General features: G+C 69.1%; 53 protein-coding genes, 2 tRNA genes and 1 pseudogene (1 of these 56 cut by a window edge). 49 read left to right on the forward strand and 7 right to left on the reverse strand.

Annotated features, from left to right (window positions below; genetic code table 11):
• Positions 1-53 precede the first annotated feature (53 nt).
• Positions 54-902: pseudogene (locus FMP39_RS37775) on the forward strand (peptidylprolyl isomerase); the annotation flags it as partial.
• 9 nt (positions 903-911) lie between these two features.
• Here the strand turns inward: FMP39_RS37775 and FMP39_RS04345 are convergent.
• Positions 912-2,027, reverse strand: a complete 1,116-nt coding sequence (locus tag FMP39_RS04345) for an HD domain-containing phosphohydrolase (RefSeq protein WP_141588742.1) — start codon at positions 2,025-2,027, stop codon at positions 912-914.
• Between the two features lie 237 nt (positions 2,028-2,264).
• On the opposite strand from FMP39_RS04345, the gene FMP39_RS04350 reads away from it, so the two are divergent.
• The 4 genes from FMP39_RS04350 (at position 2,265) to FMP39_RS04365 (ending at position 6,414) form a co-directional block, all read left to right on the forward strand.
• Positions 2,265-3,266 carry a dihydrodipicolinate reductase gene (locus FMP39_RS04350; protein WP_141588743.1) on the forward strand — a complete coding sequence of 334 codons (1,002 nt, stop codon included), beginning with the start codon at positions 2,265-2,267 and terminating at the stop codon, positions 3,264-3,266.
• Between the two features lie 14 nt (positions 3,267-3,280).
• A complete protein-coding gene (locus tag FMP39_RS04355) occupies positions 3,281-3,730 on the forward strand; it encodes a MaoC family dehydratase N-terminal domain-containing protein (RefSeq protein WP_002636736.1) in 450 nt (149 codons plus the stop codon).
• Entirely contained in the window at positions 3,730-4,401 is a 672-nt protein-coding gene (locus FMP39_RS04360; RefSeq protein ID WP_141588744.1) for a MaoC family dehydratase, read from the forward strand. The genes FMP39_RS04355 and FMP39_RS04360 overlap by 1 nt, the downstream gene beginning before the upstream one ends.
• 168 nt (positions 4,402-4,569) lie before the next feature.
• Positions 4,570-6,414 (forward strand): acyl-CoA dehydrogenase, encoded by a 1,845-nt coding sequence (locus FMP39_RS04365; protein WP_090494308.1) that lies wholly within the window; start codon positions 4,570-4,572, stop codon positions 6,412-6,414.
• 98 nt (positions 6,415-6,512) lie between these two features.
• On the opposite strand, the gene FMP39_RS04370 is transcribed toward FMP39_RS04365, so the two are convergent.
• Positions 6,513-6,965, reverse strand: coding sequence for a biopolymer transporter ExbD (locus tag FMP39_RS04370; RefSeq protein WP_011554662.1), 453 nt, complete (start codon positions 6,963-6,965; stop codon positions 6,513-6,515).
• Between the two features lie 18 nt (positions 6,966-6,983).
• Positions 6,984-7,706 (reverse strand): MotA/TolQ/ExbB proton channel family protein, encoded by a 723-nt coding sequence (locus FMP39_RS04375; RefSeq protein ID WP_141588745.1) that lies wholly within the window; start codon positions 7,704-7,706, stop codon positions 6,984-6,986.
• A 43-nt stretch (positions 7,707-7,749) separates the two neighbouring features.
• Between FMP39_RS04375 and FMP39_RS04380 the strand changes: the two genes are divergently transcribed.
• The 27 genes from FMP39_RS04380 (at position 7,750) to FMP39_RS04510 (ending at position 34,714) form a co-directional block, all read left to right on the forward strand.
• Complete coding sequence (locus tag FMP39_RS04380) at positions 7,750-8,586, forward strand: DUF4292 domain-containing protein (protein WP_140864272.1); 837 nt, start codon at positions 7,750-7,752, stop codon at positions 8,584-8,586.
• 61 nt (positions 8,587-8,647) lie between these two features.
• Positions 8,648-9,403: a general secretion pathway protein GspE gene (locus tag FMP39_RS04385; protein ID WP_141588746.1), complete on the forward strand. Its 756-nt coding sequence runs from the start codon at positions 8,648-8,650 to the stop codon at positions 9,401-9,403.
• Positions 9,404-9,409: 6 nt separating this feature from the next.
• Positions 9,410-10,426 carry a general secretion pathway protein GspE gene (locus tag FMP39_RS04390; RefSeq protein WP_141588747.1) on the forward strand — a complete coding sequence of 339 codons (1,017 nt, stop codon included), beginning with the start codon at positions 9,410-9,412 and terminating at the stop codon, positions 10,424-10,426.
• Positions 10,423-11,442 (forward strand): ABC transporter ATP-binding protein, encoded by a 1,020-nt coding sequence (locus FMP39_RS04395; RefSeq protein WP_141588748.1) that lies wholly within the window; start codon positions 10,423-10,425, stop codon positions 11,440-11,442. The genes FMP39_RS04390 and FMP39_RS04395 overlap by 4 nt, the downstream gene beginning before the upstream one ends.
• Positions 11,439-12,491 carry an ABC transporter ATP-binding protein gene (locus tag FMP39_RS04400; RefSeq protein ID WP_194858234.1) on the forward strand — a complete coding sequence of 351 codons (1,053 nt, stop codon included), beginning with the start codon at positions 11,439-11,441 and terminating at the stop codon, positions 12,489-12,491. The genes FMP39_RS04395 and FMP39_RS04400 overlap by 4 nt, the downstream gene beginning before the upstream one ends.
• Positions 12,460-12,867, forward strand: coding sequence for a DUF2085 domain-containing protein (locus FMP39_RS04405; RefSeq protein ID WP_141588750.1), 408 nt, complete (start codon positions 12,460-12,462; stop codon positions 12,865-12,867). The genes FMP39_RS04400 and FMP39_RS04405 overlap by 32 nt, the downstream gene beginning before the upstream one ends.
• Positions 12,868-12,949: 82 nt before the next feature.
• The gene (locus FMP39_RS04410) at positions 12,950-13,582 is read left to right on the forward strand and encodes an RNA polymerase sigma factor (RefSeq protein ID WP_194858235.1); all 633 of its coding nucleotides are present in this window, start codon (positions 12,950-12,952) and stop codon (positions 13,580-13,582) included.
• Complete coding sequence (locus FMP39_RS04415) at positions 13,579-14,955, forward strand: anti-sigma factor (RefSeq protein ID WP_141588752.1); 1,377 nt, start codon at positions 13,579-13,581, stop codon at positions 14,953-14,955. The genes FMP39_RS04410 and FMP39_RS04415 overlap by 4 nt, the downstream gene beginning before the upstream one ends.
• 97 nt (positions 14,956-15,052) lie before the next feature.
• Complete coding sequence (locus FMP39_RS04420) at positions 15,053-16,042, forward strand: TadE/TadG family type IV pilus assembly protein (protein ID WP_090494293.1); 990 nt, start codon at positions 15,053-15,055, stop codon at positions 16,040-16,042.
• A gap of 21 nt (positions 16,043-16,063) precedes the next feature.
• Positions 16,064-18,154: a TadE/TadG family type IV pilus assembly protein gene (locus tag FMP39_RS04425; RefSeq protein WP_141588753.1), complete on the forward strand. Its 2,091-nt coding sequence runs from the start codon at positions 16,064-16,066 to the stop codon at positions 18,152-18,154.
• A gap of 8 nt (positions 18,155-18,162) precedes the next feature.
• Positions 18,163-19,356 carry a TadE/TadG family type IV pilus assembly protein gene (locus FMP39_RS04430; protein WP_141588754.1) on the forward strand — a complete coding sequence of 398 codons (1,194 nt, stop codon included), beginning with the start codon at positions 18,163-18,165 and terminating at the stop codon, positions 19,354-19,356.
• Between the two features lies 1 nt (position 19,357).
• Positions 19,358-20,131, forward strand: a complete 774-nt coding sequence (locus FMP39_RS04435; protein WP_141588755.1) for a hypothetical protein — start codon at positions 19,358-19,360, stop codon at positions 20,129-20,131.
• Positions 20,128-20,937 carry a hypothetical protein gene (locus FMP39_RS04440; RefSeq protein WP_141588756.1) on the forward strand — a complete coding sequence of 270 codons (810 nt, stop codon included), beginning with the start codon at positions 20,128-20,130 and terminating at the stop codon, positions 20,935-20,937. Before FMP39_RS04435 ends, FMP39_RS04440 begins: the two co-directional genes overlap by 4 nt.
• Positions 20,934-21,161, forward strand: a complete 228-nt coding sequence (locus FMP39_RS04445; RefSeq protein WP_011554647.1) for a hypothetical protein — start codon at positions 20,934-20,936, stop codon at positions 21,159-21,161. Before FMP39_RS04440 ends, FMP39_RS04445 begins: the two co-directional genes overlap by 4 nt.
• Positions 21,158-21,904, forward strand: coding sequence for a hypothetical protein (locus tag FMP39_RS04450; protein WP_141588757.1), 747 nt, complete (start codon positions 21,158-21,160; stop codon positions 21,902-21,904). Before FMP39_RS04445 ends, FMP39_RS04450 begins: the two co-directional genes overlap by 4 nt.
• Positions 21,905-22,140: 236 nt before the next feature.
• Positions 22,141-22,755 (forward strand): hypothetical protein, encoded by a 615-nt coding sequence (locus FMP39_RS04455; protein ID WP_228557663.1) that lies wholly within the window; start codon positions 22,141-22,143, stop codon positions 22,753-22,755.
• A 203-nt stretch (positions 22,756-22,958) separates the two neighbouring features.
• Positions 22,959-23,774, forward strand: coding sequence for a Flp pilus assembly protein CpaB (gene cpaB / locus FMP39_RS04460; protein WP_011554644.1), 816 nt, complete (start codon positions 22,959-22,961; stop codon positions 23,772-23,774).
• A 41-nt stretch (positions 23,775-23,815) separates the two neighbouring features.
• Entirely contained in the window at positions 23,816-24,661 is an 846-nt protein-coding gene (locus FMP39_RS04465; protein ID WP_011554643.1) for a type II secretion system F family protein, read from the forward strand.
• A gap of 10 nt (positions 24,662-24,671) precedes the next feature.
• Positions 24,672-25,562 (forward strand): type II secretion system F family protein, encoded by an 891-nt coding sequence (locus tag FMP39_RS04470; RefSeq protein ID WP_141588759.1) that lies wholly within the window; start codon positions 24,672-24,674, stop codon positions 25,560-25,562.
• A 6-nt stretch (positions 25,563-25,568) separates the two neighbouring features.
• Entirely contained in the window at positions 25,569-27,023 is a 1,455-nt protein-coding gene (locus tag FMP39_RS04475; RefSeq protein ID WP_141588760.1) for an FHA domain-containing protein, read from the forward strand.
• 27 nt (positions 27,024-27,050) lie between these two features.
• The gene (locus FMP39_RS04480; protein WP_141588761.1) at positions 27,051-28,799 is read left to right on the forward strand and encodes an FHA domain-containing protein; all 1,749 of its coding nucleotides are present in this window, start codon (positions 27,051-27,053) and stop codon (positions 28,797-28,799) included.
• Entirely contained in the window at positions 28,796-30,511 is a 1,716-nt protein-coding gene (gene xseA / locus FMP39_RS04485; protein WP_141588762.1) for an exodeoxyribonuclease VII large subunit, read from the forward strand. The genes FMP39_RS04480 and xseA overlap by 4 nt, the downstream gene beginning before the upstream one ends.
• A gap of 42 nt (positions 30,512-30,553) precedes the next feature.
• Positions 30,554-30,910, forward strand: coding sequence for an exodeoxyribonuclease VII small subunit (gene xseB, locus FMP39_RS04490; RefSeq protein WP_141588763.1), 357 nt, complete (start codon positions 30,554-30,556; stop codon positions 30,908-30,910).
• A gap of 24 nt (positions 30,911-30,934) precedes the next feature.
• Positions 30,935-31,315: a PleD family two-component system response regulator gene (locus tag FMP39_RS04495; RefSeq protein ID WP_026113988.1), complete on the forward strand. Its 381-nt coding sequence runs from the start codon at positions 30,935-30,937 to the stop codon at positions 31,313-31,315.
• 17 nt (positions 31,316-31,332) lie between these two features.
• The gene (locus FMP39_RS04500; protein ID WP_141588764.1) at positions 31,333-32,226 is read left to right on the forward strand and encodes a polyprenyl synthetase family protein; all 894 of its coding nucleotides are present in this window, start codon (positions 31,333-31,335) and stop codon (positions 32,224-32,226) included.
• Positions 32,226-33,977, forward strand: coding sequence for a 1-deoxy-D-xylulose-5-phosphate synthase (locus FMP39_RS04505; RefSeq protein ID WP_141588765.1), 1,752 nt, complete (start codon positions 32,226-32,228; stop codon positions 33,975-33,977). The genes FMP39_RS04500 and FMP39_RS04505 overlap by 1 nt, the downstream gene beginning before the upstream one ends.
• Complete coding sequence (locus FMP39_RS04510; protein WP_141588766.1) at positions 33,974-34,714, forward strand: TlyA family RNA methyltransferase; 741 nt, start codon at positions 33,974-33,976, stop codon at positions 34,712-34,714. Before FMP39_RS04505 ends, FMP39_RS04510 begins: the two co-directional genes overlap by 4 nt.
• A 9-nt stretch (positions 34,715-34,723) precedes the next feature.
• Here the strand turns inward: FMP39_RS04510 and FMP39_RS04515 are convergent, their stop codons facing one another.
• The gene (locus FMP39_RS04515; RefSeq protein ID WP_141588767.1) at positions 34,724-36,325 is read right to left on the reverse strand and encodes a hypothetical protein; all 1,602 of its coding nucleotides are present in this window, start codon (positions 36,323-36,325) and stop codon (positions 34,724-34,726) included.
• Positions 36,326-36,810: 485 nt separating this feature from the next.
• Here FMP39_RS04515 and FMP39_RS04520 point away from each other — a divergent pair, with 485 nt between their 5' ends.
• The 9 genes from FMP39_RS04520 to FMP39_RS04560 all read left to right on the forward strand — a co-directional run bounded on the left by FMP39_RS04520 (position 36,811) and on the right by FMP39_RS04560 (position 46,330).
• A complete protein-coding gene (locus FMP39_RS04520) occupies positions 36,811-39,321 on the forward strand; it encodes an ATP-binding protein (protein WP_141588768.1) in 2,511 nt (836 codons plus the stop codon).
• A 43-nt stretch (positions 39,322-39,364) separates the two neighbouring features.
• The gene (locus tag FMP39_RS04525) at positions 39,365-41,239 is read left to right on the forward strand and encodes a tetratricopeptide repeat protein (protein WP_141588769.1); all 1,875 of its coding nucleotides are present in this window, start codon (positions 39,365-39,367) and stop codon (positions 41,237-41,239) included.
• A 12-nt stretch (positions 41,240-41,251) separates the two neighbouring features.
• The gene (locus tag FMP39_RS04530) at positions 41,252-42,091 is read left to right on the forward strand and encodes an alpha/beta hydrolase (RefSeq protein ID WP_141588770.1); all 840 of its coding nucleotides are present in this window, start codon (positions 41,252-41,254) and stop codon (positions 42,089-42,091) included.
• Positions 42,092-42,146: 55 nt separating this feature from the next.
• On the forward strand, positions 42,147-42,488 hold the full coding sequence (bacN, locus tag FMP39_RS04535) for a bactofilin BacN (RefSeq protein ID WP_002636699.1): 342 nt from the start codon (positions 42,147-42,149) through the stop codon (positions 42,486-42,488).
• On the forward strand, positions 42,485-42,865 hold the full coding sequence (gene bacO / locus FMP39_RS04540; protein WP_011554629.1) for a bactofilin BacO: 381 nt from the start codon (positions 42,485-42,487) through the stop codon (positions 42,863-42,865). The genes bacN and bacO overlap by 4 nt, the downstream gene beginning before the upstream one ends.
• 3 nt (positions 42,866-42,868) lie before the next feature.
• A complete protein-coding gene (gene bacP, locus FMP39_RS04545; protein ID WP_141588771.1) occupies positions 42,869-43,591 on the forward strand; it encodes a bactofilin BacP in 723 nt (240 codons plus the stop codon).
• A 64-nt stretch (positions 43,592-43,655) separates the two neighbouring features.
• A complete protein-coding gene (locus tag FMP39_RS04550; RefSeq protein WP_228557664.1) occupies positions 43,656-45,131 on the forward strand; it encodes a ParB N-terminal domain-containing protein in 1,476 nt (491 codons plus the stop codon).
• Positions 45,132-45,134: 3 nt separating this feature from the next.
• Positions 45,135-45,701, forward strand: a complete 567-nt coding sequence (pyrE, locus tag FMP39_RS04555) for an orotate phosphoribosyltransferase (protein WP_090494249.1) — start codon at positions 45,135-45,137, stop codon at positions 45,699-45,701.
• Positions 45,698-46,330: a hypothetical protein gene (locus FMP39_RS04560; RefSeq protein WP_141588772.1), complete on the forward strand. Its 633-nt coding sequence runs from the start codon at positions 45,698-45,700 to the stop codon at positions 46,328-46,330. The genes pyrE and FMP39_RS04560 overlap by 4 nt, the downstream gene beginning before the upstream one ends.
• Before the next feature lie 6 nt (positions 46,331-46,336).
• On the opposite strand, the gene FMP39_RS04565 is transcribed toward FMP39_RS04560, so the two are convergent.
• The 3 genes from FMP39_RS04565 to nadB form a co-directional block, all read right to left on the reverse strand.
• On the reverse strand, positions 46,337-46,930 hold the full coding sequence (locus FMP39_RS04565) for a TIGR00730 family Rossman fold protein (RefSeq protein WP_141588773.1): 594 nt from the start codon (positions 46,928-46,930) through the stop codon (positions 46,337-46,339).
• Between the two features lies 1 nt (position 46,931).
• Positions 46,932-47,585, reverse strand: a complete 654-nt coding sequence (locus tag FMP39_RS04570) for a rhomboid family intramembrane serine protease (protein WP_090494245.1) — start codon at positions 47,583-47,585, stop codon at positions 46,932-46,934.
• Between the two features lie 93 nt (positions 47,586-47,678).
• Positions 47,679-49,268: an L-aspartate oxidase gene (gene nadB / locus FMP39_RS04575; protein WP_141588774.1), complete on the reverse strand. Its 1,590-nt coding sequence runs from the start codon at positions 49,266-49,268 to the stop codon at positions 47,679-47,681.
• 87 nt (positions 49,269-49,355) lie between these two features.
• Here nadB and FMP39_RS04580 point away from each other — a divergent pair, with 87 nt between their 5' ends.
• From FMP39_RS04580 to rfbC, 8 genes are all read left to right on the forward strand, one after another.
• Positions 49,356-50,042 (forward strand): lytic transglycosylase domain-containing protein, encoded by a 687-nt coding sequence (locus FMP39_RS04580; RefSeq protein ID WP_141588775.1) that lies wholly within the window; start codon positions 49,356-49,358, stop codon positions 50,040-50,042.
• Positions 49,999-51,495, forward strand: a complete 1,497-nt coding sequence (locus FMP39_RS04585) for a tetratricopeptide repeat protein (protein ID WP_141588776.1) — start codon at positions 49,999-50,001, stop codon at positions 51,493-51,495. Before FMP39_RS04580 ends, FMP39_RS04585 begins: the two co-directional genes overlap by 44 nt.
• A gap of 13 nt (positions 51,496-51,508) precedes the next feature.
• Positions 51,509-52,198, forward strand: coding sequence for a CDP-diacylglycerol--glycerol-3-phosphate 3-phosphatidyltransferase (gene pgsA, locus FMP39_RS04590; RefSeq protein WP_141588777.1), 690 nt, complete (start codon positions 51,509-51,511; stop codon positions 52,196-52,198).
• A gap of 81 nt (positions 52,199-52,279) precedes the next feature.
• A tRNA-Gly gene (locus FMP39_RS04595) sits at positions 52,280-52,354 on the forward strand.
• 51 nt (positions 52,355-52,405) lie between these two features.
• Positions 52,406-52,480 (forward strand) — tRNA-Gly (locus tag FMP39_RS04600).
• A 201-nt stretch (positions 52,481-52,681) separates the two neighbouring features.
• The gene (locus FMP39_RS04605; protein WP_141588778.1) at positions 52,682-53,464 is read left to right on the forward strand and encodes an ABC transporter permease; all 783 of its coding nucleotides are present in this window, start codon (positions 52,682-52,684) and stop codon (positions 53,462-53,464) included.
• Positions 53,465-53,472: 8 nt separating this feature from the next.
• On the forward strand, positions 53,473-54,786 hold the full coding sequence (locus FMP39_RS04610; RefSeq protein WP_141588779.1) for an ABC transporter ATP-binding protein: 1,314 nt from the start codon (positions 53,473-53,475) through the stop codon (positions 54,784-54,786).
• A gap of 41 nt (positions 54,787-54,827) precedes the next feature.
• Positions 54,828-56,764, forward strand: partial view of an O-antigen biosynthesis protein RfbC gene (gene rfbC, locus FMP39_RS04615; protein WP_141588780.1) — the 5' portion only. It continues 1,891 nt past the right edge of the window; only the first 1,937 of its 3,828 coding nucleotides appear in the window; it begins with the start codon at positions 54,828-54,830; its stop codon lies beyond the right edge, outside the window.

A 56,764-nucleotide genomic window follows, 5' to 3' on the forward strand; every position in this document is an offset into this window, starting at 1 on the left:
ATCTACACGCGTAAGATCGTCGGCAGCGTCAGACGTGTATAAGAGACAGGTACCTGCGTCACCCCGAGGCGCGCGTGCGCCTGACGGCGCTGGAAGCCGTGTCCGCGCGGCCTGTGCCCGAGGCGGCGGCGCCGGTGCGTGAGCTCATCGAAGGCGAGGATGACGTGGTTGCGGGCGCGGCGGCGGCGACCGCGGGTGTGCTCAAGGATGCGGCCGCGCTACCCGCCGTGGAGGCGCTGGCGGCACGTGTGCCGCAGACGCCGGGAGACCTGGCCGAGCCGGTGGCGGGCGCGCTGGTGGCGCTGCAGGGCCCGGCCGCCGAGCCCCGACTGCGTGAATGGCTGATGCACCCGCACGCCAACGTGCGGCGCGTGGCGGCGCAGGCCCTCACGCAGTTGACGGGGCAGCGGGTGCGCTCGGCGCGCGTGGAGCTGCCCGCGAACACCTTCCGGCCTGTGGCCGCCCCGGCGCGCGCGGGGCTCGTGCTGCGCACCGACAAGGGGGACATCACTGTGCGGTTGGACGTGGACGAGGCGCCCCTCACGTCGGGCAACCTCCACGCGCTGGCGCGCAAGGGCTATTTCAACGGCGTCACCTTCCACCGCGTGGTGCCGGACTTCGTCGCGCAGGGTGGAGACCCGCGCGGAGACGGTGAGGGCGGGCCGGGGTACTCCCTCCGCTGCGAGATGACGCGTCGGCCCTACGGCCGAGGCACCCTGGGCATGGCCCTGGCCGGGAAGGACACCGGCGGCAGCCAGTTCTTCTTCACCCACGCCCCGCAGCCGCACCTGGATGGCCGCTACACGGCCTTTGGCGAGGTGGTGTCCGGCATGGACGTGGTCGACGCCCTCCTGGAAGGGGACGTCATCCGCGAAGTGCGCGCGGTGGAGCTGGCGCCCTGAAGTGTTGACTCAGGCGCCGCTGGCACGGGCCAGCGGCGCGGGAGGACCGAGCGGGTCGCTGTTCCAGCGCTCGTTCTCCGCTGCTTCCAAGGCCTCGACTTCCTGGCGGATGCGCTGCCACTCCGTCTCCGGAATGCCGAGGAAGGCCTCCGCCAGCGCCGGGTCGAACTGGGTGCCCGCGCAGCGGCGGATTTCATCCCGCGCCACGCTCATGGGCCGGCCCTTGCGGTAGGGCCGGTCGGACGTAATCGCGTCCACCGTGTCCGCGAGGCAGAAGATGCGCGCGCCCAGGACGATGTCCTCGCCCGCCAGGTTCTGCGGGTAGCCCTTGCCGTCCCAGCGCTCCTGGTGCTGGAGCACGATGAGCGCCGCTTCGTGCAGGTAGGGCATCTTCGCCAGCATCCGGTAGCCGAACTCCGGGTGCTTGCGCATCTCCACCCATTCCTCCGGCGTGAGCGGACCGGGCTTGAGCAGGATGGAGTCGCGCACGCCAATCTTCCCGATGTCGTGCAGCAGCGCGCCTTGCTCCACCACGTCCAGCGCGCCGCCCGTCATCCCCACCTCCTGGGCCAGCCGGCGGGAGTAGAGCGACACGCGGCGCGAGTGCCACTGCGTCTCCGTATCGCGGTAGTCCAGGGCGCTGATGAGTCCGTCGAGCAGCCCCGCGGTGCGCTCCACCACCCGCCGCTCCAGGTCGCGGTTGATGGCCACCAGCTCCGCGTTCTTCTCCGCGACCTCGCGCGACAGCCGCTCGTTGGCGTCCACCAGGCGGTAGTGCGCGAAGGCCTGCCGGACGCTGCTCGTCAAATCGCTGAGTGACCAGGGCTTGCCCAGCAGCCGGAAGACCTCGCCGCGGTTGACCGCTTCGGAGGCGGTGCGGAAGTCCGCCGCCGCCGTCAGCATCAGCCGCACCGCCTTGGGGTTCTTCTCCCGAAGGGCGCCGAGCAGTTCGATGCCGTTGAGGTACGGCATCATGAAGTCCGTCAGCACGACCTGGAAGCCGACCTCCCGGGCGGCCACCGCCGGGTCGCTGTGGGTGACGACGTCGTACCCCTCTGCCTGGAGGATGCGTGACAGGGCGGCCAGGATGAGGACGTCGTCGTCCACGACGAGGATGCGATCCATGCCCGAGGTGCCTCCAGGACAGCGTGCTTGTACAGCTTTATACACGCCGCTACGCGCCCCCAAAAGACCCCCCAGGCCGGTGATGGGCTTCTAAGCCATGGAAATCCTTGGAGGTTCTGCCATTCAGGAAGAGAGGCAGAACCACGTCACGCTTGCCTGGTCGCCAAGGTGTGATTTATGGTGCGCTGCAACGCTGGACTGTATCGCTAACCCCTTGGAATCGTGGAGCAATCTCCGATGGCAAAAGCCCCGGAAGGGCCCGTGCCGGTGGTGGTGATGGGGCTGGGGTTCATCGGTCAGGAAATTGCCCGGGCTGCGATGTCTTCACCTGAGGTGGAGCTCATCGGGGCCGTGGACGTGCAATCCGGCCTGGTGGGCCGCCCCTTGGGTGATGTCCTGGGAGGTCCCGCCCCTCGTGTGAAGGTCTCCGCCTCGCTGGCGCAGGCCGTGGGCAAGCGCAAGGGCGTGGTGGTGCTGCATGCCACCGGCTCGCGGCTGCCCAAGGTGTTCGACCAGGTGATGGAGGCGGTGAAGCTGGGACTGCCCGTGGCCAGCACCTGTGAGGAGCTGGCCTTCCCGTACCTGAAGTACCCGGAGCTGGCGGACGAACTGGACCAGGCGGCGCAGAAGGCGGGCGTCGCCGTGGTGGGGACCGGCGTCAATCCGGGCTTCGTGCTGGACCGGCTGGTGGCGGTTGCCGGACAGGTGTGCGGTCCGGTCCGTCGTGCCACCGTCACCCGCGTGGTGGATGCGCGGACGCGCCGCCCGGCCTTGCAGCGGATTGTGGGCGCGGGGCTGACGGAGGAGGAGTTCTTCGAGCTGGTGGACAGTGAGCAACTGGGCCACGTTGGCCTTGTTGAGTCCGCGGCGCTCGCGGCCCTCGGCCTGGGGCTGGATTGCGACGACTTCGAAGAAGAAGTAGCCCCCGTGTTCGCCGAGGAGGACATCTCCGGCGGCGCGTTTCCCGTCAGGAAGGGAAGGGTGGCTGGCATGTTCCAGTCCGTGGTGGGGTTGGAGGACGGACAGGAGCGGGTGCGGCTGGAGTTGACCCTCGCGGTGGGGGCGGATGACCCCAAGGACCGTATCGAAATCGACGCTGACCCGAAGCTGGTGTTGGAAATCCCGGGGGGAGTGGCGGGCGACCGGGCCACCGCGAATGCGCTGGTGAATGCCGCGCCACGCTTGACGGCCGCCGAAGCTGGGCTCCTCACGGTGCTCGAGCTTCCGGCCGGACGCTAGAGTCAGGAGAGGAAATGCTGGACAAGAACGCGATCGGTCGCGCCTCGCCGCCGACGCTGAACGAGGTCGAAAAGGGCGCCATCCGTCGTTTCGCGGAGGCCATCGGGGACTACAACCCCATCTACTACGATGAGGAGTACGCCCGGGCGTCGGGCTACCCCACCATCATCGCGCCCCCCACGTTCCCCGCGTCTTTCCACTCGGCGGCGGACCTGCGGGAGCTGCTGGGCGTGGGCATCAAGAGCCTGCTCCACGCGGAGCAGGGCTTCGACTACGAGCGGCCCATCTTCGCCGGGGACCGCATCTACGTCTCCACGCGCGTCTCCGACGTCTTCGAGCGGCCGGGCATGTCCGGGAAGATGGACATCGCGGTCATCGAGGACGAAGGCCGTGACGAGGAAGGCAACCTCGTGTTCCGCGCCCGCCGGACGCTGGTGGTCCGCGCCGCCAAGGAGACCCCGTGATGCCCGCGCGCAAGTTGTACTTCGAAGCCATCCGCGTCGGGGACGAGCTGCCCGCGTTGGCCAAGGCGCCCGTCGACCGCGTCCAGCTGGCGCGCTACGCCGGGGCGTCCGGAGACTTCAACCCGGTCCACGTGGACGAGCTCTACGCCAAGAGCGTGGGCATGCCGAGCGTCTACGCGCCCGGCATGCTCGTCATGGGCATGCTCGGCCAGCTCATCAGTGACTGGGCCCGGGGCGGGCAGATGCGGCGCTACAACGTGCGCTTCATCAAGATGGTGTGGCCGGGTGACACCGTCGTCTGCAAGGGCCGCGTGAGCGACCGGCACGGCTCCGGGGGCCGCTACTTCGTCGAAATCGACCTCTGGGCGGAGAACCAGAAGGGCGAACTGCTGATGAAGGGCTCCTCGCAGATCCAGCTCTTCTATTCGCTGGAGGACGAGAACCGGCAGCGCTCCGGCCAGTCCCCCATCGTGGTGGAGGTGCCTCGGGAGAGCCTGAGCAGCGCCAACGCCGCCGCGCCTGCCTCCGCCACCAGCGCCTCCGCTTCCAGCGAGGAGGGCGACGAGGCGGACGAGCGCCGCGAGGGCGTCACCTCCAAGAAGACGGTTCCCAGGGAAAAGCCGGCGGCCAAGACAGCCACGCTTCCCTCCGCCAAGAAGGCGAAGAAGTAGGCAGGCGCACCGCGCCTCGAGGGGCGGTTCTGACCGCCCCTCAACGCGAGGTGTCATTCGGGGTTGACTCAAAAATCAGTCGCCGCCACACTTCCTGCGTCTCAACGCGCCGCTGACCTCATCCTTTTTCACTGAGGGCGGGCAGCGAGCCGTCACGCAGGAGTGGCCATGTCCGCCGGGATCAACACCTACAAGACCGACCTTCGAGAGATCTTCTTCACGCTGTTCGAGCAGTTCGGCTTCGGCCAGGTGGCCGGCCAGGCGCCGTTCGATGCCTGGGGTCCGGACGAAGCGAAGGCGGTGCTGTCGGAGACGTATCGCTTCGCGCGCGAGGTGCTCGGGCCCCTCAACTCGGTGGGTGACCGGGAGGGCTGCCGGGTGGAGAACGGCGCCGTCTTCACGCCGACGGGCTTCAAGGACGCGTGGAAGAAGCTCTACGAGCAGGGCTTCAAGACGGTGGGCGTGAGCCCGGAGCACGGCGGCCAGGGCTCGCCGATGATGCTCCAGGTGACGGTGGAGGAGCTGCTGTCGGGCGCCAACTCGGCGTTCAACATGTACCCCGGTCTGGCCTTCGGCGCGGCGGAAGTTGTCGCGGAGTGTGGCACGCCCGCGCAGCAGAAACAGTTCGTGGAGCGCATGCTCAACGGCACGTGGGGCGGCACCATGTGCCTCACCGAGCCGCACGCCGGCTCGGACGTGGGCGCGGCCAAGTCGACGGCCCGCCGCAACGGCGACGGCACCTACAACATCCGCGGGACGAAGATCTTCATCTCCGGCGGCGACCACGACATGGCGGAGAACATCATCCACCTCGTGCTCGCGCGCATCGACGGCGCGTCGCCGGGCACCAAGGGCCTGTCGCTGTTCATCGTCCCCAAGCTGCGCATCAACGCGGACGGTAGCTCGGGCCAGCCCAACGACGTGGGCGTGGGCTCCATCGAGCACAAGATGGGCATCAACGGCTCGGCCACCTGTGTCATCAACTTTGGTGAGAACGACAACTGTGTCGGCGAGCTCGTGGGCACCGTCGAGCACGTCGGCATGAGCCAGATGTTCAAGATGATGAACGGCGCGCGCATCGCCGTGGGCATCCAGGGCATCGGTCTGGCGTCCGCCGCGTACTACAACGCGCTGGACTACGCGAAGGACCGCAAGCAGGGCTCCCACTTCACCAAGTGGAAGGACCCCACCGCGCCCCGCGCCGCCATCATCGAGCACCCGGACGTCCGCCGCATGCTGCTGGACATCAAGGCGCACGTGGAGGGCATCCGCTCGCTGATCATCAAGCTGGCCATGCACCTGGACAAGGCGCGCCAGCTGGCCGGCAAGGACGACGACGCGGCCACCTACCACAAGGGCCAGGTGGAGCTGCTCACCCCGCTGGTGAAGGCCTACAGCTCCGAGCAGGCGTTCCGCCTGTGCGCGCAGGCCATCCAGATCTACGGCGGCGCCGGCTACATCCAGGACTACCCGGTGGAGCAGTACACCCGCGACTCGAAGATCTTCTCCATCTACGAGGGCACCACCCACATCCAGGCCATGGACCTGGTGGGCCGGAAGATGGGCCAGGCGGGCGGCATGCACTTCCAGCAGTTCATGGGCGACGTGGGCTCCTTCATCGAGGCCCACCGCGAGCACGCCGTCTACGGCGAGGCCGTGAAGTCCCTGGCCGCGGCGCAGGAGGCCCTGATGGCCAGCGCCATGGTGGTGTTCGGCTGGTCGCAGGACGGCAGCAAGTTCCCGCTGATTCCGCTGTCCGCCAACCGCTTCCTCAACATGATGTCCGAGGTCGCCGTGGGCTGGCTGCTGCTGGACGCGGCGCTCATCGCGGAGAAGGCGAAGGCCTCCGTCTCCGCGGACCACCCGGACCACGCCTTCTACGAGGGCAAGAAGTACAGCGCCCTCTGGTACGCGCGGAACGTGCTGCCCAACGTGGAGCAGGCGGCGAAGATGCTCACCATGGAGGACACCTCGCCCATGGACATCTCGGACGCCGCCTTCGCGTCCGTCTGAGTCCGCGCCCCGCTGAAATGCGGGGCGCCTGAAGCATCAAAGGCCACCCGGGCGCGCTGCCCTGGGTGGCCTTGGTGTTTCCAGCGGGGAGGTGTTGCCTATTCGCCTTCGCGCACGCCGATGGCCAGCTGCGCGAGCCCGGCCTTCTTGGCCAGCTCCATCACCTGCACCACGGTGCCGTGGGGCACGCCCTCGTCGGCCTGGACGATGACCACCGTCTCTTCGTCCTTCTGCCTGGCGTCATCGAAGGCCTGCTGCAGCTCGTCCTGGGAGACGACGTTGCCGGCCAGCATGAAGCGCCCGTCCGCGAGCACCGCCACCGACAGGTCCGTGGTGCGCGCGGTGACGTCCGCGGCGCCGCCCTTGGGCAGGTTCACCTTGAGGCCGGCCTTGGCGCCGCCGCCCGGCCCCTGCTGCACGATGACGGAGCTGGTCACCATGAAGATGATGAGCAGCACCAGGAAGATGTCGGTGAGCGGGGTGATGTTGATTTCAGCGAAGACGCCATCCTCGGAGCCGTCGTCGCTGCCCGGAGTCTTTCCCATGCCCATGGTGCGTTCTCCTCCGGCCTAGGCGGGCTGGGCGTCCGTGCGCGTGGCGGGGGCGGCCTGCGGTTCGGGAGGCATGGGCTCGGACGGCGGCAGGCCGGCGGCCCGCTCCTTGAGCAGCTCGACGAACTCATCGCCAATCAGGCGCAGCTCCACCAGCACGCGGGACAGGCGGGCCTGGAAGTAGTTGTAGAAGACCATCGCCTGCACGGCGACCAGGATGCCCACCGCGGTGGCGACCAGGGCCTCGGAGATACCTGTCATCACCGCCACGCTGCCGCCCGTGCCGCCCGCTTCCACGTCCAGGCCCAGGTCCTTGAAGGAGCGCATGATGCCGGCCACGGTGCCGAAGAGGCCCACGAAGGGTGTAATCGAGCCGATGGTGGCCAGGATCCACAGGTAGCGGCGCAGCTTGAGGGCCACCTGGGCGCGCTCGCGCTCCACCGCGGCCTCGATGCCAGCGCCCCCAGCGGTGCGGCTGCGCTCCATCCGGTCGAACCCGGCCAGGAAGATGTCGGCGGCCACCGCGTCGGAGCGCTCGGCGGCGGTGCGGGCCGCGGCGACGTCCCCGCGCAGCAGGTGTTTGTTCACTGTCTCACCCAAGGCGCGTGAACGCTCGCCCACGCCCCAGAGCGCGATGATGCGCTCGACGGCGACAATCAGCGCCGCGACCGAGGCGAAGATGAGCATGGCGAGGGTGACGCCACCCAGGCGGAGGTAATGGAGGATGTCGTTCAGGCTCATTGGTGGGTGACCGGGCAGGGCGGCTTGGCCCAGACTAGGACATATGAACCGCGCAGCCGTCGCAATCTTCCTGGTAGTGCTCTGTTCTGGCTGTCCCAAGCGAATCGAGTTCGGCCCTGAAGGCGAGCTCACGGATGCGGACACCGTCTATCAGCGCGTCGTGAAGAACCAGGAGAACGTCGTCACGCTGGAGGGGGACGCGAAGCTGCGCGCCGAGCTGCCCGACCAGAGCGGCACGCTGAGCATGTTCATCGCCGTCACCCGGCCGGCCATGCTGCACCTGGAGACGTTCGACTTCTTCAACAGGCCGCTCGCCTCCCTGGTGTCCGACGGACAGCGCTTCGGGCTGTATCAGGCGGATACGAACACCTGGTACCAGGGCCCCGCCAGCCCCGCCAACGTGTCCCGCTTCCTGCCGGTCATGCTGCCGGGCGAGGAGCTGGTGCCCATCATGCTCGGGCAGGTGCCGCTCATCCCCCCGGAGCGGATGACGCTGGAGCTGGACCGCAAGAAGGGCGTCTACGTGCTGACGCTCCACCGGGGCCCGGCGACGCAGGTGCTCGACGTCCACACCAAGTACCTGCGCATCATGAAGAGTCAGGTGCGGGGCATCCCGGGGTACGACCTGGGCTTCGAGGATTTCCTGGAGCAGGGCGGGCTCATCTTCCCGGGCCGGGTGTCGCTGGAGGCGAAGCAGGCGAAGACGAAGCTCCAGGTCCGCTACCAGCAGATCAAACTCAACGCGCGACCGGACCTCACACTCTACGAGTTGGTCCCCCCCGAGGGAGCCCGGGTGGTGGAGGTGGATGAGGCCGGCCGGGAGCTGCCCGCCGGGGCGCCCGCCTCCGGGTCGTCCGCGCCCCTGGCACCGGGTTCCTGACCGAGCAGGCGCGGAAGAAGGGGCGCACGCTGCCGAGACAGTCTAGAGTGCGCGCCACGACATGGCACAGATCAAGCTTGGCGAATTGCTGATCAAGGCGAACGTGCTTCAGGAGAGCCAGCTGAAGGCCGCGCTCGCCGAACAGGCGAAGTGGGGCGGCAAGCTGGGCGAAATCCTGGTCAGGATGAGCCTCGTCTCCGAGGACATCCTGGTGCGCGCCCTGTCCAAGCAACTGGGAATGCCGGCGGTGAACCTGGATGCGGTGCAGATGGTGCAGCCGCACGTGAAGGCGAAGATTCCGGCCCAGACGGCGCGGGACTTCTCCGTGCTGCCGCTGCAGGTGCGGGATGACGGCAAGTCGCTGGTGGTGGCGATGTCGGATCCGCTCAACGTGCGCATGCTGGACGAACTGCGCGCCATCACCAAGTGCCGCATCATCCCCAACGTGGCGGGCCGGACCTCCATTGCCCGGGCCTTCGCGCGCATCTACGAGCAGAACCACGAGCTGGAGGACGCGGACACCAACTTCAAGGTGGTGGACGCCCAGGGCCGCACGGTGGTGAAGAACCTCAAGGACCTGGACCCGGCGGCCGTGGCGACCTCGCCGCGCGCCGGTCCGGCCTCGGCCCGTCCCGCCCCTGCGCCCGAGGCTCCCGCCGCCCGTCCCGCGGCGGCCTCCGGCAGCCCGGCGGAGCTGCTTCGCAGCGTGGAAGAAGTGCAGCGCAAGGAAGTCGCCGCCCTCAAGGCGATGGTGGAGTTGCTCATCGAGAAGGGCGTGTTCAGCCGCGAGGAGTACCTCGCGAAGGTCAAGCGGTAGTCCCCCATGCGCAAGAAGATTGGTGAGCTGCTCGTCGAGGCCGGCGTCGTGACGGAGGAGCAGGTCCGCGCGGCATTGGGACGTCGGGGCGCCTTCGGCAGTCAGCGCCTGGGTGAGGTGCTGGTGGCGCAGGGGCTGTGCACGCCCACGCACATCGCACAGGCCCTGTCCGCCCAGCACGCGCTTCCCTTCGTGGCGCTGCCGGAGGAGATTCCGGCGAACGTCGTGAGTCTGGTGTCCTTGGACTTCCAGTCCGAGCACCGCATCGTGCCGTTCCGGATGGAAGTCGAAGGCCGCAGCGAGCGCATCCTCGTCGCGGTGGATGACCCGGCGGACGTGACGCTCGTGGACGAGCTGCGCTTCCAGCTCCGCAAGCAGATGCGCGTCTTCGTGGCGGCTTCGGACGACCTGGACGCCGCGCTGGCGCGGGCCCGGGGCGAGCCGCTGGACATCGTGGAAGCCGTGGCCCTGGAGGACGAGGACGGTGCGCCGCTTCCGCCCGTGGCCGCTGGCGCGCCGCTCGAATGGGATTTCCCGGAGGCTCCGAAGCCCGTGCCCAAGTCCGTACCGCCGTCTCCGCCCCCCGCTGCGCGTCCCCCCTCGCTCCGAGGCTCGGCTTCGCCCCCGCCGCCGCCGCCGGAAGCCACCGACGGCGACGCCGGCGCGGACGCGCTGGATGACCTGCTGGGCCGGAAGGCCTCGCCCCCGGTGCGGCCCCCGCCGCCTCCGCCTCCCGACGCGGAGGGAGACGGAGCGGAGGGCCGGCCGCGCGTGCCGGTGGTGATGTTCGGAGGGGCGGCGCAGGGCTCGCGTCCGTCGGTGCCGCTCACGCCCACGCCTCAGTTCTCCGACGAGGACCTGGCCATCCTGGACGACATCGAGCGCATCTCCCGCGGCGAGGATGCCTCGCTGGATACGGAGAAGGTGAAGCCGGCCCGCATGGTGGCCAGCCTCATTCGCCTGCTCATCCGCAAGGGCGTCATCCAGGAAGGGGAGTTCCTGGAGGAGCTGGCCCAGAAGTGACCGCCGCCGTGACGCCCGCGGGCCAGGAGCTGTTGCTCGACGTCCGAGGGCTGACCACGGAGCTGGCGCTGGAGGCAGGGCCGGCGCGCGCGGTGGACGACGTGTCCTTCGCGCTGCCCCCCGGTGGAACGCTGGGCGTGGTGGGGGAGAGCGGGTGTGGCAAGAGCCTCACGGCGCTGTCCTTGCTGCGGCTGGCGCCCGAGCCGCCGGTGCGCGTGGTGGGCGGAGAGGTTCGCTTCCAGGGCCGGGACTTGCTGACGCTGCCGGAGGCCGAGCTGCGCCGGGTGCGCGGCCGTCACGCGGCGATGATCTTCCAGGAGCCAATGACGTCGCTCAACCCGGTGTTCACCGTGGGCGAGCAGATTGCCGAGGGCGTCCGGCTGCACCTGGGCGCTTCGCGCGCGCATGCCCGGGACAAGGCCGTGGAGATGCTGCGGCAGGTGGGCATCCCCGCGCCGGCCGAGCGCGTGGACGCGTATCCACACCAGCTCTCCGGAGGCATGCGGCAGCGGGTGATGATGGCCATGGCGCTGGCGTGTGACCCGGCCTTGCTCATCGCGGACGAGCCCACCACCGCGCTGGACGTCACCATCCAGGCGCAGATTCTGGACCTGCTCGCGCGGCTTCAGGCCGAGCGGGGCATGGCGGTGCTGCTGATTACGCACGACCTGGGCGTGGTGGCGGAGAGCTGCGACGCGGTGGTCGTGATGTACGCGGGCCGGGTGGTGGAGCGCGCCCCGGTACGAGCGCTGTTTTCCCAGCCCGCGCACCCGTACACCGCGGGCCTGCTGCGCTCGATTCCATCCAGGCGTGACGTGGGCGGCGCTCAATCCTCCCGGGCGCGGCTGCGAGCCATTCCTGGCAGGGTGCCACCGCTGCGGCAGTTGCCTGCCGGCTGTGTGTTCCGGGAGCGCTGTGAGCGCGCGCTGGACGTCTGTGCGCACGAGAAGCCCGCGCTGACCTCGCCGCGAGAAGGGCAGTGGGCGGCCTGTCACAACCCGGTGCCCGCGCCATGAACTCCACGCCGCTGCTCCAGGTCCGCGACCTCCAGGTGCACTTCCCGGTGCGAGGCGGCGTGCTCGGCCGGGTGCGTGGCGTGGTGAAGGCCGTGGACGGCGTGGGGTTCGACGTCAGGCGCGGGGAGACGCTGGGGGTGGTGGGGGAGAGTGGCTGCGGGAAGAGCACCCTGGGGCGCGCGGTGCTGCGGCTGCTGGAGCCCACGGCGGGCTCCGTTCGTTTCGACGGGCAGGAACTCACCGGACTGTCCCAGCGCCAACTGCGGCCGCTGCGCCAGCGGATGCAGTTCGTCTTCCAGGACCCGTATGCCTCGCTCAATCCCCGGATGACGGTCCGGGAGATTCTGGAGGAGCCCTTCGCCATCCACGGGCTGGCCCGAGAGCCGGGGGCGCGGGAGCGCGAGGTCGCGGAGTTGGTGGACGCCATGGGGCTGCCGCGCGAGGCCCTGGCGCGTTACCCCCACGAATTCTCCGGCGGGCAGCGGCAGCGAATCGGCATCGCGCGAGCGCTGGCGCTGCGGCCCGACCTGGTGGTGGCCGACGAGCCCATCAGCGCGCTGGACGTGTCCGTGCAGGCGCAAATCGTCAACCTCCTGGTGGACCTGCAACAGGCGCGGGGCCTCACCTACGTCTTCATCGCCCACGACCTGAACATCGTCGAGTACGTGTCCACCCGGGTGGCCGTCATGTACCTGGGCCGCATCGTGGAGCTGGCCCCGGCCGCGTCGCTGTACCGTCAGCCGCGCCACCCGTACACCCAGGCGCTGCTGTCCGCGGTGCCCGTCCCGGACCCGGGCCACGCCCGGACGCGCCTGCTGGTGCCGGGCGAGCCGCCATCACCCCTGGCGCCGCCCTCCGGTTGCACCTTCCATCCGCGCTGTCCGCATGCCATGGAGCGGTGCCGGCGCGAATCGCCCCCGTCCTATGCGCTGGGCGGTGGCCACTTCGCCGCGTGTTTCCTGGCGGAGGCCGATGCGCGCGAGGCCCCGGCCGCAGCCCCTTCTGGAGGAAGTCCCGGTGTTCTGGCTCAGCCATCATCATCCGGATGAGTACAACCGCACCTACCTGTTCGGCGGCGTGCGCGTGTGCGCGCGCTGCCTGGGGACCTATCCGGTGCTGCTGGCCGTGATGGTGGGCCTGTTCGCCGTGCGCGCCCCGCTGCGGTGGGCGCTGGACGTGCCCGCCGTCCTGGCGCTCACCGTTCCCGCGCTGGCGGACTGGGCGGTGGGCCGCTTCCGGCCGGCGTCGGGGAGCAACGCGGTGCGCACCCTGACGGGTGTGCTGCTGGGGGCGGCGCTCGGCCGCTCCCTGTACGTGCACCTGCAGCAGCCACTGCCGGCGGTGCTCCTGGCGCAAGGCGCGCTCGTGACAGCGGTGGCCGTCCCTGTCATTCTCGCCACTTACCAGAGACCTCGCCAGGGATAGACCCTGGCGGCCCGTCGCACGTTCACTGTGCACGGGTGGCGGAGTGGGCCGGGTGAGGGTGGCTCCAAGGAGAGTTGGGGGAGTGTTGGGACCGGAAACCTCAGACGAGCGGCTGATGCTCGCCTTCCAGGCGGGGGACGCGCGCGCGTTCGAGGCGCTGGTGCGCAAGCACCGGACGCCGGTGTTCAACTTCATCCTCCGTTTCACGGGGCACCGGGCACGGGCGGAGGACGTGCTGCAGGAGACGTGGCTGAAGGTGGTTCGGAGCGCCGGCGACTACACGCCCAAGGCGAAGTTCACGACCTGGCTCTACACGATTGCGAGGAACCTCTGCGTGGACAGCGCGCGCAAAGAGAGCTACCGCCAGGCGTCTTCCCTGGAGGCACCCGCCCCGGGAGCGGAGCGGGAGGAGTCGCGCCCCCTGGGAGAAGGCTTGCCGGACGCGGGGGCCAGCCCGGAGCGCGGTGCCTACAACGCCCGGTTGCGTCCCCTGTTGGAGCGAGCCCTGGCGACGCTCCCGGACGAGCAGCGTGAGGTCTTCACCCTGCGCGAGTACAGCGGCATCCCCTTCAAGGACATCGCGGAGGTGACGGGAGTGTCCGAGAACACGGTGAAGAGCCGCATGCGCTACGCGCTCGACGGGCTTCGCCGCCGGCTGGCGGAGATGGGCGTCGACGGCGACCTCGCCGAGGACGGAAGGACGGTGGTGGGATGAAGCCGCAGAATCCACACGCGCAGGAGGACCGGCTGCTCGACTTCGCCTATGGCGAACTGCCGGTGTCTGAGGCCCGCCTCGTGGAAGCCCACCTGGAGAGCTGCGCCCGCTGCACCCAGGCACTGGACGACATTCGCGGGGTGCGCGCCACCATGTCCCAGTTGTCCGTGGAGCCCGCTCCGGACGCGGGGCTGGAGTCGCTGATGGCCTATGCCCAGCAGGCCGCGCGCCGCGCCGCCGCGGGTCCCGCGCCGAAGCCGTCCCGCTGGCGCCGGTGGTTGTTGCCCGTGGTGGGGCTGGCCTCCGTGAGCACCTTTGGCCTTCTGACGCTCGAGGCCCGGTCGCCCGACCTCACGCGGCCTGACTTGAGCGAGGCGAAGGTCGCGGTCGCGAAGGAGGAGCTGGTGGCTCCTCCGTCCGCCGATGGTTTCGCGCCGGCCGCGGCCGCTCCGGCCTCCGCGGCGGCGCCCGCAATGCCCGCCGAGGCGGAAGCGGCGGGTTACACCGCCCGGGAAACGGCCGCGCCGACGAAGTCGAAGGAGGCCGAGCGCTCACGGGAGCAGCGGCTGCTCGCGGAGGACTGGGCCAACGCTGGGAGTGGCGGCGGGCTCGACACGCGGATTCGGCGCGAAAGCGAGAGCAAGGCGAAGCGTGGGCCGCCCGCCGCTGCTCGCGCACCCAAGGCCGACATGCGGGCCGCGCTGGAGCCCGCGCCCATGACGCAGGATGAGGCGCCGACGTCGCTGGACGAGGAGTCCAAAGTCGCGAGCGAATCCATGGACCTGCAGACGTCGTCGGCGGACTCGGACGACGCCTTCGCTGGTCGGTTGGAGCGGCGCGTCGCGGACTCGCAGGCACCTCGGTCCGTCCCCCCGCGCGACTCGCTGCGCCTGGGAGCCAAGTCGCCAGCGGCACGGGGCGCTGCCTACGACGAGGAACTGGACGCGTCGGAATCCAAGGGCACCCTGGGAGGCGTCGCCGCCCCGGCCAAGGCCGAGCATCAGCGCCCAGTTTCGGCACCGGCCTCGAAGAAAGCCGCGCCCACCGCCGCGCCGCCACCGCCCCCCGTGGAGCGCGCCACCGTCGCGGAGCTGTCGCGCCAGGCGCGGGCGGCATTCGACGCGGGGGAGGGGGCCCGGGCGGCTGGGCTGATCCGGTCGGCCCTGGCATCGGGGGTGACTGGGCAGGAGCGTTGGACGCTTTTGAACCAGCTGTGTGAGTTTGAGTTCGCGCTGGGTAGGCGTGTCGAAGGACTCGAGGCTTGCAACCTCGTGATCCAAGAGGCGCCGGCCTCGGAGGCTGCCAGATCGGCGCGCCGGCGGGTGGCTCGCGAGTCATCGGCGAACGAGCTGCCCCCTAAACCCGCGAAATAGCGGGACAAGTTTTCTCATCAAATGGGAGGGAAACGTAGGCGCAGGTCTGTCCATTTGACCGATGCGCTTCTGACACCAGTCCCCGGATAATGGTTTCATGGGACAGGAAGCACAGGAACCGCGGGCGCAGGGGGCGTCTCGTCGGCAGTCGGGTCAGGCCGCGGTGGAAGCGGCGATGATCATGCCGCTCGCCGTCTTCATGACGCTGGGGATCATCCAGCTCACGATGATGCAGCACGCGAAGCTGATGACGGAGTACGCCGCCTACCAGGCCGCGCGTGCCGGCATTGTGTGGAACGGCAACAACGAGCGCATGCATGACGCGGCCATCGTGGCGTTGCTTCCCACCATGGGGCGTACCGACGACATCGTCGAGTTGGGGAAGACGTTCGTCCTCCACCAGCTCTACGACTCCGGCATGCGCATGCTGAACTTCGGTGGCGGCCGCGTGCCCCGGACGGTGAACGGCTCCAACCTGTTCGGCGTCATCCGCGTGGACACCATCAGTCCCGCGTACTTCACGCCCATCGATTCGATGTGGAAGCTGCGCAGCGGCTACAACTGGCAGGAGCTGGACTTCGACGGTGCGGACTCCTTCCCGGAGGTGCCCTCGTTGGAGAACCACATCCGAAAGTTCTTCAACCTGCCGGAGCCGGACGACGCGGAGCTGGTGTTCCGCAAGTCCACGCGACTGACCATCCGCCTGCGCTACTGGTACCAGCTGCGCGTGCCGTTCGCGAACTCCATCATCTTCTACTCGTGGTTCGCCTCGAACGCGGGCATGGCGCTGCGAGGCGCCATTGACCGCGGCACCGTGGACCCGCGCGCGAACATGATGAACCGGCGTGGCAACCTCAACCCGTTGCTCGCCGGTGCCCGCGGTATCGAGCACGAGATGGGGTACGACTCCGTCTATCCGCTCGAGATGACCGTTCTCTGGATGCTGGCCAACGGCAGCATCCCGCTCGTTTCCGACCTGGCTGGCAAGCGGTACTTCATGCCGCTGACGGCCACGTACAGCATGCGCATGCAGTCCAACTTCCACCGCAAGTGGATCATGCACCTGAACCCCGACTGGGGTCTGTAAGAGGAAGAGGACTCCCGACCCATGTTCACCCGGACCCTCCGACAGAGTTTCCGCCGCCAGGAAGGCCAGGCCTTGGTGCTGGCCGCCCTGATGGTGTTGATCATGTCCATCGCCGTGTTGACCACGGTCAACATCGGCCACACGGTGCATGAACGCATCCGCCTGCAGAACACGGCGGACTCCGCGTCGTACTCCATGGCCGCCATGGAGGCGCGCGCGTTCAACTTCTACGCGTACGCCAACCGCACGCAGGTGTCGCACTACGTGTCGGCGATGATGTGGCAGTCGCTGCTGTCACTCATCTATTCCGCCGAGGCGTTCCTCACGGACATCTTCGGCTTCATGAAGACGTTGAATCCGTGTGCGGGCACGCCCAGCGGCATCTTCTGGACGATCGCCTGTCCCATCCTGGAAAACGTCATTCCCTATGTGAGCGCCGTCATCAAGGCCATTGGCCGGATAATGGATGCGTATCGCAACTCGTTCCTCAGGCCCATTCAGCAGGTCATCCGGAGACTGAACCCGGACGACAAGATTGGGAGGTGGCTCATCCCGGCACACCGCGTGATGAACGGGGTGATGTACTTCGCGTCCCAGGCGGTGATGATGTCCGCGTCGACGCACGTGACGCAGACCACGCAGACCGTCATCGACGACAACGACAGCAACATCTCCTCGCTGGCCAGTCAGTTGGCGACGGGCATCTACAGCCAGTGCCTCTTCAGCCAGGCACACAACCCCCATTCGGGTGGGAAGCCGCTGAACCCGGGGACGTGGAAGAACCCCTTTGGCGCACTGGATGTGACGAAGAAAGACAAGAACGACCCCATCGCCCGTGCCAAGCGCTCCATGGGAGGCATCACGAATGCCACGCGCTACGCCTGCGACGCAGAGGGCGGAGCGTGCCCTCAGGGCTTCGTCACCAGCCGCAAGCTGGGCGACTTGCTCCCGATCCCGGACATGCTCGGCTTCATGAAGGACCTGTTCAACGATGGCATCGAGACCCCGATGTTCAGCTTCGGGAAGATCGGCCAGACGCGCATGCTTTCAACGGGGTTCCCCAACGCCAATGCGCTGAAGAAGGGGAAGGGGCCGGGCAATGACGCCCGCAGCTACATCCGTGACTGGAACGACAACCTTCATCCCTGGGGCATGACGGCGCAGGGTGACAACATTGGCTCGGATGATCCGTATTGGCTCAAGTTCGGGCCCGCGGAGATCGACATTGGCGTTGCCAAGGCCGACAACCCGCTGTCGTGCAACAAGAACGACGACTACTGGCTTTGCTTCGGTGACAATCGCAAGGGCAAGGGGGACTCCGGCAGCAGTAGTGCCAAGCTGCCCTTCAAGCACATGACGAAGACCAGCATCTGGGCGCTCAACGACCACGACAGTGGCGGGACCAAGGGCGGCCTCCACTGGCGCGTCAACTACTACGACAACCCGGAGCGCTGGGTTGGCCACGTGCGTCCACGGCGTGCCGAGGGCGTGGTCGGCCTCTATGAGGATCCGAGATTCTGCTTGGCCAGGGCCTTTGGGGCGTGCGTCGTCAGAACCGCCGTCTACGCAGCCAACGTCAGGCCGGTCCAGGACGGCAACCATCCCTGGAACGGGCTTGTGCCCTTCATGCACTTCGAGCCCGGTCAGCTCGGCGACGTGTGCAACCCGACCGACGACGCGGAGATGAGGAAGCCGGCCAAGCGCAAGGCGGACTTCAACCAGCCCACCGCCTGGGTCGCCCTGAACAAGGACCCGGACCAGGTCGTGAACCGGGAGAACAAGGACGGCACTGGCACCAACGCGCCCGCGCTGCTCAACGACGAAGGCAAGGTGAAGTTCGCCTTCACGCCGGACACGGATGGTCTGGAGCTGCTGAACAACCGGAAGAAGTTCCTGGGCCTGGTGGAAGGCCTCAACGTCATCTCCCGCGGGCAGGCCTATTACCACCGTCCCGGCAACTGGGCGGAGCAGCCCAACTTCTTCAATCCATACTGGCGCCCGCGTCTGGCGTCCGTGTACCAGGGCCGCCACTCACTGCCGAAGATTGGTGAGATGATGGACTCGCTGCCCGGCCCGCTTCAGGGCATTGCCCCGAAGATCATTACGCACTGAGGACTGCCATGCGTGCCCGTCTCCAACTGCGTTCGCGCTCACGAGGTGCCGCCACGGTCGAGTTCGCGCTCTCCGTGCCGCTCCTCGTGATGATTCTGATGTTCAGCATGTACCTCACGGAGTTGGTGAGGGCGAAGCTCAAGCTCCAGGAGGCGGCGCGCTACGCCGTCTGGGAGATGACGAGCTATGCGCTCACCGACTTCGCCAACGGGAAGCACGACGACGCCTTCGAGGATGCCCGCCGCGAAGCCCACACGGAGTTCATCGAGCGCTTCAAGGACATGGACTCGGTGGAGCCCAACGCCCCCGGGGGCAACTTCATTGCCCGCTATACGGACGTGAAGGCGACCATCACCAACAAGGAGATCGCGTTCCTGGAGAGCGGGATGCTCAGCCCCCCGAGCACCGGCGAAGGAGGCGGCCTGGCGGGTGCCATCCTCAGCCCGTTGAACAACGGCATGGGATGGGTTTTGAACCAGTGGGGGTTCAACAACAAAGGTTGGGTTGAGTCCGAGGTGGAGATGACCTTCCAGAACACCATCCTGCCCAGGCGTTATCTGGACGAGAGTGGTGGCAACGGTGGCTTCTTCCAGGTGGACACGATGGGCGGCCGCGACTTGACCAACCTGACCCTCAAGTCGAAGTACTCCATGTACGCCAACGGCTGGCACATGCCGGACGGCGGTGATGCCATCGTCCGCAGTCGCCGCGCCGGTCAGCATACCGGTGGCCCTCTCAGTCAGCCCCACGGCCTCTACCGGCAGGTGGACCGGATGGTCTTCCTGGGCTTCGCCTCCACCCTGGACAGCCTGGGCATTGGCCGCATCCTGGATGTGGTCGCCAAGGTGGTTCCCAACTTCCTGGGGACCTTCGTGGTGTCCCGGAACTACGGCGTGGGTGCCTCTCAGAAGGGCGATTGCAACGGCTTGGCCCAGTATGATGCGAGGGCCAGCAGCGGTCTCCACGTCATGCACAAGCCCAGCTTCAAGCTGACCGACCATGACCGGCCCGATTGCTTCGACACCGCGCCGTTCCGCGACGAGATGACGTACGGGGACAGCAACTACATCAAGGTCTTCAACGCGCGCGGTGAGTTCTACATGGGGTGCAAGCGGGCCATGGCGGATGACCCGACCGACCCGGATGCCCGCCCTGAGGCCACGGAGAATGACGAGCAAGACCTCAAGATTCCCTGCGAGTAGGGTGGGGGTCGTCCGGACGGCGCTCCTGTGCGTGCTGCTGGCCTCCGTGCCAGCAGCCGCGGAGCAGGAGCTGCCCATCTATCCGGGCACCATCCACACGCGCATCGGCAACGACCTGGTCATTGGCGGGGAGTACTACCGCCTCGCGTACTTCACGACGCCGGACTCCATGGAGAAGGTGGCCGCCTACTTCGCTCAGAAGTGGCAGGAAGAGGGCTACCCCACCGTGATGGAAGGGGACATGAAGGAGGAGGGCGTGGTGTCGGCGCTCTATACGCGCGAGGGGCTCCAGCGCGGCGTCGTCCTGCGCAAGCACCTGGGCAAGACGTTGGGGTTCACGGCGCTGCGGGACTTGTGGGTGCGGCCGCCCAAGAAGCCGGCGCCCGGGCTGGTGGCGCTGGAAGGCGCGCTCTACAGTCAGGACCTGGCCACGCGGGATGACCCGGGTGGCTCGCAGAGCCGCACCACGCTGGTGACGGGAGAGCTGACGAAGGTGCAGCAGCAGGTGAACGCGGAGCTGGAGCGCCGCGGCTACGCGCCCGTGCGGCAGTCCGCGCTCAAGATGGGTGGCGGCACGCAGTTGACCATGGAGCATGCACGCAAGGGCGAGCAGGTGGTGACGACGCTGTCGCCGGCCGAGGAGGGCGTCATCGCCGTGGTCCAGATGTGGATTGGCTCGGACCGCCCGGACGCGGTGCCCAACGACGATGCCGTGCGCCAGAGCCGCGAGGCCTGGGAGAAGGACCAGGCGGAGAAGAAGGAGGGCGCGAAGTGAGGGCCCTGCTCGTGGTGGCCGCGTTGGTGCTCGCAGTCCCCCTCCAGGCGGAGGCGAATCCCGCGCGGGAACTGGTGCAGCACATGTCCCGCGGCGCCCGCCCGGCCCGGCTGGGAGATTGGGTGACGTACCGCTTCAACGGCGGCGGTCTGCGGATTTACTACTGGCGGTTGGCGGTGGTGGGCGAGCAGAAGGACAAGGAGGGGCGCGACGCGGTGTGGGTGGAGATGGAGGCGGGAACCCATCCGGCCATGAAGTCGCCGCTCGCGCAGATGCGCATGCTGGTGGCTCGGGAGGGCGACGTGATTCGCTACGACGCCATCTCCCGCCTCTACATCGGCACGGGCTTCAATCAGCCCCAGGAGTACTCGGACGAGGCTCTCCAGCACGTCTTGAAGCAGCAGCAGGAGGCCGCGAAGAATGCGCAGGCCGCCGCGCCCCAGAAGCCCTCCAAGCTGCCCGGGGGCGTGAAGCCCATGGCGCGTTCAGGCAAGGAGACCCGGCTGATGACGCTCGCGGGCACCGTCGCGGCGGTCCCCGTCGAGGTCGTTGTGAAGAGCACCGTCATCAAACGGATGTGGCTCAGCCGGGAGATTCCGCTGCTGAACCTGGCCAAGATGGAGATTCCCGGCATCGGTCACGCCATGGAAGTGGCGGAGTACGGAATCGACGCCAAACCCCGCATGCGCATCCCCGCTCCGGACGCACCGAAGATCAACCTGGAGTACGCGGATGCTATACTCGATGACCTGCCCGGCGCCGCGGACGACGGGCACGGACACGACACCTCTGAGGACACGCCGTGAACCACCCGAAGACGCTGCGTTCCCGCGCCCGTAACCGTCGCGGGCAGGCCATGCTGGAGTACTCGCTCTTGAACTGGATTCTCGTCGTCGCGCTCATCATCGGCGCGTCGGTGAAGGTCCGTTGGTCGGAGGACCGGCAGTCCAACGTCATCGACCTGTTCATGGAGGCGTACCAGATTTATTACGACTCCTTCTACTTCGTGCTGAACCTGCCGTTCCCGTGACGGCAAGCAGTGAGGTGGGGCAGCCGTCCCCGCTGGGGCTGCGGCTGGTGCACGCCGTCTTGTTCGTCGCCTTCGCCGTGGGCGTGGGCGTGGCGTCCGTGCCCGAGTGGACGCACCTGACACGGGCCTTGAGTCAGCCCTTCCATGCGGGCGCGGCGCCGCGCTGGTTGGTGCTGGCGGGGTCGTTGCTGGCGGCGGTGGGCACGGCACGCCTGGGTTGGGAGCTGGTGCGAGGCCGGTCCGCGCCGCTGTGGACTTCCGGCGTCATCCTTCTGGGCGTCATGGCCACGCTCGCCGGTGGTCGTCCGCAAGGCCTGGAGCAGTCCCGCTCCGACGTGGCGGCCAACCTGGAGCTGCTCCGCGTGGCCCGGCGCGTCCACCTGCTGATGGTGCACGAGCTCCAGTCTCACGGGGAGGCGCCCCTGTCGCAGGACGCGTGGCGTCACGCGCTCCAGCAGTCCGGCGCGAGCGAGGTGCGGGTGTTCACGCGCGCCTTCCTCCCCGTCTACCCGCAGGTCGCCTGGCTGCCCTCCGAAAGCGCGCTGCCAGACCCGCTCGTCCCAGGGCAGCTCGCGGTGCACGTGACGCCGGATGGCGTGGGCTTCACGGTGCGGCTGGTGGGACTCCACCAGGGCCAGCCGGCGCTCCTCAAGGATGACCAGGGGGCAACGCTGGTGCTGCGAGGCCTGTACAACCCGGACCTTCCTCCGCCCGCGCAGCCCGCGATTCCGCCCACTCCCTGACACCTCGCGCGCTCAGCAAGGTTGCGGGTATCCTGAGACTCAGCCAGTGTCACCGGACCTCATGACGTGGCGGTCCTGGCCGGTGGGTCGTCCTGGAGTGACGGAAGGAGCGCGCAATGGCGCAGGCGGCATGGAAGTGGATGGTCGTCGCGGCGGCGGTTGGGGCAGGGGCACTGGCATGTGGCGGCGGGGGAGGCGGACCCAATCCTCCGCCCCCTGGTGGGTTCGACGCGGGAGTGAACGTCTTCCGCCCGGGCCTGGGCGAGGACGAAGGCGAGCCGCAGGGGACGCCACTCTCACTCCCCGAGGGCATCAGCATCGCCGACACCCTTCGCGGCGCCGAAGAGTTCACCGGCGAGTGCGAGAACGCCCGCGTGGAGTCTCAGGGCTCGGGCGCCTATGTCCGCGTCTGCGTGCCTCTGCGCAATGACACGGGGGCGCCTGTCGAGGTGGAGTTCCCCCCAGGCCTCGTCGTCGTGTCCACCTCCGAGGGACGCGGCCAGAACGGGTTGCTCATCGAGCGCACCATCCTCGTCGTTCCGCCCACCCCCCCGGGGCCCGGCGGGCGGGATGATGCCGGTACCCCGGACGGCGGGGCGGAGGAGAACGCCTATATCGTTCCCCTCTACATGTACTGCCTGAACGAGCAGCGGGACCCCTCCAACCAGTACATGACCTACGCCGTCGGCCCCGTCACGTCAGATGACGCGCTGCAGGAACTGCTGCGGCTCCTCGAGGGGAAGGTCATCGACAGCTCCGATGACGTGGGCGTGGTGCAGAACGCCATCTACAGCATCACCGAGCGCCGCGGCCTGACGACAGAGGACCGCGATGCCATCGACGACCTCTGACGCGGAACGACGTCAGGTCCCGGATTGCGCGCGATACAGAGCTGTCGCGAGAGGTGGTTTTGACACCCGGTGTATCGCACGGCTAACATCGCGCGCCATCCGCTGATTGCACTGCACTGTATTCCAACACCTGCTCTGGACTCCACTTCGGACTCCATCATCGCCGCCGAACGGCTCCCCCCCGTTCTGGAGGTTTCTGAACCATGCTGAAGGGCAAGACTCCGCTCGTCGTCGCGCTTGTGCTGGGCCTGCTGGCCGGCGTCATCGCGTATTCCGCCATCAAGAAGAAGGAGGCGGATGTCCGCCGCGGATGGAACCTGGTGCCCGTCGTCGTGGCGGCACAGGACGTCCCTGAAGGCACGGTCATCACCTTCGAGATGATCTCCCAGCGCTCCGTGCCGGAGCAGTTCGTGACGTCCTCCGTGGTGCGTCCGGACTCCGCGTCCTACATCGTGAACCAGAAGGTGCTGGTCGCGCTGCAGGCGGGTGATCCGCTGCTGTGGAGCCAGTTCGAGACGACCAAGGCCGCCGAGCGGCTGTCGTCGAAGGTGCAGAAGAAGGCGCGCGCCCTCACCATCGAGGCGAAGCACACCACGTCGGTGGGCGGCTGGATTCGCCCCAATGACCACGTGGACGTGATTGGCACCTTCCGCGACCCGCAGACGGACGAGAACGTCGCCGTGACGCTGCTCCAGAACGTCATCGTGGTGGCCACGGGCAAGATCACCGGTACCACCAACGTGAACCTCATCCCGGAGAACCAGCGCGAGTACAACAACATCTCGCTGATGGTGCTGCCGGAAGAGGCCGAAATCCTGGTGCTCGCGGTGGAGCTCGGCCAGCTGACGCTCAGCCTCCGCAACGAGGACGACGTGGACCTCATCGAGGAGCGTGGCCGCGCGACCATCAGCACGCTGCTGTCGGGTGAGCGCACCCGCGTGCTGGAGCAGAAGCGTCGCGAAATCATCCAGATCATCAAGGGCGGTGCCGAGCGGGCCGCGGGCGCTGGCGCGCCGTGATGGCGTGCGTCGTCCACCCTCGCTCTTAGGGAAGCGCGCACATGCTTGCTGGAATCGTCCTCCTCCTCGTCACCGGCTCGGTCTTCTTCTTCAGCCTGGTGATCTTCAGCGTCCTGTCGAAGGCGTATGAGCAGTACCAGGAGCGCTACGTCGCCAAGTCGATGAACGACTTGAGCGACATGTTCCTCTTCATCGATCCACGCCAGATGTTGATCCTCAACATCGCGTGCATGTGCTTGTTGGGGATCCTGACGTACATCATCTTCAACCCCATCATGGCGGTGGTGGCCACGGTGTTCGGCTTCTTCCTGCCGATGCTGATGGTCAAGCACTACCGGAAGCGGCGCATCAAGAAGTTCAACGTGCAACTGGTGGACGCGCTGCAGGCCATGGCCAACGCCTTCAAGGCCGGTCTCACGTTCCCCCAGGCCATCGAGCACGTGGCGCGCGAGGCGATGCCGCCGCTGTCGCAGGAGTTCGGGCTCTTCGTGAAGGAAGTGAAGCTGGGTGTTCCGCTGGAGGAGGCGCTCATCAACATGGGCCGCCGCGTGGGCAGTGACGACCTGGAGCTGGTCGTCGTGTCCACGAACATCGCCCGTCAGCTCGGCGGCAACATGGCCGAGATGTTCGAGACGATCTCCACGGTGATCCGCGAGCGCTTCCGTCTGGAGGGCAAGATCGACGCGCTCACCTCGCAGGGCAAGCTGCAGGGGTGGATCGTCGCGGCGATGCCCGGTGTGCTCGGCATGGTGCTCAACTACATGCGGCCCGACCTGATGGAGCCGATGATGGACCACATCTTCGGTTGGATCCTCGTGATCATCATCGCCATCATGGAAGTGATGGGCATCCTCATCATCCGGCGCATCGTCAACATCGATATCTGAGAGGTGCACCGTGGACGATGTCCTGACGCCAATCTTGATCGGCAGCTCGGCGCTCCTCTTCGCGGGCGCCGTGGGCTTCCTGGGCCTGGGGCTGTACCAGACGATGCTGGAGCGCTTCCTGTCGGAGGTCCGTGACGAGTCCACGGGCGGCATGAAGGGCTTTGGCTCGGTGGCCATCCGCCGCCTGGGCGCGATGAACCGCCGCTTCATGTGGCCCGGCTATGAGGCCAAGGCGCGCCGCAACCTCATCAAGGCGGGCGAGCCTCAGGCGTACAAGCCCGAGGACATCATGGCGCTGCAGGAAGTCAGCGCGGTGGTGGGCCTCATCATGGGCTTCATCCTGCTCAACGGCTTCGGCGTGAGCCTGGTGTGGGCGCCGCTGTTCCTGCTCTTCGGCATGTACTACCCGCTGATGTGGCTGAACGACCAGGTGAAGAAGCGCCACCTGCTCATCAGCCGCGCGCTGCCCTACAGCCTGGACCTGCTGACGCTGTCGGTGGAAGCCGGCCTGGACTTCACCGCGGCGCTGGCCAAGGTGGTGGAGAAGGGCAAGCCGGGGCCGCTGCGCGAGGAGCTGCAACTGGTGCTCAAGCAGCTGAAGATGGGCAAGACGCGCGAAGAAGGCCTCAAGAGCATGATTGTCCGCGTGGACCTGCCGCCGCTGACCACCTTCGTCACCGCGCTCATCCAGGCGGACAAGATGGGGACCAGCTTGGGCAAGGTGCTGCGCATCCAGTCCACGCAGATGCGCATCGACCGCACCCAGCGCGCGGAGAAGCTGGCCGGCGAGGCGCCGGTGAAGATGCTCTTTCCGCTCATCGCGTGCATCTTCCCCACGGTGTTCATGGTGCTGTTCGGGCCCATCGTGTTCCAGTTCATGTTCGGAAACGTCGCGGGGTAGCGCCCCGTGCCCATCCTCCTGACCATCACGCAGGGGCTCCAGCAGGGACGGGAGCTCACCTTCGAGGCGGCCGAGGTCAACATCGGCCGCACCTCGGAGAACGACCTGGTGCTGCACGACCACGGCGTGTCGCGCAGGCATGCGCGCATCGTGCTCCGCGGCGACAAGTACTTCGTCGCGGACATGGGCAGCTCGAATGGCACCGTGCTCAACGGCGGGCTGCTGTCGGGTGAGCAGCAGCTTCGGGATGGGGACAAGATTGGCGTAGGCCCCGTCGAGTTCACCTTCGTCTGGGTGCCGCCGGAGGGGGACGAGGACGCCACGCGGCCCATCCGCCGGGGCGACCCGATTCCAGCGCTGGACCCGGACGCCACCCGTCCCATCCGTCTCAACGACCCCATTCCCGCCGAGAGCGGCATCGTGCTGCCGGAGGGCCATCCCACCGCGCAGCGGCCCGCGGTGGTGCCGGTGCGTCCGGGCACCGCCGCCGTGACGAAGGCCGAGCCCGGCGCGGGGCAGACGGCGGCGGAGCGCGCACGCCGTCGCCGGGAGCTCGCGGGCAGTCAGGCAGGCAGGTTGCTCCTGTGGTGGGGGCAGCTGTCGAAGCCGGCGCGTCTGGGCGTGGGCGCAGTCGGAGGCGGCCTGGTGCTGGCGCTGGTGGGCGTGCTGGCCGTCTTCTTCATGCCCAAGGGCGAAGGCCGGGCGTCCGGAGTGGAGCCGGAGGACCTGGGCTTCGAGGTGATTTCAGACTCGTTCGGGGTGGGCGAGGGCGTGACGTGGGAGAACCCGGAGCACAAGTCGTTCGCCTTCCAGTTCGTCACCCCGACGCGGGCGGTGGCCGTGGTCCACTACATGGCCAGTGGCATCTCCAAGGAGGAGGTGGCGCTGGTCGTCAACGGCGTGGACGTGGGCTGGGTGCCGCCGGACGTGAACGCGGTGACGGAGCGTGGGCTGGAGCAGATTCTCCCGCCCTCCGCGCTGAAGCGGGGCGAGCTCAACTCCATCGTCTTCGACAACGTCCGCAACCCGCCGGGGCGGGACACCTGGCGTGTGTGGAACCTGCGCCTGGAAATCATCCCGGTGCCGGAGTTGCCGCAGGACGAGCTCCTGGCCAAGGCGCGTCAGTACGTGACCGCGGGCGCCCGGTTCTATGAGTCGCGCGACGTCGGCGCGGAGAACCTCTTCAAGGCGTGGCAGCAGTACCGCTTCGCTTGGGTGACGCTGGAGGCGCTGGACACCAAGCCTGACATCTATCAGGACGTGCGTTTCCAGCTCGGCGAGGTGGCAACCGAGCTGGACCACAAGTGCAGCCAGCTGCTGCTCGATTTCCAACGCAGCGTACAGTACCGGAATGCGCGGACGGCTCGGGCCGCGTTGCAGGAAATGGGTCGACGCTTCCCTACGGCCGAGCATCGCTGCCACAATCTAGGTTTGCAGTTGGCTTACGAGCACGAGCTGTAGGCGCGTGCTCACTTCGACAGGAAGTCGGTGATTCGCATGTCCAACGGTTCCCCTCCGGCACGCCGCCGGCCCCCTTCCGGGGCGCCCTCGGGTGGGACCGGGTCCCGTCCCGCCGTGCGCAGGACGTCCGCCCGGCCCGCGCCTGCCCCCGTCTCCGCCGCGGCCCGGCTCATTTGCATCGCGGGCCCCAAGGACGGTGAGGAGTTTGCCCTGTCCGAGGAGGAGTACGTCATCGGTCGAGCGACCGATAACGCCATCTGCATCCCGGACACCTCCGTGTCCCGCAAGCACGTCATGGTGCGGAAGTCGGGAGCGGGCTGGGCGGTGAGCGACCTGGGCTCCGGCAACGGAACGCTCATCAACGGCGACGTCATCAACGAAGAGACGCCGCTGGCCAACGGTGACGTCATCACGTTGGGCGACACGGAGCTGCGCTTCGAGGACGTGGCCAACTCCACGATGATGGTCGGCGCGCCGGCCCCCGGTCCGCGTCCTCGTCCGGCGGCCTCGGGGAGCCGCGGCGCGGTGCCGCCCCGTCCGGGGCCTCGCGTCGAAGGTGGGCGCGTGCGCAGCGCGCGCGCGACGGCGGCCACGGCGCCGAGCCCCGAGGAGCTGAAGAAGAAGAAGCTCATCAAGCTGGGGGTGGCGGGCGCGGTGGTGGTGCTGTTCGCGGGCCTGGGCGTGGTGCGGATGAACGTCCAGAAGCAGCAGGCGGTCGCCGCGGAAGAAGCCCGGCAGGGCAAGAACCACCGGGAGCGGCTGGGCAGCCTGTTCCAGGACGCGAAGAACCTGGTGCGCGAGGGCAAGTGGGTCGAAGCGAAGGCGAAGCTGGAGGAGCTCCAGTCCGAGGCGCCGGAGTACCCGGGCGTGGCGGACTACCTCGGGCACGCCGCGCGCGAGATTCCCGTCCAGGAGAAGCTGACGGCGGCCAAGGAGGCCCTGGCGAAGAAGGAGCTGGGCAAGGCCGGTACGCTGCTGGCCAGCGCGGGTGAGAGCCAGTTCCTCTACGAGCAGGTGAACTCGACGAAGCGCGCGCTGTCGGAGGCCGCGGACACGCGCACGCGCGAGGCGCGCAAGCTGCTGGATGAGAACCAGCTCGACATGGCCAAGGCCATCACCGAAGACATCCTGGTGGCCTTCCCGGAGCACCGCGACGCCAAGCTCATCAACGAGCAGGCGGCGCAGGCCATCATCGTCCGTGACACGCCCAGGCCCGTGGTCCAGGGGCCGGCCCCCAAGCCGTGGGAGCCCGCCGTTGACCGCTTCCGCGACGGTGACATGTCCGGCGCGGTGGCCATCCTCAACGCGTGCATGGCGCGCACGCCGCAGTGCAAGAAGGTGCTCGGGCAGGTGACGGAGTTCGGCAACCTCTACAAGCGGTTGGAGGACCTGGACGCCCGGGGCCTGTCGAAGCTGATGTCGCTGGACAAGGACATCACCGGCGGCCGTCCCAGCAAGATGGCGCGCAACGCGGGGACGCGGGCGGCCACCATCTTCTACAAGGGCGCCACCGCGGCGAAGGCGGCGGGGCAGTGGAGCCGCGCCATGGACTACTCGCGCAAGGCGCTGCAGGCGGACCCCGGGCACGCGGGCGCCACCAACATCATCAGTGAGCTGAAGGCGAAGGCGAAGGACGTCTACCTCCAGGCCTACTCCCTGAAGGACGGGAGCCCCGATGAGGCCCTGCCCAAGTTCAAGGACGTGGTGGCGATGACGCCGCCGGATGACGAGTACCACGAGAAGGCGAAGTCCTGGGTCGAGAAGCTGTCCCGATGACCCGGCGCAAGGTGGGAGGCGGCACGCTGCCGCCAGTGGGCCAGCAGGGTGACCTGTTCGGCAGTGGCGCCTCCACGCCTCGTGCGGCTGGCGCGACGCGGAAGGCCGCGGCGCCACCGAAGCCTCCGCCGCCTCCGGTGGACGAGGACGGCACCTCGCTGCTGGGACCGATGGAGGGCGCGCCGCCTCCGCCGCCCAAGCCCGAGCGCGTGGTGCTGTCGGTGGGCGAGCTGACCCGCCAACTGAAGCAGACGCTGGAGTCGCGCTTCGCCCGCGTCATCGTGCGCGGCGAGGTGACGGGCTTTCGCGGGCCCAACGCGCGCGGCCACTGGTACTTCTCGTTGAAGGACGCGGGCGCGGCCATCGACGCGAAGGTGTGGGCCTCCATGGCGGCCCGCCTGCGCTTCGCGCTGCGCGACGGCATGGAGGTGATTGCCGAAGGCAGCGTGGACCTGTACGAGCCGCAGGGCCGCTACAGCCTCATCGTCCAGCGGCTGGAGCCGGTGGGCGAGGGCGCGCTGGCGCTGGCCTTCGAGCAGCTCAAGGAGCGGCTGGCCCAGGAGGGACTCATTGGTCCCGGGCGTGTGCGGCCCCCCAGGCCGTTGCCCTACCTGCCTCGGCGGATTGGCGTGGTGACGAGCCGGACCGGCGCGGCGCTCCAGGACTTCCTGCGCGTGCTGCATTCGCGCAACCCGCGGCAGAGCGTCCTGGTGGCGGATGCGCGCGTGCAGGGCGAAGGCTCCGCCGTGGAGGTGGCTCGCGCCATCGAGCGGCTGGCTCGCACGGACGTGGACGTCATCGTGGTGACGCGCGGTGGTGGCTCGGTGGAGGACCTCTGGACCTTCAACGAGGAGCGGGTGGCGCGCGCCATCTTCGCCTCGCCGGTACCGGTGGTGTCCGCCATTGGCCACGAAATCGACTTCACCATCTCCGACTTCGTGGCGGACCTGCGCGCGCCCACGCCCAGCGCCGCGGCGGAGCGCCTGGCGCCGGTGCTGGCCGACCTGGAGCTGACGCTGGCCACGCAGGCGGGCCGTCTGCGGCGTGCCATGGAGCGCCGGGTGCTGGAGCTGCGCGAGGAGCAAGGGCAGCTCGCGTCGCGGCTGGAGGACCCTCGGCGGGCCATCAACCACCAGCGGCTCCACCTGTCCGAGCAGGTGGAGTCGATGATGCGCGTGCTGCGGCCAGCCGTGCGGGGGCACCGCGAGGAGCTGCGGTCGCTGACCGAAAGGCTTCAGCGGGCGCGTCCCCAGGCCCGGCTGGGTGAGCAGCGGGCGCACCTGTTGAAGCTGGCCATGCGGCTGTCGGAGGCGGTGCGCGCAGGTGTGGCGACGCGGCACGGGGCGCTGGCGACGGCACGGCTGGGGCTCGAGAGGGCGTCACCAGCGGCCCAGGTGTCCCGCGAGCGCGCCCGGCTGGCCGCGCACCGGGCGCGGCTGCTGGCGCTCCAGCAGGGGGCCCTGGCGGATGCGCAGAAGCGTTTCCAGCGTCTGGAGGGACGTCTGGACGCGATGAGTCCGTTGAAGGTGATGTCCCGCGGTTATTCGGTGGTGTTCCGCCAGCGCGATGGCGCGGTGGTCCGCACGGGCGCGGATGTCCAGGTGGGAGAGCGCCTGGGGTTGAAGCTCGCGTCGAACGGGGCGAAGTCGCTCGGGGGATGTGAAGAAATCGAAGCCACCGTCACGGCGGTGAAAGGGCCGGTGGACTGCTGACGGGCCACCCTCTAGAGTCCCGCGCCCCATGCGGGGAGGTGGATGGAAGTGGCGAAGTCGGACAAGGCGCCCAAGGCGGACAAGGTAGCGGAGGCCGAGGTCCCCGAGCAGTACGGGGACGTGGTCTCCCGGCTCGAGGAGACGGTGGGCCGGCTGGAGAGCGGCAATCTCTCCCTGGAGGACTCGCTCAAGGCCTTCGAGGAAGGCATCCGGCTGGTGCGCCGGGGTGAGAAGCTGCTCACCGAGGCGGAGCAGCGCATCGAACAGCTCCTGCTGGACGAGGACGGAAACGACGTGGTGGCGCCCCTGTCGGTCGCCGCGCGTCCGGCGGCACCCGCGCCCGCGGCCCCTCGGGCCCCCGCTCCCCGCCCGCCCCCGGAGGATGACGTCCCCTTCTAGGTGCTCGGGCGCGTCCATTCCGGCATGTCGAAGCTGAAAATCACCATTGTCGATGATGACCGCGACACGCGGGAGCTGCTGGCGGCGGCCCTGGAGTACGAGGGCTTCGCCGTCACCATGGCGGCCAACGGCCTGCGGCTCATCGCGTCGCTCCAACTTCACCGGCCGCATGCCATCCTCCTGGACGTGAACATGTCCTGGATTGACGGCTTCGAGCTGTGCCGTGCGGTGAAGAAGAACGAGCAGTTCCGGGACATCCCCGTCATCTTCATCAGTGGCCGCGGGGAGCCCGAGGACAAGCGGCACGGCATGGCGGTGGGCGCCGCGGACTACTTCGTCAAGCCGCTGGACATGGACAAGCTCGTCAGCCGCATTCGCGAGCTCGTGCCCGCGCAGATTCCATAAGAGGAGCACGGACGCTCGTGGCAACGTTTCAACTGAACTCCTTCCTGGCCGCTCAGCAGGCGCGCGTCGAGTCCCTGCTGAACGAGCGCGTGGCGCGGCTCGGGCCTTCCGGGACGCCTCCGCAGCTCGCGGAGGCCATGCGCTACTCCCTGCTGGCCGGCGGCAAGCGCCTGCGCCCGGTGCTCTGCCTGGCCTTCGCGGACCTCGTGGCGCGCGGAAGCGCCGTGTCCGGGGTGGTGGGCGACGCGGCGTGCGCGCTGGAGTACGTGCACACGTACTCGCTGGTGCATGACGACCTGCCGGCGATGGACAACGACGACTACCGCCGGGGTCGGCTCACCAACCACAAGGTGTACGGCGAGGCCATGGCCATCCTCGCGGGTGACGCGCTGTTGACGGAGGCCTTCACGTTGGTGGCCAGTGGGCCTGAGAGCATGCGCGCCGCGCTGTGCCGGGAGCTGGCGGTGGCCTCGGGCGCGGCGGGCATGGTGGGCGGGCAGGTGCTGGACACCGCCGAGGACCGGCCGTCCGCGCTGGACTACCTCATCCGGATGCACCGCATGAAGACGGGCGCCCTCATCCGGGCCGCGTGCCGCATGGGCGTGCTGGCCAGCGGTGGAGACGCGGACGCATTGGCGCGCGCGGACACCTACGGTGACGCGGTGGGGCTGGCCTTCCAGATTGCCGATGACGTGCTGGACGTGACGGCCACGGCGGCGGAGCTGGGCAAGCCCGCGGGCGCGGACGCCGCGGCCGGGCGCTTCACCTTCCCGGCGGTGGTGGGCCTGGAGGCGTCGCGGAAGCTGGCGGACCAGAAGGTGGCCGAGGCCATCGCGGCCGTACGCCCCCTGGAGGGCGAGGACGGGCCGCTGGCGGCGTTGGCGCGCTACACGGTGGAGCGGAAGTCCTAATGTCGGAGTTGCTGTCACGCATCGGCTCGCCTTCGGACGTCCGCGCACTTCCCGAGGAGGCACTGCCGCTCCTGTGCCAGGAACTGCGCGAGGACATCATCTCCATCTGCGGCCGCGTGGGAGGCCACCTGGGGGCCTCCCTGGGCGCGGTGGAGCTCATCGTCGCGCTGCACCGCGTGTTCCATTCGCCCCAAGACGCGCTGCTGTTCGACGTGGGGCACCAGACGTACGCGCACAAGCTCCTCACGGGGCGGCGTGACCGCATGCACACGCTGCGGCACGCGGGCGGCATCGCGCCGTTCCTGGACCCGCGGGAGAGTCCTCACGACGCGCTGCTCGCGGGGCATTCATGCACGGCGGTGTCCGCGGCGCTGGGCGTGTTGGAGGGCCGGCGGCAGCAGGGGCACCGAGGCCACGTGGTGGCGGTGTTGGGCGACGGCGGCCTCACGGGGGGCCTTACATTTGAAGGGCTCAACAACGCGGGGGGGAGTTCCCTGCCGTTGGTCGTCGTCCTCAACGACAACCAGATGTCCATCAGCGCCAACGTGGGGGCCATCCCCGCGCTGCTGCGCACCCGCGAGGCGCGCGACTTCTTCGAAGGCCTGGGCTTCACCTACCTGGGCCCGGTGGATGGGCACGACCTGCCTGCGCTGATTCGCGCGCTGCGCGAAGCCCGTGCCTCGTCGCGGCCGGTGGTGGTGCACGCGCTGACGCTGAAGGGGAAGGGCTTTCCGCCAGCGGAGGCCGACGCGCAGACGCGTGGACATGCCATGGGCCCGTATGAGTGGCGGGACGGCAAGCTGGTGCGCTCGCGCGGTGGCCAGCGGACCTTCAGCGAGGCCTTCGCGGCGGTGCTCGAGGACGCGATGGCCCGAGACCCACGGGTGGTTGCGGTGACTCCCGCGATGTTGGAGGGCTCGGCGCTCAACGCGCTCAAGGCGCGCTTCCCGGACCGGGTGCACGACGTGGGCATCGCGGAACAGCACGCCGTCACCTTCAGCGCGGGGCTGGCCTTGGCCGGCGCGCGGCCGGTGTGCTGCATCTATTCGACCTTCCTCCAGCGCGCGTACGACCAGATCATCCACGACGTGTGTCTGCCGGGCCTGCCCGTCGTCTTCGCCGTGGACCGCGCGGGGCTGGTGGGCGCGGATGGGGCGACGCACCAGGGCACCTACGACGTGGCGTCCCTGCGCCCGCTGCCGGACCTGCACCTGTGGTCGCCCATGGTGGGGGAGGACCTGGCGCCCATGCTGGACACCGCCCTGGCGGCGCCGCACGCCTCCGTCATCCGCTTCCCTCGCGGCACGCTGCCGCCCCTGCCCGAAGGACTGAGCGCGGGTGAGGTGCCGCTGCGGGGGGCTCGCTGGCTGCTTCGCGCGGAGCAGCCCCGGCTCACGCTGGTGACGTTGGGGCCTCTGGGCATCGCCGCGCTGGAGGCCGCGCGGGGCGAGCCCGGCTGGAGCGTGCTGGATGCGCGCTGCGCTTCGCCTCTGGATGAGGCCGCCTTGCTGGAGGCCGGCCGGTCCGGTCATGTCGTGGTGGCCGAGGAGGGCACCACGCGCGGCGGGCTGGGCAGCGCGGTGCTGGAGCTCTTCGCGGCGCACGGGCTGATGGCCCGCGTCCGGTTGATGGGCATGCCCGATGCGTTCGTTCCCCACGGGGACGCGCGGGTTCAGCGCGCGGAGCAGGGGCTGGACGCGGCGGGCCTGCGGCGCGCGGGCCTGGCGCTGCTGGCAGGGGGCGGACGGTGAAGCCTCGCAAGGAACGGTTGGACGTGCTGGTGGTGGAGCGCGGACTGGCCGAGTCGCGCACCAAGGCCCAGGCGCTCATCCTGGCCGGCCAGGTGGTGGTGGGCGACCAGCGCGTGGACAAGCCCGGCACGCTGATTCCCCAGGAGGCGGAGCTGCGCCTCAAGGGCGAGGTGCTTCCCTACGTGTCGCGCGGCGGGCTGAAGCTGAAGGGCGCCATCGACCGCTTCGGGCTCGACGTTCGAGGCAAGGTGGCCGCGGACATCGGCGCGAGCACCGGCGGCTTCACGGACTGCCTGCTCCAGCACGGCGCCACGCGCGTCCACGCGATTGACGTGGGCTACGGACAGCTCCACGAGAAGCTGCGTACGGACTCGCGGGTGCGCTCGCGCGAGCGCGTCAACGCGCGCTACCTCACGGAAGAGGACCTGCCGGAGAAGGTCGGCGTGGTCGTCATCGACGTGAGCTTCATCTCCCTCACGCAGGTGCTGCCGTCGGTGCTGACGTACCTGGAGCCGGGCGGGCTGCTGGTGGCGCTGGTGAAACCCCAGTTCGAGGTGGGTCCGGACCGGGTGGGGAAGGGCGGCGTGGTGCGGGATGCCGCCGCCCGGCAGGACGCCATCGACACCGTGACGGCGTTCGTCCGCGAGCAGGGCCTGGAGGTGCTCGGGTTGATGGACTCCACGGTGCCCGGGCCCGCTGGCAACGTGGAGGCACTCCTCGTCGCCAGCAGGCCCTGAGTCCTCGCGCTACGGCCGGTAGCGGCGGTAGTCGGACAGGGGCAGCGTCTGCACCACGTCGAAGCCGGTGCGGATCCACAGACGGCCTTCCGGGTCGATGGCACCGCCCAGGCTGTCGACCACCTGGTGGCGGAACAGCTCGCGGGCCTCGCCGCCGGACGTCTGGTCCACGGCGACGATTTCGTTGGGCAGCGTCGGCGCGCCATCCAGCCCGCGGGCCGGCGCGTTGAGCAGGAAGAGCTCCGGCGAGTTGGGCCGCCGCAGCACCTGGAGCACGTTCAGCGCGCCATTCGCGTCGATGGAGCGGTTGTCCCGGTTGCGAATCTGCCCTGACGCGTCAAGGAACCAGACGCGTTGCTTGCCCATCGCGACGAGGCGCGAGGCGCCCGGGTGGTAGAGGATGCGCGCCAGCGGCACCGGGAGCGCGGGGCTGGTCCATTGGAGCCGAGCGCCCTCGCACTCGTCCTGGTTCGCGGCGCAGGCGATGACCTGCGACTGCTCCGAGCCGAGTTGGAGGCCCAGGAAGAGCGTGTTGCCCGTGTCGTTGAAGGCGCCCAGGGGGAGGCGCTCGTTGCGCGCGAAGGTCCGCAGCTTGTACGCGGCCCGGGCCGTTCCGCCCGCGCCCTGCTCACCCGTCTCGCCCGCGTACAGCTCGGTGACGGTGACGTCCGTGCGCGAAGCATCCGGTCCCGAGCCCAGGGACGCGATGAGAATCATCCCGTCCGCGCGAACCAGGGGCGGAGCGATGACGCTCTCCAGCGTCGTGGGCGCGTAGAGCCACTTGACCTCGGCCACGCTCTCCGACGTGCCGTTGGGGTTGTGGGACAGGCGGCGCACCTCGTCGATGCGGTTGACGATGATGGCGTCACCGCCTGGCAGCACGGTGAGCTGCGTGGGGCCGATGTCCGTCGTCGTGCGCGCGGTGATGCGCAGCTCGGCGTCCACGGCGAATGCGCCCACGTTCGGGGTCCACACCCAGCGCTTGCCACTGATGGGGTTGCGCTCGGTGATGACCGTCTCGGGAGTGCAGGCGATGGGCATCCCGACAGTGCCCGTCACCTTGCCGCTGAGGTCCACGCGGTACAGCGTGGGAATCTCCGTCGGCGGTTCGCCGCAGCCCACGAACGTGGGGTTTGCGCTGGTGCCGTCGATGACGAAGTGGTCGGTGACGACCTGTCCCGCGTTCTGCGGCTCCACGATGCGCCGCTGTACCGGGAAATAGGAGACCGGAGCGGGCTGCGAGCGGTTCGTGCGTCCGTCCGAGCACGTGGCCACCGCGTTCAGCGACAGGTTCGCGGCCAGGCCCACCGTGGCATAGGGGATGTCGTTGCGCTCCAGCGTCAGCGTCATGGTGCCGCCGCTGTGCGGGAAGGTCCGGAGCAGGGTCTCCCGGTCATTGACGTTGAGCGTCGAGCCGCCCTCGCAGCCAGACACCGTGACGATGACCTGGAGCTTGTCGTCGGAGATGATGCTCGCGGGCACCGTCAGGGCGACCTGGGGAGGATCCGGCGTGGGAGGGGGCGGTTCACTGCCGCCACAGGCGGCGGCCAGACTGCCGGCGACGATGAGTGCGGAGCGCCGCGCGCGCCGCGTCAGGGAAGGGTGGGCCATGGCGGCGACTCTAGCCGGTACGCGGCATCCCAAGCATCCAGGCCCGTTTGTCGGGGTGCCCGAATGGATTCTCGCTCTCCCCTGGGTACGGAACGTCCCCCAATGTCCGCGGGCTGTGGTAGTTCCGCCAGCGCCGTTGGGACCCTGTGCGGTGGGCGGCGTCACAGCGCCAGGGATGCGCCAGGAAGTTGCATGTGCAGCCCCACTGGCGCCTGATGGGCGGTAGGCAGGGCGGGCGGCCGTGCGCGGTCCGCGGGTGATTGGGAAGTGACGTCCATCGTGTACGCTCGACTCCCGGAGGGCTTGGGGGCGGCGGGGACCGACGTGGCCACATCCTCCCACCCATGCCCGCCGTTCTGGCTCCAGGGCGTGTTCAGCGGCATGATCGGGATCCGAACCATGAACTCTTTCGCACGCAGCGGGTTTTTGCAGCCTCTCTACCCGGCGCAATGTCGCCGGGGCTGGGGTTCACCGTGAGAGTCGAGATGCAGGCTGATCAGCGGGGACGCGTGCTGGTGGTGGCCGCCAAGGAGGCGGGCGATGCGCTCATGGAGCGGCTCACGTCGAGCGGCTACCAGTGTGCGTCGGCGGAGAAGGAGAGCGGCCTGGCCCAGGTCGCGGACACGTTGCAGCCAGAGGTCGTCCTGCTGGCGGTGACGGCGAAGCGCGCCGCGGAGATGCTGGAGTCGCTGCGCAAGGTGGACCGGCTCCAGCGCCTGCCGGTGCTGGTGGACCTGGGCCGCGCGCGCTCGGCGGAAGCTTTCAAGCGGCTGGCCGTGGACGATTGGATCCGCAGCGCCGACGAGGTGGTGCCCCGTCTGGAGGCCGCCCTGCGCGCAGGCCGGCTGCGTGACCGGGAAGAGCGGATCCGTCTGCGCATGGGGATGCTGCTGGAAATCACCCAGGCGGCCACCAGTTCGCTCGAGCTGGAGGAGATACTCCGCATCGCCGTGGACAAGGTCGGCCGTGTCACCGGGACGGACCGTTGCTCCGTGGTGCTGGTGGAGGGCAGCCATGCCCGCACCGCGAAGGTGGTGGCCACGCAGGAGGACCCGAGCCTCGTCCAACTGGACATCGAGGTGATGCGCTACCCGGAGCTGCGCCGCGCGCTGGAGACGCGGGAATCGGTGGTCATCGAGGAGGCGCAGCGCGACCCGCTGATGGCGGAGGTCCGCACCAACATCCTGCCGCTGGGCGTGAAGTCCATCCTGGTGCAGCCCCTCATCTGTCAGGGCGACCTGCTGGGGGCGCTGTTCCTACGGGTATCGCGCGCTGACGCGTCGTTCGGCCGGGACGAGCAGGAGTTCGCCCAGGCGGTGGCCGGTGTGCTGGCCAACTCCATCCGCAACGCGCGCCTGCACACCGCGGTGAAGAAGAAGCGCGAGGACCTGGAGGAGGCCTACGTCCAGCGTTACCAGGAGCTGAACGAGGCCAACCGCCGGCTGAAGGAACTCAACCGGCTCAAGGACGAAATCATCGCGGTGTGCAGCCACGACCTGCGCGCGCCGCTCCAGGTGCTCCTGGGGCACGGCCGGCTGTTGCAGGAGGGGCCGCTGGAGCCGCAGCAGCGCCAGTCCTCCGAGGCGATGATTCGCCAGGGAAAGAAGATCCTCGGCCTGGTGGAGTCGCTGCTGGAGAAGGGGAAGGGCGAGGCGGCGCGGCTGTCCATCGAGCCTCGCGTCCTGGATGTGGCGCAGCTCTGCCGCGACGCCGTCAACGAGCTGGAGATTCTCGCCGCGGACCGGGGCGTGTCGCTGCGCGCCGACTGTCCGGACAGCCTGATGCTCATCGGTGACGAGGTGAAGCTGCACGAGGTGCTGCAGAACCTCATCACCAACGCCATCCACCACGCGCGCCAGGACGGCGAGGTGGTGGTGAGCACCCAGCGCCTGGGCCGTCCGGACGGGGACGCGGCCAAGGTGTGCGTGCAGGACGACGGCGTCGGCATCCCGCCGGACGAGCTGCACCTCGTCTTCGACCGCTACCGCCACGGCGGCAAGGGCGGGACCGGCCTGGGGCTGGCTATCTGCAAGGAGTTCGTGGAGCTGCACGGCGGTGAAATCTGGGCGGAGAGCCCGCCCGACACCGGCTGCATCTTCGTCTTCACGCTGCCGCTGGCGCAGGAAGCGCCGCGCAACCCGCGTCCGCCGCCCGCCGCCGCGTCCACGCCGCAGGAGCAGCCGCGCGTGTTGGTGGTGGAGGACGAGCCGGAGATCGCCGCGGTGCTGTCGGAGGTGCTGCGCTCCAAGTACCGCGTGGAGGTGGCGCGCGACGGCGCGGAGGGCCTGGCCCGGGCGAAGGCCCAGCGGCCGGACCTGGTGGTCATGGACGTGTTCCTGCCCAAGCTGGACGGCCTGGACGCGGCCATGGCGCTCAAGTCCTCGACGGACACCGCGCGCATCCCCGTCATCCTGCTGTCCGCCCACCAGGGCGTGGCGGAGAAGGTCCGCTCGCTCAACCTGGGCGCGGTGGACTACATGAGCAAGCCGTTCAACGCGGTGGAGCTCCTCAACCGCACCGAGCGCGCCCTCAAGCTGCGCCAGGGTGAGCGCGAGCAGCAGGAGAAGGAGAAGAGCAGCGCCTTGCAGCGGCGCACCGGCAGTGACCCCGCCACGGGCCTGCACGACCGGCGCGGGCTGCTGCTGCGGCTGGAGCAGGAGGTGGCGCGCAGCCGGCGTTACCACCGCGCGCTCAGCCTCGCCGTGCTCCGGCCCGACCGGCCGGTGGAGCCGGTGCCGTCCAACATCGCCGATGTCATGCGCAAGCGGGTGCGCCACCCGGATGCCATCTCCCACCTGGGCGGAGGTGTGTTCGCCGTCGTCCTGCCGGAGTGCCAGGCGGAGGCGGCGCGCGCCGTCATCAGCCGCATGTTGCCGGATGTGGAGAAGGCGACGGACACGGAGTACCGGTCGGCGGTGGCGGATGTGAGTCAGGACAGCGACTCGGTCGAGAAGCTGCTGGAGAAGCTGGGCGCGCCGGCCCCCGAAGAGAGCTGAGGCGACTGCGCGCGGGACGGGCTCACGCTAGACTCAGGCTTGCGTGCGCCCCTCTCGCCTCCTCGTGTCCGCCCTGCTGGCCGTCCTCGTGGCGCCGGGTGTGTCCACGGCCGCCCCGTCACGGCGGCCGCGCGTGGACCCGGAGGCCATGCGAGAGGCCATCGACGCGGGCTCCACGGACGAAGGCCGCTACGCCTCCTCCGCCAGCTACACGAACTACCTCCAGTCCCGGCTGAAGCACCATGCCGGGGATCACCGGGGCGCGGTGGACGCGCTGCGGCTGGCCCTGGCCACGGATGATGGGAACCCGCTGTTGCTTACCCGGCTGGGGGAGGAGTACGCCCGTCTGGGCGATTTGACGCGCGCGGAGCGCGAGCTGCGCCGGGCCGTGCTGCGCGCCCCCGCCTACTACCCCGCGCACGTGCTCCTGGGCCGCGTTCTCACGGAGTCGAAGCGGTTCGCCCGGGCCCGCCTGCACCTGCGGCGCGCGGTGACGCTCAAGCCTCGCGAGCCGGAGGCGTATCTCGTCCTGACCCAGCTCCACCTGGAGATGGGGGCCCCGGACGAAGCGGTGAAGGTGGTGGACGCGCTGGCGTTGGCGCTGCCGGGGGAGGCCTCGGGGTACCAGCGCCTGGGGTTGGCGCTGGCGGAGCGGGGCGACACGGCGCGCGCCGAGCGCCTGCTGGTAGAGGCCGCCTCCCGGAACCCGGGTGACGTGGAGGTGCTCACGGCGCTGGCGCGGCTGTACGAAGACACCGGCCGGCCCGTGCAGGCGGAAGAGTCCCTGGCTCGGGCGCTGGAGCGGGACCCGGACAGCCGCGAGGTGCTGCTGGGCGCCGGACGCGCGGCGCTGAAGGCGGGCTCCGCCGTCCGGGCGCGGGCGTACTTCGACCGGCTGTTGTCCCTCTCCTCCGAGCCGGAGATGCCGGTACGGGTGGCCTTCAGCTACCTCGCCGCGCGCGAGCCCAGGGCGGCCGCGGAGGTGCTGGAGGCGGCGCGCCGGGGGGACCATGCGGACCCTCGGCTGGCCTACTACGCGGGGCTCGTCCATGAGCGGATGCGCCGCTTCGCCGACGCGGCGGAGGCCTTCGCTGGGGTGCCCGCCGAGGCGGATGTCTACGCCGACGCGCGCCTGCGCCGAGCCCGCAGCCTGTCACTCCTGGGCGAGCACTCCCGGGCCCTCACGCTCTTCCGGGCCGCGATGCAGGAGTCGCCAGCGGACGTGGAAGTCCGGATGCAGTTCGCCCGGGCACTGGAGCGCGGCGGCACGCCGAACCGCGCGGAGCTGCTCCTTCGCGAGGGCCTGTCCGCCGGTCCCTCCGCGGCGCTGTATGACGCCCTGGCCGCCACGCTCCATCGGCAGGGCCGGGGGCGCGAAGCACTGACACTGCTTCGCGAGGCGGTGGCCCGCTTCCCCCGGGACCAAGACTTGCTGTACGTGCTGGGCGCGGCCCATGAGCGGCAGGGCGACGTGACGGGCGCGCTGGCCCGCATGCGGGCGGTGCTGGCTGTGTCACCGGACCACGCCGCCGCGTTGAACTTCCTGGGCTACCTGCTGGCGCAGGCGGGGCAGAACCTGGACGAGGCCGAGCGGCGCGTGCGGCGGGCCCTGGAGCTGCGACCGGACACCGGGGCCTACCTGGACTCACTGGGCTGGGTGTACTTCCGCAGGGGAGACTACGCCCGGGCCGTGGACGCGCTGGAGCGGGCCTCCACGCTGGCTCCCGACGAGCCCGTCATCCTCGAACACCTGGGAGACGCCTATCAGCAGGTGGCGAGGACGGACGACGCCGCGGCCGTCTGGCGGCGCGCCCTGGAAGTGCTGACGCTGGACCCCGAGTCCGCCGAGCCTCCCGGCCAGCGCGCCGCGTTGGAGCGCAAGCTCAATGCGCTACCCACGCGTGCGCCAGACCGCTAAGTTGGTGGGCCTATGGCGCGTAGCGACGAGGGCTTCTTTCCCGGCAGGGACGGGACACGACTGTACTGGAAGTCCATCCTTCCAGACGCCGAGCCCCGCGCGCATGTCGCGGTGGTGCACGGGTATGGTGACCACTTCGGGCGCTATGGCTTCGTGACGGAAGCACTGCTGGCGGACGGCTTCGCGGTCCACGGCTTCGACTACCGGGGCCATGGCAAGGCCGACGGGCGCCGGGCCTACTGCGAGAAGTGGCCGGACTACCTGGAGGACCTGGAGGTCTTCTGGGAGCGGGTGCGTGCGGTATCGGAGGGCAAGAAGGCCTTCGTGCTGGCGCACAGCCACGGCGGCCTGATGTCGGCGACGTGGGCTTCCAGCCGGCAGGTGGAGGGGTTGACGGGGCTGGTGCTGTCGGCGCCGTACCTCAAGCTGGCCATCACCCCGCCGGCCTCGAAGCTGATGGCCGCGCGCGCGGTGGGCAAGCTGGTGCCATGGCTGAGCATCTCCTCCGGGCTGAAGGTGGAGGACCTCACCCATGACACCGACGTGCAGCGGGCCACCCGGGAGGATCCGCTCCACCAGGCCATCGCCACGCCCCGGTGGTTCGTCGAATCGACCCGGGCGCAGGGCGAGGCCGTGCTGCTGGCGCCGAAGATTCAAGTGCCGCTGTTCGTCCTGTGTGGCGCGGAGGATGGGGTGGCCGCTCCGGCGGCGGCGCGGGAGTACTTCGAGCGGGCGGGGTCGCCGGACAAGAAGTTCAAGGAGTACCCCGGAATGCGGCATGAGCCGCTCAACGAGGTGGGCCGTGCGGAGGTATTCCGGGATATCTCCGGCTGGATCTCCGCGCATCTCTGACATAATCAGGTCGCCCGGCTCCTAGGGAGGAGCTGGCGCTGGGTGAGGTCACCGCATGGCAACGGGTGAAACGGGCATCATCGGCAAGGGCATCGTCATCAAGGGCAACCTCACGGGAGGTGGGGACCTGGTGATCGAGGGACGTGTGGAGGGGCAGATTGCCCTGAAGAACCACCTCACCATCGAGAGCACCGGCAAGGTGCAGGCGGACATCCGCGCCGAGGAGTTGACCATCAACGGCGAGGCCAGCGGCAACATCGACGCCTCGTCGCGCGTGGCCATCAACGCCTCGGCCAAGGTGGCCGGCGACATCAAGGCACCTCGCGTCGTCATCGAGGACGGGGCTGTGTTCAACGGCTCCATCGAGATGGACGTACGGCTTCCTGACGACATTTGAGCTTCACGCCGCGCACGGCACGGCACACACCTTTCGAGAGGCGGACAACACTCATGGCGAATACGGTCATTGGCTCGAGCATCGTCATCGACGGGGAGATCTCCGGCGACGAGGACCTGGTCATCCAGGGCACCGTGAAGGGGAAGATTTCCCTCAAGGAAAGCCTCTACGTAGAGGGCAGCGGCGTCGTCGAGGCCGACATCGAGACGCAGAACGTGGAGATCGCCGGCCGCGTCACGGGCAACATCGTCGCCAGCGACAAGGTGGAGCTGAAGACGGACTGCCGCGTGGTGGGAGACATCAAGGCGCCTCGAATCCTCATCGCCGACGGTGCCTCCTTCAAGGGCAACGTCGACATGGACATGAAGGAGCGCTGATTCGTGGCCACCGCGAAGGAGCTCTCAGCGAGCAGCAACGTCGACAACACCGTGGTGGGGCCTTCCATCCTCATCAGCGGCCGGTTGACGGGCGACGAGGACCTCACGGTCCGAGGGCGCGTCGAGGGTGAGCTGACGCTCAGCCGCACCCTCATCGTGGAGCCCTCGGGCGTGGTGAAGGCCAACGTGGCGGTGAAGAACGCCATCGTCAGCGGCGTGGTGGTGGGCAACATCAACGCCACCGAGAGCGTGGAGCTCACCCGCGAAGGCCGCATGGTGGGCGACATCCGCGCCCCGCGCGTCATCATCGTCGACGGGGCCAGCTTCCGTGGCCGCGTGGACATGGGTGACGTGGAGCCGGGACGTCTGCCGGCCGAGCGCCCCGCGGTGGTCCGCCCCACGGCGGTGACCCGGCCCACGGCGACGCCCGCGCGTCCGACGATTCCGGCCGCACGGCCCATGCCTCCGCCGCCGCCGTCGCGGCCCTCGCCGCCTCCTCCGCCCGCGCGCCCCTCGGCGCCTCCCGCGGTGACGCGCCCCTCGGCGCCCATCACCCGTCCGGGGTTGGGTGGCCTGGGAAGCAAGCCGCTGCCGCCGCCTCCGCCGACCCGCGTGGAGCGGGCGGAGCCGCAGGCTGAGCAGGCGGGCTCTGCCGAGCCGCCAACGCCAGTCCTGGTGGGTGCTGGCGCGAAGAAGAAGGTCGTGGTGAAGAAGAAGACCCGCTAGCGCGCACGGCCCGCGCCGCCAGTTGTTGGCGGTGCGGGCGCGTGGGCTTTTCAGGGGTGCCACCATGGACGCCGAGCACAGGGTTGATGGACAGGATGGGACGGCGGGTGCTGGGCCCGAAGGTGGCTCGCAGGCGTCGTCCGGACAGGATGGCGGCCAGGGCGGTGCCGTGAGCGCCGCGCCGCACGCTTCGGGGGGCTCCTCGGAGCCACAGGGCGAGCACAAGCGCGAGGACGCGTCACCGGCGTCCGGTGGTGAGCACCGAGCCGAGGGCACGCCACCCGCCGAAGGTTCGGAGCCGCGATCCGAGGGCACGCCTTCCGAGCAGGGCGTTGCGCAGCGCGCTGAGGGCTCGCCTTCCGAGCAGGGCGCTGCGCATCGCGCCGAGGGCACGCCTTCGGAACAGGGCGCTGCGCATCGCGCCGAGGGCACGCCTTTGGAACAGGGCGAGCCCCAGGACGCCGGCTCTGCGCAGGGGCAGGGCGGTGAGCCTCCCGTCGCCAGTGGCGACACACAGGGCGAGGGCGCACGTCCGCACGATGCGGGCGGGGAAGCGCCGGGCTCCGCGGACGCCTCCGGGAGCGAAGGTTCAAAGGACCAGGCAGGTTCGCAGGAAGGTGGACTGCAGGCCGAGGGCACCACGTCCCACGGTCAGGCGGAGCCACCTGCCAAGGATGCGTCTCATGCGCAGGGCGAGCACCAGGCCGTGAGTGAGTCCCACGGGCAGGACGGAAACGAATCAGGAGGCGGGGCCGTCGCCAACGCGGAGACACGTGCCGAGCAGGCCCCCTCCGACGGCGAGGCCCGTGCCACGCCCGGGCTGGACGAGCGCCCCCACGGCGCGTTCTGGACGGGTGAGGCCGACGGGGACAAAGCCAGCGACGCTGACGAGGAGTCGCGGGAGGACGTCCTCTCGGAACCCGAGCAGCGGCTTTCGGGCCGGGTGACGACGGTGCTCCTGCCGCTGGAGAAGCTGCAGGACGAAAGCGCATTCAAGCTTCGCCCGGAAGGCGACGTGTCGGGGCTGGCCACGGACATCGCGCGGCTGGGGCAGTTGTTCCCGGTGGACGTCCGCCCGGCGGGGGAAGACCGCTACCAGCTCGTCTGCGGATTCCGGCGGGTCGCGGCGCTGCGCTTCCTCAAGCGGGACGCCGTGCAGGCGCGGATCCACCTGCGGCTCTCGGACGAGGACGCGCTGGTGATGTCGCTGGCGGAGGCGATTCACGCCACGCCGGTGGGCCCGGAAGTCCTGGAGGCGAAGCGCGACGAGCTCGATGCGCAGGGGCGCTTGAGCGCGGCCGTTCGCGACATGCTGGAGAAGGCGCTCGCCACCGAGGACACGCTGGCGCCGGAGGGCGTCGAAGAGGAGATTGACGCCGACGAGCTGGCGCAGGAAGTGGCGCAGCGGCTCGGGGCCATCAATCAGGACCTCTCGCTGCTGGCGGACGTGTTCGCCGCGCTGGATGAGTCGCGCAAGGCGGAGCTCCTGATGCAGCTCCGCTACTCGTCCGAGCTGGTCACCTATCTGGAGGGGCTGTAAGCCATGGCGGAACCGCTCGTGCGCGACCGTGCCCGGCTGTTGGAGCTGCTCACCGAGCGCTCCTTCGAGCAGCGCCGCGTGGTGCTCTCGTCCGGCAAGGAGTCGGACTTCTACATCGACTGCAAGCGCACGGCGCTGCTGGCCGAGGGGCACTTTCTCATTGGCCGGCTGTTCCTGGAGGCCATCCGGCGCGAGGCCCCGGAGGCCGTGGGCGTGGGCGGGCTGACGTTGGGTGCCGACCCGTTGGCGTCCGCGGTGAGCCTCACCGGCTATCTGTCCGGCACGCCGCTGGCGGCCTTCATCGTGCGCAAGGAGCCCAAGGGGCACGGCACGGGCCAGTGGATTGAAGGCCTGAGCGGGCTGGGGCAGGGCGCGGCGGTGGCCATCGTGGAGGACGTCGTCACGACGGGAGCCTCCACGCTGAAGGCCATCGAGCGGGCCCAGTTGGAGGGCCTGAAGGTGCTGGGCGCCTTCGCGCTGGTGGACCGGTTGGAGGGTGGGCGTGAAGCCGTGGAGGCCTCGGGTCACCGGCTCCACACGCTCTTCACCCGCAAGGACTTCATTCCGTGAGGCGTCCGTTCATCACTGCGGCGCTGCTGGGGCTGCTCGCGGGCTGTGTCACCACGCCGCCCACGGCCATCAGTGATCCGCCGCCGTCGCTGCCGGATGAACACGCGGAGCATTCCTACCGGAAGATTCTCGCGCGCTACACGGGACAGAAGGAAATCTACGACGGCTTCGACACGCGCGTGTTCGCGGGCGTGACGCTGCAGACGCTGTCCTTCCGCGAGGCGCGCGTGCATCGCCAGGCCGCCTTCCAGCAGCTGCCCACGGTGAAGGTGGAGCAGATGCTCGCCGATGAGCAGGCGAAGGCCGCGCAGGCCCACGAGTTCTTCCTGGGCGTGCACTTCAACGACTTCGTCTACGCCGACTTCGACTCCAAGCACTCCATCTGGCGCCTGGCGCTGGTGACGCCCGCTGGCGAGGTGACGCCCTCGCGCATCCGCCGGCTGGGCCGGGTGAACATGCAGACGCGGGCGTACTACCCGTACACGTCGATTTTCTGGGTGGGGTGGGAGATTCAGTTCCCCACGCAGATGTCCGACGGGAGCCCCGTTATTCCGCCCGGCACGGAGACGGTGACGTTCCGCATGGCTTCGTCGTTGGGCAAGGCGGACATGCAGGTGCGCGCGCAGTAGCGCGGCTCACGTCTGGCTGGTGCGCTTCAGCCACTTCTCGGCGGGCGGCATCGTCGGGCCCGCCAGCAGCCGGTCCACCAGGGCCGTGGGCGACGCGCTCACGGCGAAGGGCGCGGCCTGCTCCATGGGGACGAAGCCTTCCTCCGCGTGGTGCCGGGCCATGGCCAGCAATGGCTGGAAGAAGCCGCGCGTGTCCAGCAGTCCCATGGGCTTGCGGTGCAGGCCGAGCTGGGCCCAGGTCACGATTTCGAAGAGCTCGTCGAGCGTTCCAAAGCCTCCGGGCAGGGCGATGAAGGCATCCGAGCGCTCCGCCATCATCGCCTTGCGCTCGTGCATGGAGCCGACGGAGTGCAGCTCCGTGAGGCCCCGGTGGGCCAGTTCCTTGGCGCCAAGGAAGCCAGGCAGCACGCCCACGACGTTGCCACCAGCGGCCAATGCGCCGTCCGCCACCGCGCCCATGAGCCCCACGCTGGCGCCGCCGTAGACGAGCGTCAGTCCTCGCCGCGCCAGCTCGGCGCCCATGCGTGTGGCGGCGTCCATGTACTCCGGACGCGCGCCGGGCCGGGAGCCGCAGAACACACAGACACTTCGCACTTCCATGTCAAAAGCCTCCACGCCGCTCGGGGTGGGCTGCGTAGAGCGCCACCACCACGGAGAGAAAGAGAAGGATGGGCAGGGCGCGCGCATAGACCTGCCGCCCCATGCGCAGGGCCAATCCGCAAGGCAGGCCGAAGAGGAAGCCGCCCAGATGCCCCGCCCAGCTCACGAAGGGGAGCAGGCTGAGGACAGCCACCTGCGCCAACCAGATGAACAAGTCCCGGCGGCCCTCGCGTGTGGCGACGGGCAGCATGGCCCCCGCCCAGCCGAGAATCATTCCGGACGCGCCCACCGTGGGCACGTCGAAGTCGAAGATGAGTGAGAAGGTGGACGCCCCCAGCGCCGTCACCAGCGACAGGCCGAAGAAGCGCAGGCTGCCGATGCCTCGCTCCAGCGTGAAGCCGAGCGTCACCACCACCGACATGTTGAAGAGGAGGTGGAGGGGACTGCCGTGCTCCAGCACCGCGCCCAGCAGCCGCCAGTACTGGCCCGCCTGCACGAAGGGGCCGTACAGGCCCAGGGGCGGAATCTGCATCCGCCCGTGCTCGCTCCGGACCACCTGGGAGATGGGCAGAACCTGCTCGGCCAGGAAGAGCGACACCGCGCAGGCGATGAGCGCGTAGCACACCCAGGGCCGCGGCTGCGGTGGGCCTGGCACCGGTGGGCCAGGGGGCTGCGCGCCGGTGCCTTCACCGCCCGAGGCGGAGGAGGGGGCATCGAGAATGCGTCGTGGACGGGAGGACATTCGGGCTCACGGCTCCCTGGACACGACGGTGTCTCGCAGCCAGCGGTGGTCGTCCGGGTGCGGGTAGTCCAGCGTGTAGTGGAGGCCGCGGCTCTCCTTGCGGCGGCTGGCGCAGTCGACGATGAGGTAGGCGACGTCGGCGATGTTCCGCAGCTCGATGACGTCGCGAGTCACCTTGAAGCGCCAATAGTAGTCGCGAATCTCCTCGCGCAGCAGCTCCAGCCGGCGCCGCGCGCGCATCAGCCGCTTGTCCGTGCGGACAATGCCGACGTAGTTCCACATGAGCCTGCGAATCTCGTCCCAGTTGTGGGTGACGACGACGCTCTCGTCCGACTCCACCGCGCTGCCCGAATCCCAGGGCGGCGGGTCCTCGGAGGGAGTGGGCTGGGCGCGCACTTCTTCGGCGGCGACCTGCACGGCGCGGTGGCCGAAGACGAGCCCTTCCAGCAGCGAGTTGGACGCGAGCCGGTTGGCGCCGTGCAGGCCCGTGCAGGTGACTTCACCAATGGCGTACAGGCTGGGCACGTTGGTGCGCCCCTCCAGGTCCGTCACCACGCCGCCGCACATGTAGTGGGCCGCCGGGACGACGGGGATGGGCTGCACCGCCATGTCGATGTTGAACGCCTTGCAGGTGGCGTAGATGTTGGGGAAGCGCTCGGCGAGGAAGGCGCGTCCCAGGTGCGTCATGTCCAGGTAGACGCAGTCGTCGCCCGTGCGCTTCATCTCCGCGTCGATGGCACGCGCCACCACGTCACGCGGCGCGAGCGCGCCCATGGGGTGGTAGCGCTCCATGAAGGACGCGCCGCTCTTGAGCTTCAGCTTGCCGCCTTCGCCGCGCAGCGCCTCGCTGATGAGGAAGCTCTTGGCCTCCGGGTGGTAGAGGCACGTGGGGTGGAACTGGTAGAACTCCATGTTCGCCACCTTCGCGCCCGCCCGGTACGCCATGGCCACGCCGTCACCCGTCGCCACGTCCGGGTTGGACGTGTACAGGTACACCTTGCCAGCGCCGCCGGTGGCCAGCACCGTCACCTTGGCCAGGAAGCGCTCGATGACGCCGTCCTCCAGCAGGGCGTAGACCCCCAGACACCGGCTGACCCCAGGGGAGGGGACGCGCCGGTCCTGGATGAGGTCGATGGCGGCCGTCTGCGGGAAGAAGGTGATGTTGGGGACTTCGTCACACGCGGCGAGCAGCGCGCGCTGCACCTCGCGGCCGGTGATGTCGCCCGAATGGATGATGCGGCGCGCGGAGTGGCCCCCCTCGCGGGTGAGGTCGAATTCGCCGGTGATGCGGCGGTTGAACTCCGCGCCCAGGTCCGCCAGCTCCTGCACACGGCTGGGGCCTTCCTTCACCGTGACTTCCACCGCGTCGCGGTGGCACAGCCCCGCACCCGCCACCAGCGTGTCCTCGATGTGGGCCTCAAAGGTGTCAGGGGGCGCGAGCACGCTGGCGATGCCGCCCTGGGCATAGGCCGTGTTGCTTTCGAACCGGTCGCGCTTGGTGAGGATGGCCACCGTGCCATGGCGGGCCGCCTGGAGGGCGAACGAAAGACCCGCCACGCCGCCTCCCAGGACGAGGAAATCGAACCGATGGGGCATGGTGAGCAGCCTTAACGACTGTAAGTGCTGGAAACAAGGCGTTTTCTTGAGGACTTTCCCGCGGATGTCTAAGGTTCGTGGGCCGATATGCGTGCCTATTCCGCGTTCCTCTCCGTCGCCGTGCTGGCCCTGCCCTTGTCGGCGGGGGCGGATGCCATCTACCGGTACGTCGAGAAGGACGGCACCATCATCTATACGAACGTGCAGCCCTCGGGCAGCAAGCGGGCCAAGACGCTGAAGGGCACGTTCACCAAGGCCCCCGCGAAGAACACGCCGGTGGTGGGCCGCAAGCGGACCCCGCCGGAGTTGGATCCGCACATCACCGCCGCGGCGCTGCGCTACCGCATCCCGCCGGCGCTCGTGCGCGCCATCATGCACACCGAGAGCAACTTCAACCCCAACGCGCTCAGCCACAAGGGCGCCAGCGGGCTGATGCAGCTCATGCCGGCCACGGCGACGGACATGTACGTGAAGGACATCTTCAACGAGCGCGACAACATCGAGGGCGGCGTGCGCTACCTGCGCGTGCTCGCCAACATGTTCGACGGCGACATGGTGAAGATGGTTGCCGCGTACAACGCCGGCCCCGAAGCGGTGAAGCGCTACGGTGGCAAGGTGCCCCCCTACGAAGAGACGCAGGGGTACGTGCGCAAGGTGCTCAAGCTCTACTACCACTACAAGGAGCGCGAGGCGGCCGTCTCGAGCGGCCCCAGCGAGCCCACATCCCAGAATGACGACGCGCGCGAAGGGGCGGGGGGAGACGAGCCCCGCTGATGATGAGTTCCTCCAGCAGCTCTCCCGCGGTGGCGAGCTGTTGGCCGCAGGCAGGGTCCACGAGGCTCAGCCGTTCCTGGAGCGTGCCCACCAGCTCCAGCCCCGCATGGAGAAGGCGCAGAACCTGCTGGGCCTCTGCTACTTCAAGCTCGGCCTGTACGACAGGGCGGCCGAGCTGTACGAGATGCTGGTGCGCGACAACCCGGTGGACCCGACACTGCGGGTCAACCTGGGCCTGGTGTACCTGAAGACGTCCGCGCTCCAGCGCGCGGCGCGCGAGTTCGAGACGGCCACCGACCTGGCCCCCGAGCACCAGAAGGCCCAGAACTACCTGGGCCTCACCCTGGCGCAGATGGGCGAGTACGGCCGCGCCCGCGAGCACTTCCTGCTCGCTGGCAGTGACGTCATGGCGGAGAAGATGTCTCGCGCCATCGCGGGGGAGAGCTACGCGAAGCCGGCCGCCGCCGCCACGCCGCCGCCCCGCAGCGCGCCGGTGGAGCCCCGTGTCGCCGAGCCGCCGCCGCCCGCCGCCGAGCCGGAGGAAGAAGAGGAGATTCGCTTCGCCGAAGACGAGGGCCCCAGTGCCCTGTCCGACGCCTCGGCGTCCGAGGCGACGGAAGCCGCGGCTGACAGTGGCGTGGCGCGGGAGGCGCCTCCCGAGTCGACCTTTGATGAGACCTCCGAGGCGGTGGCCGCGAGCGTGCCGCCGGCGCCCGTGCCCCTGACGCGGTTGCATCTGCGCAAGATGCCCGCGACGTCGCTGGCGCCCACGTCTCCGGCGCCGGAGTCCTCACCCGCTCCGGACGGCGGGCGGTCGTCGCTGGCCGAGCTCGCCGGTGCGGTCGTCCTTCCCGGCGCGGAGGCGTCGCGGCCCTTCGGCGCGGGGCCGGGCTGCTACACCGTGACGGTGGAGGGGGAGCTCCTGACGCGCCTGGATGGCTTGGTGGCGCTGGCGGGGCAGCTCTCCTTCCAGCCGGAGATGAAGCGGTTCCGGGGCCGGGCCACGGACAAGTCGTTCGGGGAAGGGGCGGCGCGGATGGTGCGTGCCCGGGGGCAGGGCGTGCTCTACCTGGAGCCGGCCGCGACCCGTACTTTCCTGGCGGTGGACCTGGGCGAGGACTCCGCGTACTTCCGCGACGAGTGCGTGTTCGCCTTCGAGGAGCCGGTCATGTTCGAGAACGGACGGGTTCCGTCGGACATCGCGCCGGACCTGGACCTGGTGCACCTGCGAGGGCAGGGCCAGGTGCTCTTGAGCCTCCCGGGGCCGCTGCGTGCGGTGGCGGTGCGCCAGGAGCAGCCGGTGACGGTGCCGCTGACGCACCTGGTGGGCTGGCAGGGCAACCTCACGCCGCGCATGGTGCCCGTGCTCAAGTCCCCCTCTGGGGAGCCGCTGCGGGCGGCGGTGGAGCTGGGCGGTGAAGGTTTTGCCCTCATCGCCCTCGGTGTCCGCTAGAAGGGCCCCTGCCATGGCCACGGACCGAGCGGCGCGGAAACAGCGGAAGCGAGAGGAGCGCGCCCGGAAGCGCGCGGCGCGCAAGCCCAGCGTGTTGGTGCAGGAGTTCTGGAACCTGCCCAACATGCTCACGTTGGGGCGCATCCTCATCATTCCGCTCTTCGTGTGGCTGACCTACGACGCGGACCCCCTCAACTCGCTGTTGGCGGGGCTCGTCTTCGCGGTGGCCGCCATCACCGACGTGGTTGATGGCTACCTCGCGCGGAAGTGGAACCTCATCACCGTGGTCGGCAAGTTCATGGACCCGCTGGCCGACAAGCTCATCGCCATGGCGGCCCTGGTGATGATGGTGCGGCTGGGGCGCATCGCCGCGTGGGTCGTCATCGTCCTGCTGGCGCGGGAGCTCATCGTCAGCGGACTGCGCACCATCGCCGCCAGCGAGGGCATGGTCATCGCCGCGGGCCAGGAGGGGAAGTGGAAGACGTCCCTCCAGCTGGTGGGCATCATCTCGCTCTGCGTCCACTACGTGCATCCACTGGAGTTCGGCACCTTCTCCGTGCCGGTGGACTACAACCTGGTGGGCCAGGTGCTCGTCTACCTGTCTGGTGCCTTCTCGGTGTGGAGCGCGGTGGTGTACTTCCGGGCGTTCCTGGCCATGCTGGCGAAGCGTGGGGGGGAGCCTGACCCCACGAAAAGTGTTTGACGGGTCCGGAAGGGCTCTGTATACCCCACCTCACTTCCGGCCCGGCGGTCACACGACGGTGACGGAAGCGCGGCACCTGATGCGGGAATAGCTCAGCGGTAGAGCATCGCCTTGCCAAGGCGAGGGTCGAGGGTTCAAATCCCTTTTCCCGCTCCAAAATCGGGCCCTCTGGAAACCCAGAGGGCCTTTTAGTTTGCAGGGTCTGACGCGGGAATAGCTCAGCGGTAGAGCATCGCCTTGCCAAGGCGAGGGTCGAGGGTTCAAATCCCTTTTCCCGCTCCAAATTGAGGCCCTCTGGGAAGCCAGAGGGCCTTTTGTTTTTCCGGTGTCCTGGTGGCTCAGGCGCTGGAGCCAGGGCCGGACATTCGCTCGGTTGATGGCTTGCTCTTCAAATGAGCAGCCATCCGAGGGCGTCAGCAGAGTGGGGCCGGGGCGCCGGGCGTCCTCGCAACAGCAAGCGGCCCTGCTATAGAAGGCCCCCTCATGATTCGGCTCGTCCGTGAACTGTATCAGTACCGGGGCTTGCTCATCAGCCTCGTCCAGCGGGAACTGAAGGCGCGTTATCGCGGCTCGTTCCTCGGCTTCCTGTGGACGTTCCTGAATCCGACGCTCCACATGCTGGTGTACGTGCTGCTGTTCACCGTGGTGATGCGGCAGAACATCCCCAACTTCCCGTTCTTCATGTTCGTGGGCTTGCTGCCGTGGATTTGGTTCTCCACGTCGGTCGGCGGCGGGGCCAGCGCGATCAGCGACCGACGGGACTTGCTGACCAAGGTCCGCTTCCCGGCCCAGGTGCTGCCCACGTCGGTGGTGGTGACGAACCTCTGCAACTTCGTCTTGTCGCTTCCGCTGATGTTGGTGCTGGGCATGGCCTATGGACAGTGGCCGACCTGGCACGTGGTGTTGTTCCCGGTGGTGGTGCTCATCCAGCTCACCTTCACGCTGGCGCTGACCTACATCCTGGCGGCCATCAACGTGACGTTCCGGGACCTGCAGCACATCGTCAGCAACCTGCTGACGCTGTGGTTCTTCGCCACGCCGGTGCTGTATCCACTCTCCACCATCCAGGATGAGAGCGCCCGCTCGTTGATGCTGGCCCTCAATCCCATGGTCAGCCTGATGACGTCGTACCAGGCCATCTTCTACGAGCACCGGCTTCCGGACGCAGAGCCCTTGATGGCGCTGGCGGCCGTCTCCGCGGTGCTGCTGTGGGCCGCCTCGTCCATCTTCGAATCCCGCCGCGAAGAGTTCGCGGAGTCCATCTGAGCGTCGGCATGCCTGAATCCATGGACGCCATCATCCTGAAGGACGTCGTGAAGAGCTTCCGGAAGCGGACCATCCGGGGCGAGTACACGACCTTCAAATCCGAGCTGCTCCGCTGGTTGCGCGGCAAGCGCCAGTCGCGTGATGCGAGCCTCATCACCGCGCTGCGCGGCATCAACCTCTCCATTCCCAAGGGCAAGACGGTCGGCATCATCGGGCGGAACGGCTCGGGGAAGAGCACGCTGCTCAAGCTCATCACCGGCATCTACACACCGACCTCCGGCGACCTGCAGATCAACGGTCGCATCTCCGCCTTGCTGGACCTGGGCGCTGGTTTCCATCCGGACTTCTCCGGACGGGAGAACATCCTCATCAACGGCATCATCCTGGGCATGACGCGCGCCGAGGTCCGGGCCCGGATGGATGAAATCATCGCCTTCAGTGAGCTGGGCGAGTTCATCGACGAGCCGGTGCGCACCTACTCCAGTGGCATGTACATGCGCCTGGCGTTCGCGGTGGCCACGCACGTGGACCCGGACATCCTCATCATCGACGAAATCCTCGCCGTCGGGGACGAGCACTTCAGCAAGAAGAGCCTCGCCAAGATGATGGACTTCAAGCGTCAGGGGAAGACCATCGTCCTGGTGACGCACGAGCTGGGCACCGTGGAGCGCTGGTGCGACCTGGCTGCGTGGATTGATGGCGGCTACGTCCGCCGCGTAGGCAAGCCCTCGGAGGTCACCGCCGAGTACCGTGAGGCCATTTCCCTGGCGGAGGCGCAGTCCGCCGCCTTCACGCCTCCGGCGCTCACGGAAGGGGGCGGTGCGCTGCCGCAAGTCCCCGCCGAATCGCTGCCCGCCGAAGGGCCCGTCCGAATCCACCGGGTGCAGTTGCTGGATGCTCGGGGCGAGCCCCTGGAAGTCCTGTCTCCGGAGGAGGGCCTGGAGGTCCGCGCGGAGTTCTCCGTGGAAGGGCCGTGCGAGGACGTGGACTTCCACGTGCGGCTGCAGGCCGCGGACGGACGCACCCTGTATGAGACGAGCACGCGCCGAGAGGCGGTGGTGCTCTCTCGGATGCCGAACCAGGGCGTGCTTCGTTTCGTGGTCGAGCGCCTGGGGGCGCTGGGGGGCGACTACGCCCTGGTGGTGTCGGCTCGGGCCTCGAAGGGTGAGTCGTCCGGGCGCTGTGCGTTCCGGGTGGAGTCGGCGACCGAGGAGGAGGGGGTGTTCCGTCCTCCTCACCGGTGGCTGGTGGAGCCGGGTGCCAACTCCCAGGCGGGCGTCTCATTCGAGCCGGGCACGTCTCCGCGTGTGGAGGTGGGATGAAGGTTCAGGAGCGCGCCGGTACCCAGGGGGAAGGGTGAGTCATGTGGCAGAAGTGGGCTGATGTGACGCAGGGGCACGTGGCTGCGCCGGGGCCGGGAGATTTCGCGCAGATGGTGGCTGTCCTCCGGAAGGTGCTGGAGGAGCGTCAGCCGTGCGCGCCCGAACAGTGTGATGAGCGCAGCGCCCTGGAAGGCGCGCTGCGCCTGGCGACGGAGCACCTCCACCGCGCGCTCCCTGACGGCGGCCAGGGCCTGTCCTCGCTCCAGGAAGCCGCGAGGCTGGCGGACCCGGCTGCGTTCTCCATCCCCGCGTCGCATCGGGCGCGGGGGGGCACGCTGGTGACGTCCGCCAAGCGTGCCTTCGTCAACGGGTTGGAGCCGTTCCACATCGAGATGCTTCGACCCCAGGGGAACTTCAACCGCGCGCTCGTGCGGGTGCTGGAGTACCTGACGGTGCATCGGGCCCTGGGCCTGCGCGATGACGTGTCCTCCTGGGCCGTCGCTCAACTGGAGCCGCTGGCGGTGCCCACCCGGTGGGTGGTGGGGTCGCATCGCGGCCGCGTGGCGGGAGCGCTGGTGGGCTTCGCCAAGCGGGGCTACCTCTACACGTTGGGGCCCGTGCTGGAGGCCGTGCTTCAGGGGCAGGCCCGGTGGAACCTGGCCATGGTGGAGGCCATCCGCGCGGCGGCGGGTGCCCAGGCTCCAGGAGAAGCCGAGGCCCGCCGCCATGTCGCGGACGTCGAAGCGCTGCGCGAGCCGCTGGCGGGCCGGACGCTCCCCGGCGCCCTCCGCGTCACCCAGCCGCTGTGGGGTGAGGTGCTGCGGCGCCAGTCCCGTTTCAATGCCGAGTCGGTGCTCGCGCTCGCCAACCTCCTGGGCACGCGGACGGCGCCGCCACAGCCTCCGTCGCTGGCGGACTACCCCGCCTGGTGCGCGGCGCGGGAGCCGGCGCGTGTCACCGCGGCACGTGAAGCCGTCGCGCGGCTGTCGCGGCGCCCGCTCATCTCGCTGGTCACGCCAGTCCACGATGCCTCGGAAGCCTTCCTTCGTGAGTGCCTCGCCTCGGTGACCTCTCAGGTGTACGCCGACTGGGAATGGCTCCTGGTGGATGACGCCAGCACCGCGCCGCACCTGGCGCGCATCCTCCGGGAAGCGGCGGAGCGGGAGTCCCGCATCCGCGTCCTCACCGCGTCATCCGAAGGGGACACGGCCCGGGCCACCAACGAGGGGCTCGCGGCGTGCCGTGGGGACTTCGTGGGGTTCCTGGGCGCCGAGGACACGCTCTCGCCGCATGCACTGGCCGAGGTGGCGCTGGCGTTCCTGGCGCAGCCCGAGCTCGCGCTCCTCTACACGGACGAGGACGGCTTGGACGCGCAGGGCCACCGCTCCGCGCCGTTCTTCAAGCCGGACTGGTCGCCCGACCTGTTGCGCTCCGTGGACTACGTCCGTCACTTCCTGGTGGTCCGTCGCGAGACGCTGGCGCAGGTGGGCGGTCTGCGAGAGGGCTTCGATGGCGCTCAGGGCCATGACCTGATGCTGCGGCTGAGCGAGGTCACCTCGTCCATTGGCCACGTCACGGAGCCGCTGTACCACGCACGTGAGGGGTCGGCGGCTTCGGCCAGCCGGGGCGCTGGGCTGGACACGGCGACGAAGGCGGGCGTGCGGGCTCTGTCGGAGCACCTGGCTCGCCAGGGGGAGTCCGCGGAGGTGACGAGCCCGGCGCCCATGCAGTACCGGGTCCGCTATCCGGTGCGGGGCACGCCGAAGGTCTCCATCATCGTCCCGTTCAAGGACCGCCCGGACCTGCTGCGCACGCTGGTGGACAGCCTCCTGACGCAGACGCGCTACCCCCATTTCGAGGTGTTGCTCGTCTCCAACAACAGCACCCGGCCGGAGACATTCGCGCTGTTGGAGCAATGGGTGGACCCGCGGCTGGTGAAGCTGACGTGGGACCACCCCTTCAACTACCCGGCCATCAA

The organism is Myxococcus sp. AB056 (assembly GCF_006547365.1).
GTDB classification, from domain to species: Bacteria; Myxococcota; Myxococcia; order Myxococcales; family Myxococcaceae; genus Myxococcus; species Myxococcus virescens.

What these genes read in the sequence shown, in the direction of transcription:
- FMP39_RS04345 (WP_141588742.1), bottom strand. Translation starts at nt 2,027, where the DNA reads ATGGATCGCATCCTCGTCGTGGACGACGACGTCCTCATCCTGGCCGCC.
- FMP39_RS04350 (WP_141588743.1), top strand. Translation starts at nt 2,265, where the DNA reads ATGGCAAAAGCCCCGGAAGGGCCCGTGCCGGTGGTGGTGATGGGGCTG.
- FMP39_RS04355 (WP_002636736.1), top strand. Translation starts at nt 3,281, where the DNA reads ATGCTGGACAAGAACGCGATCGGTCGCGCCTCGCCGCCGACGCTGAAC.
- FMP39_RS04360 (WP_141588744.1), top strand. Translation starts at nt 3,730, where the DNA reads ATGCCCGCGCGCAAGTTGTACTTCGAAGCCATCCGCGTCGGGGACGAG.
- FMP39_RS04365 (WP_090494308.1), top strand. Translation starts at nt 4,570, where the DNA reads ATGTCCGCCGGGATCAACACCTACAAGACCGACCTTCGAGAGATCTTC.
- FMP39_RS04370 (WP_011554662.1), bottom strand. Translation starts at nt 6,965, where the DNA reads ATGGGCATGGGAAAGACTCCGGGCAGCGACGACGGCTCCGAGGATGGC.
- FMP39_RS04375 (WP_141588745.1), bottom strand. Translation starts at nt 7,706, where the DNA reads ATGAGCCTGAACGACATCCTCCATTACCTCCGCCTGGGTGGCGTCACC.
- FMP39_RS04380 (WP_140864272.1), top strand. Translation starts at nt 7,750, where the DNA reads ATGAACCGCGCAGCCGTCGCAATCTTCCTGGTAGTGCTCTGTTCTGGC.
- FMP39_RS04385 (WP_141588746.1), top strand. Translation starts at nt 8,648, where the DNA reads ATGGCACAGATCAAGCTTGGCGAATTGCTGATCAAGGCGAACGTGCTT.
- FMP39_RS04390 (WP_141588747.1), top strand. Translation starts at nt 9,410, where the DNA reads ATGCGCAAGAAGATTGGTGAGCTGCTCGTCGAGGCCGGCGTCGTGACG.
- FMP39_RS04400 (WP_194858234.1), top strand. Translation starts at nt 11,439, where the DNA reads ATGAACTCCACGCCGCTGCTCCAGGTCCGCGACCTCCAGGTGCACTTC.
- FMP39_RS04415 (WP_141588752.1), top strand. Translation starts at nt 13,579, where the DNA reads ATGAAGCCGCAGAATCCACACGCGCAGGAGGACCGGCTGCTCGACTTC.
- FMP39_RS04420 (WP_090494293.1), top strand. Translation starts at nt 15,053, where the DNA reads ATGGGACAGGAAGCACAGGAACCGCGGGCGCAGGGGGCGTCTCGTCGG.
- FMP39_RS04425 (WP_141588753.1), top strand. Translation starts at nt 16,064, where the DNA reads ATGTTCACCCGGACCCTCCGACAGAGTTTCCGCCGCCAGGAAGGCCAG.
- FMP39_RS04430 (WP_141588754.1), top strand. Translation starts at nt 18,163, where the DNA reads ATGCGTGCCCGTCTCCAACTGCGTTCGCGCTCACGAGGTGCCGCCACG.
- cpaB (WP_011554644.1), top strand. Translation starts at nt 22,959, where the DNA reads ATGCTGAAGGGCAAGACTCCGCTCGTCGTCGCGCTTGTGCTGGGCCTG.
- FMP39_RS04465 (WP_011554643.1), top strand. Translation starts at nt 23,816, where the DNA reads ATGCTTGCTGGAATCGTCCTCCTCCTCGTCACCGGCTCGGTCTTCTTC.
- xseA (WP_141588762.1), top strand. Translation starts at nt 28,796, where the DNA reads ATGACCCGGCGCAAGGTGGGAGGCGGCACGCTGCCGCCAGTGGGCCAG.
- xseB (WP_141588763.1), top strand. Translation starts at nt 30,554, where the DNA reads ATGGAAGTGGCGAAGTCGGACAAGGCGCCCAAGGCGGACAAGGTAGCG.
- FMP39_RS04495 (WP_026113988.1), top strand. Translation starts at nt 30,935, where the DNA reads ATGTCGAAGCTGAAAATCACCATTGTCGATGATGACCGCGACACGCGG.
- FMP39_RS04505 (WP_141588765.1), top strand. Translation starts at nt 32,226, where the DNA reads ATGTCGGAGTTGCTGTCACGCATCGGCTCGCCTTCGGACGTCCGCGCA.
- FMP39_RS04515 (WP_141588767.1), bottom strand. Translation starts at nt 36,325, where the DNA reads ATGGCCCACCCTTCCCTGACGCGGCGCGCGCGGCGCTCCGCACTCATC.
- FMP39_RS04520 (WP_141588768.1), top strand. Translation starts at nt 36,811, where the DNA reads ATGCAGGCTGATCAGCGGGGACGCGTGCTGGTGGTGGCCGCCAAGGAG.
- FMP39_RS04530 (WP_141588770.1), top strand. Translation starts at nt 41,252, where the DNA reads ATGGCGCGTAGCGACGAGGGCTTCTTTCCCGGCAGGGACGGGACACGA.
- bacN (WP_002636699.1), top strand. Translation starts at nt 42,147, where the DNA reads ATGGCAACGGGTGAAACGGGCATCATCGGCAAGGGCATCGTCATCAAG.
- FMP39_RS04550 (WP_228557664.1), top strand. Translation starts at nt 43,656, where the DNA reads ATGGACGCCGAGCACAGGGTTGATGGACAGGATGGGACGGCGGGTGCT.
- pyrE (WP_090494249.1), top strand. Translation starts at nt 45,135, where the DNA reads ATGGCGGAACCGCTCGTGCGCGACCGTGCCCGGCTGTTGGAGCTGCTC.
- FMP39_RS04565 (WP_141588773.1), bottom strand. Translation starts at nt 46,930, where the DNA reads ATGGAAGTGCGAAGTGTCTGTGTGTTCTGCGGCTCCCGGCCCGGCGCG.
- nadB (WP_141588774.1), bottom strand. Translation starts at nt 49,268, where the DNA reads ATGCCCCATCGGTTCGATTTCCTCGTCCTGGGAGGCGGCGTGGCGGGT.
- FMP39_RS04580 (WP_141588775.1), top strand. Translation starts at nt 49,356, where the DNA reads ATGCGTGCCTATTCCGCGTTCCTCTCCGTCGCCGTGCTGGCCCTGCCC.
- FMP39_RS04585 (WP_141588776.1), top strand. Translation starts at nt 49,999, where the DNA reads ATGACGACGCGCGCGAAGGGGCGGGGGGAGACGAGCCCCGCTGATGAT.
- pgsA (WP_141588777.1), top strand. Translation starts at nt 51,509, where the DNA reads ATGGCCACGGACCGAGCGGCGCGGAAACAGCGGAAGCGAGAGGAGCGC.
- FMP39_RS04605 (WP_141588778.1), top strand. Translation starts at nt 52,682, where the DNA reads ATGATTCGGCTCGTCCGTGAACTGTATCAGTACCGGGGCTTGCTCATC.
- FMP39_RS04610 (WP_141588779.1), top strand. Translation starts at nt 53,473, where the DNA reads ATGCCTGAATCCATGGACGCCATCATCCTGAAGGACGTCGTGAAGAGC.